Source organism: Ruegeria sp. AWH4_226, assembly GCF_056159225.1.
Genome location: NZ_JBSWUU010000001.1, coordinates 452771 through 510150, shown reverse-complemented (window position 1 = coordinate 510150; position 57380 = coordinate 452771). Strand labels below are relative to the sequence as shown.

Annotated in this window: 56 protein-coding genes (1 of these 56 cut by a window edge); 34 read left to right on the top strand and 22 right to left on the bottom strand. The window is 58.1% G+C overall.

Annotated features, from left to right (window positions below):
• Positions 1-192 precede the first annotated feature (192 nt).
• The 15 genes from bchF (at position 193) to ACXAET_RS02375 (ending at position 15821) form a co-directional block, all read left to right on the top strand.
• Positions 193-666, top strand: a complete 474-nt coding sequence (gene bchF / locus ACXAET_RS02445) for a 2-vinyl bacteriochlorophyllide hydratase (RefSeq protein WP_475187049.1) — start codon at positions 193-195, stop codon at positions 664-666.
• Positions 663-1940: a ferredoxin:protochlorophyllide reductase (ATP-dependent) subunit N gene (locus ACXAET_RS02440; RefSeq protein ID WP_475180586.1), complete on the top strand. Its 1278-nt coding sequence runs from the start codon at positions 663-665 to the stop codon at positions 1938-1940. Before bchF ends, ACXAET_RS02440 begins: the two co-directional genes overlap by 4 nt.
• Positions 1937-3445, top strand: coding sequence for a ferredoxin:protochlorophyllide reductase (ATP-dependent) subunit B (gene bchB, locus ACXAET_RS02435; RefSeq protein ID WP_475180584.1), 1509 nt, complete (start codon positions 1937-1939; stop codon positions 3443-3445). The genes ACXAET_RS02440 and bchB overlap by 4 nt, the downstream gene beginning before the upstream one ends.
• The gene (locus ACXAET_RS02430) at positions 3435-6971 is read left to right on the top strand and encodes a magnesium chelatase subunit H (RefSeq protein WP_475180582.1); all 3537 of its coding nucleotides are present in this window, start codon (positions 3435-3437) and stop codon (positions 6969-6971) included. Before bchB ends, ACXAET_RS02430 begins: the two co-directional genes overlap by 11 nt.
• A 10-nt stretch (positions 6972-6981) precedes the next feature.
• Positions 6982-7881, top strand: coding sequence for a ferredoxin:protochlorophyllide reductase (ATP-dependent) iron-sulfur ATP-binding protein (bchL, locus tag ACXAET_RS02425; protein ID WP_475180577.1), 900 nt, complete (start codon positions 6982-6984; stop codon positions 7879-7881).
• Positions 7881-8549 (top strand): magnesium protoporphyrin IX methyltransferase, encoded by a 669-nt coding sequence (gene bchM, locus ACXAET_RS02420; RefSeq protein ID WP_475180574.1) that lies wholly within the window; start codon positions 7881-7883, stop codon positions 8547-8549. The genes bchL and bchM overlap by 1 nt, the downstream gene beginning before the upstream one ends.
• The gene (locus tag ACXAET_RS02415) at positions 8546-9967 is read left to right on the top strand and encodes a PucC family protein (protein WP_475180573.1); all 1422 of its coding nucleotides are present in this window, start codon (positions 8546-8548) and stop codon (positions 9965-9967) included. Before bchM ends, ACXAET_RS02415 begins: the two co-directional genes overlap by 4 nt.
• 31 nt (positions 9968-9998) lie before the next feature.
• Positions 9999-10769, top strand: a complete 771-nt coding sequence (gene puhA / locus ACXAET_RS02410) for a photosynthetic reaction center subunit H (protein WP_475180572.1) — start codon at positions 9999-10001, stop codon at positions 10767-10769.
• 16 nt (positions 10770-10785) lie between these two features.
• Positions 10786-11409: a photosynthetic complex putative assembly protein PuhB gene (puhB, locus tag ACXAET_RS02405; RefSeq protein WP_068334277.1), complete on the top strand. Its 624-nt coding sequence runs from the start codon at positions 10786-10788 to the stop codon at positions 11407-11409.
• Between the two features lie 10 nt (positions 11410-11419).
• The gene (gene puhC, locus ACXAET_RS02400) at positions 11420-11887 is read left to right on the top strand and encodes a photosynthetic complex assembly protein PuhC (protein WP_475180566.1); all 468 of its coding nucleotides are present in this window, start codon (positions 11420-11422) and stop codon (positions 11885-11887) included.
• Between the two features lie 13 nt (positions 11888-11900).
• The gene (locus ACXAET_RS02395) at positions 11901-12197 is read left to right on the top strand and encodes a hypothetical protein (RefSeq protein WP_068334272.1); all 297 of its coding nucleotides are present in this window, start codon (positions 11901-11903) and stop codon (positions 12195-12197) included.
• Positions 12194-13321 (top strand): magnesium-protoporphyrin IX monomethyl ester (oxidative) cyclase, encoded by a 1128-nt coding sequence (gene acsF / locus ACXAET_RS02390; RefSeq protein ID WP_475180560.1) that lies wholly within the window; start codon positions 12194-12196, stop codon positions 13319-13321. Before ACXAET_RS02395 ends, acsF begins: the two co-directional genes overlap by 4 nt.
• Positions 13321-14124, top strand: a complete 804-nt coding sequence (puhE, locus tag ACXAET_RS02385; RefSeq protein ID WP_475180556.1) for a putative photosynthetic complex assembly protein PuhE — start codon at positions 13321-13323, stop codon at positions 14122-14124. Before acsF ends, puhE begins: the two co-directional genes overlap by 1 nt.
• A complete protein-coding gene (hemA, locus tag ACXAET_RS02380; RefSeq protein WP_475180552.1) occupies positions 14114-15328 on the top strand; it encodes a 5-aminolevulinate synthase in 1215 nt (404 codons plus the stop codon). Before puhE ends, hemA begins: the two co-directional genes overlap by 11 nt.
• Before the next feature lie 67 nt (positions 15329-15395).
• Positions 15396-15821 (top strand): c-type cytochrome, encoded by a 426-nt coding sequence (locus tag ACXAET_RS02375; protein ID WP_475180549.1) that lies wholly within the window; start codon positions 15396-15398, stop codon positions 15819-15821.
• On the opposite strand, the gene dxs is transcribed toward ACXAET_RS02375, so the two are convergent.
• The 13 genes from dxs to ACXAET_RS02310 form a co-directional block, all read right to left on the bottom strand.
• Positions 15818-17740 (bottom strand): 1-deoxy-D-xylulose-5-phosphate synthase, encoded by a 1923-nt coding sequence (gene dxs, locus ACXAET_RS02370; protein WP_475180546.1) that lies wholly within the window; start codon positions 17738-17740, stop codon positions 15818-15820. The genes ACXAET_RS02375 and dxs overlap by 4 nt on opposite strands.
• Before the next feature lie 185 nt (positions 17741-17925).
• The gene (pufC, locus tag ACXAET_RS02365; RefSeq protein WP_475180541.1) at positions 17926-19041 is read right to left on the bottom strand and encodes a photosynthetic reaction center cytochrome PufC; all 1116 of its coding nucleotides are present in this window, start codon (positions 19039-19041) and stop codon (positions 17926-17928) included.
• A gap of 1 nt (position 19042) precedes the next feature.
• The gene (gene pufM, locus ACXAET_RS02360) at positions 19043-20029 is read right to left on the bottom strand and encodes a photosynthetic reaction center subunit M (protein WP_068334256.1); all 987 of its coding nucleotides are present in this window, start codon (positions 20027-20029) and stop codon (positions 19043-19045) included.
• Positions 20030-20032: 3 nt separating this feature from the next.
• Positions 20033-20872: a photosynthetic reaction center subunit L gene (gene pufL / locus ACXAET_RS02355; RefSeq protein ID WP_475180537.1), complete on the bottom strand. Its 840-nt coding sequence runs from the start codon at positions 20870-20872 to the stop codon at positions 20033-20035.
• Positions 20873-20998: 126 nt separating this feature from the next.
• Positions 20999-21157 (bottom strand): light-harvesting antenna LH1, alpha subunit, encoded by a 159-nt coding sequence (gene pufA, locus ACXAET_RS02350; protein ID WP_068334249.1) that lies wholly within the window; start codon positions 21155-21157, stop codon positions 20999-21001.
• A 13-nt stretch (positions 21158-21170) separates the two neighbouring features.
• Positions 21171-21320, bottom strand: coding sequence for a light-harvesting antenna LH1, beta subunit (gene pufB, locus ACXAET_RS02345; protein ID WP_152458433.1), 150 nt, complete (start codon positions 21318-21320; stop codon positions 21171-21173).
• 87 nt (positions 21321-21407) lie between these two features.
• Entirely contained in the window at positions 21408-21635 is a 228-nt protein-coding gene (gene pufQ / locus ACXAET_RS02340) for a cytochrome PufQ (RefSeq protein WP_475180529.1), read from the bottom strand.
• Entirely contained in the window at positions 21623-23116 is a 1494-nt protein-coding gene (gene bchZ, locus ACXAET_RS02335; RefSeq protein WP_475180524.1) for a chlorophyllide a reductase subunit Z, read from the bottom strand. Before bchZ ends, pufQ begins: the two co-directional genes overlap by 13 nt.
• Positions 23116-24672: a chlorophyllide a reductase subunit Y gene (gene bchY, locus ACXAET_RS02330; RefSeq protein ID WP_475180519.1), complete on the bottom strand. Its 1557-nt coding sequence runs from the start codon at positions 24670-24672 to the stop codon at positions 23116-23118. The genes bchZ and bchY overlap by 1 nt, the downstream gene beginning before the upstream one ends.
• On the bottom strand, positions 24669-25670 hold the full coding sequence (locus tag ACXAET_RS02325; protein WP_475180516.1) for a chlorophyllide a reductase iron protein subunit X: 1002 nt from the start codon (positions 25668-25670) through the stop codon (positions 24669-24671). Before ACXAET_RS02325 ends, bchY begins: the two co-directional genes overlap by 4 nt.
• Complete coding sequence (gene bchC / locus ACXAET_RS02320) at positions 25667-26605, bottom strand: chlorophyll synthesis pathway protein BchC (protein WP_475180512.1); 939 nt, start codon at positions 26603-26605, stop codon at positions 25667-25669. The genes ACXAET_RS02325 and bchC overlap by 4 nt, the downstream gene beginning before the upstream one ends.
• 89 nt (positions 26606-26694) lie before the next feature.
• Entirely contained in the window at positions 26695-27855 is a 1161-nt protein-coding gene (locus ACXAET_RS02315) for a methyltransferase (RefSeq protein ID WP_475180509.1), read from the bottom strand.
• A gap of 2 nt (positions 27856-27857) precedes the next feature.
• Entirely contained in the window at positions 27858-28727 is an 870-nt protein-coding gene (locus tag ACXAET_RS02310; RefSeq protein ID WP_475180505.1) for a polyprenyl synthetase family protein, read from the bottom strand.
• 77 nt (positions 28728-28804) lie between these two features.
• On the opposite strand from ACXAET_RS02310, the gene crtD reads away from it, so the two are divergent.
• Together crtD and crtC are read left to right on the top strand one after the other, a co-directional pair.
• Positions 28805-30403 (top strand): 1-hydroxycarotenoid 3,4-desaturase CrtD, encoded by a 1599-nt coding sequence (crtD, locus tag ACXAET_RS02305; RefSeq protein WP_475180502.1) that lies wholly within the window; start codon positions 28805-28807, stop codon positions 30401-30403.
• The gene (crtC, locus tag ACXAET_RS02300) at positions 30367-31236 is read left to right on the top strand and encodes a carotenoid 1,2-hydratase (RefSeq protein WP_475187046.1); all 870 of its coding nucleotides are present in this window, start codon (positions 30367-30369) and stop codon (positions 31234-31236) included. The genes crtD and crtC overlap by 37 nt, the downstream gene beginning before the upstream one ends.
• Here the strand turns inward: crtC and tspO are convergent.
• The 3 genes from tspO to ACXAET_RS02285 are packed head-to-tail and all read right to left on the bottom strand — an operon-like array spanning position 31233 to position 34305.
• The gene (gene tspO / locus ACXAET_RS02295) at positions 31233-31715 is read right to left on the bottom strand and encodes a tryptophan-rich sensory protein TspO (RefSeq protein ID WP_068334224.1); all 483 of its coding nucleotides are present in this window, start codon (positions 31713-31715) and stop codon (positions 31233-31235) included. The genes crtC and tspO overlap by 4 nt on opposite strands.
• On the bottom strand, positions 31715-32758 hold the full coding sequence (gene crtB, locus ACXAET_RS02290; protein WP_475180500.1) for a 15-cis-phytoene synthase: 1044 nt from the start codon (positions 32756-32758) through the stop codon (positions 31715-31717). The genes tspO and crtB overlap by 1 nt, the downstream gene beginning before the upstream one ends.
• A complete protein-coding gene (locus ACXAET_RS02285; protein ID WP_475180498.1) occupies positions 32755-34305 on the bottom strand; it encodes a phytoene desaturase in 1551 nt (516 codons plus the stop codon). The genes crtB and ACXAET_RS02285 overlap by 4 nt, the downstream gene beginning before the upstream one ends.
• Before the next feature lie 102 nt (positions 34306-34407).
• Between ACXAET_RS02285 and crtA the strand changes: the two genes are divergently transcribed.
• The 4 genes from crtA to bchO are packed head-to-tail and all read left to right on the top strand — an operon-like array spanning position 34408 to position 38623.
• On the top strand, positions 34408-35127 hold the full coding sequence (gene crtA / locus ACXAET_RS02280; RefSeq protein ID WP_475187043.1) for a spheroidene monooxygenase: 720 nt from the start codon (positions 34408-34410) through the stop codon (positions 35125-35127).
• Positions 35124-36131 (top strand): magnesium chelatase ATPase subunit I, encoded by a 1008-nt coding sequence (gene bchI, locus ACXAET_RS02275; RefSeq protein ID WP_475180495.1) that lies wholly within the window; start codon positions 35124-35126, stop codon positions 36129-36131. The genes crtA and bchI overlap by 4 nt, the downstream gene beginning before the upstream one ends.
• A 5-nt stretch (positions 36132-36136) precedes the next feature.
• Positions 36137-37762, top strand: coding sequence for a VWA domain-containing protein (locus ACXAET_RS02270; protein ID WP_475180494.1), 1626 nt, complete (start codon positions 36137-36139; stop codon positions 37760-37762).
• Between the two features lie 3 nt (positions 37763-37765).
• Positions 37766-38623, top strand: coding sequence for an alpha/beta fold hydrolase BchO (gene bchO / locus ACXAET_RS02265; RefSeq protein ID WP_475180492.1), 858 nt, complete (start codon positions 37766-37768; stop codon positions 38621-38623).
• 238 nt (positions 38624-38861) lie between these two features.
• On the opposite strand, the gene ACXAET_RS02260 is transcribed toward bchO, so the two are convergent.
• On the bottom strand, positions 38862-39629 hold the full coding sequence (locus ACXAET_RS02260; protein WP_475180488.1) for a hypothetical protein: 768 nt from the start codon (positions 39627-39629) through the stop codon (positions 38862-38864).
• 289 nt (positions 39630-39918) lie between these two features.
• On the opposite strand from ACXAET_RS02260, the gene ACXAET_RS02255 reads away from it, so the two are divergent.
• The 3 genes from ACXAET_RS02255 (at position 39919) to ACXAET_RS02245 (ending at position 43438) form a co-directional block, all read left to right on the top strand.
• The gene (locus ACXAET_RS02255; RefSeq protein WP_475180485.1) at positions 39919-41451 is read left to right on the top strand and encodes a phospholipase D family protein; all 1533 of its coding nucleotides are present in this window, start codon (positions 39919-39921) and stop codon (positions 41449-41451) included.
• A gap of 61 nt (positions 41452-41512) precedes the next feature.
• Positions 41513-41878 (top strand): cupin domain-containing protein, encoded by a 366-nt coding sequence (locus ACXAET_RS02250; protein ID WP_475180482.1) that lies wholly within the window; start codon positions 41513-41515, stop codon positions 41876-41878.
• A 168-nt stretch (positions 41879-42046) separates the two neighbouring features.
• Entirely contained in the window at positions 42047-43438 is a 1392-nt protein-coding gene (locus ACXAET_RS02245) for an alpha/beta fold hydrolase (RefSeq protein ID WP_475180478.1), read from the top strand.
• Between the two features lie 166 nt (positions 43439-43604).
• On the opposite strand, the gene htpX is transcribed toward ACXAET_RS02245, so the two are convergent.
• Entirely contained in the window at positions 43605-44510 is a 906-nt protein-coding gene (gene htpX, locus ACXAET_RS02240) for a zinc metalloprotease HtpX (RefSeq protein WP_475180473.1), read from the bottom strand.
• A 281-nt stretch (positions 44511-44791) separates the two neighbouring features.
• On the opposite strand from htpX, the gene ACXAET_RS02235 reads away from it, so the two are divergent.
• A complete protein-coding gene (locus ACXAET_RS02235) occupies positions 44792-45211 on the top strand; it encodes a hypothetical protein (RefSeq protein WP_475180466.1) in 420 nt (139 codons plus the stop codon).
• 118 nt (positions 45212-45329) lie between these two features.
• The gene (locus tag ACXAET_RS02230; protein WP_475180463.1) at positions 45330-45824 is read left to right on the top strand and encodes a P-loop nucleotide/nucleoside kinase family protein; all 495 of its coding nucleotides are present in this window, start codon (positions 45330-45332) and stop codon (positions 45822-45824) included.
• Between the two features lie 30 nt (positions 45825-45854).
• Here ACXAET_RS02230 and ACXAET_RS02225 read toward each other — a convergent pair whose 3' ends face one another.
• Entirely contained in the window at positions 45855-46832 is a 978-nt protein-coding gene (locus ACXAET_RS02225; protein WP_475180459.1) for a serine hydrolase domain-containing protein, read from the bottom strand.
• Between the two features lie 205 nt (positions 46833-47037).
• On the opposite strand from ACXAET_RS02225, the gene ACXAET_RS02220 reads away from it, so the two are divergent.
• The gene (locus tag ACXAET_RS02220; protein ID WP_475180456.1) at positions 47038-48018 is read left to right on the top strand and encodes a hypothetical protein; all 981 of its coding nucleotides are present in this window, start codon (positions 47038-47040) and stop codon (positions 48016-48018) included.
• A gap of 86 nt (positions 48019-48104) precedes the next feature.
• On the opposite strand, the gene ACXAET_RS02215 is transcribed toward ACXAET_RS02220, so the two are convergent.
• Positions 48105-49202, bottom strand: coding sequence for a Gfo/Idh/MocA family protein (locus ACXAET_RS02215; protein ID WP_475180452.1), 1098 nt, complete (start codon positions 49200-49202; stop codon positions 48105-48107).
• A gap of 12 nt (positions 49203-49214) precedes the next feature.
• Positions 49215-49925: a GntR family transcriptional regulator gene (locus ACXAET_RS02210; protein ID WP_475180447.1), complete on the bottom strand. Its 711-nt coding sequence runs from the start codon at positions 49923-49925 to the stop codon at positions 49215-49217.
• A 106-nt stretch (positions 49926-50031) separates the two neighbouring features.
• On the opposite strand from ACXAET_RS02210, the gene ACXAET_RS02205 reads away from it, so the two are divergent.
• Genes ACXAET_RS02205 through ACXAET_RS02180 form a run of 6 tightly spaced genes read left to right on the top strand, consistent with a single transcriptional unit; the run spans position 50032 to position 55608 of the window.
• The gene (locus tag ACXAET_RS02205; protein ID WP_475180445.1) at positions 50032-51186 is read left to right on the top strand and encodes an LLM class flavin-dependent oxidoreductase; all 1155 of its coding nucleotides are present in this window, start codon (positions 50032-50034) and stop codon (positions 51184-51186) included.
• Complete coding sequence (locus ACXAET_RS02200) at positions 51186-52076, top strand: aldo/keto reductase (protein WP_475180441.1); 891 nt, start codon at positions 51186-51188, stop codon at positions 52074-52076. Before ACXAET_RS02205 ends, ACXAET_RS02200 begins: the two co-directional genes overlap by 1 nt.
• Positions 52076-52591: a flavin reductase family protein gene (locus tag ACXAET_RS02195; protein ID WP_475187041.1), complete on the top strand. Its 516-nt coding sequence runs from the start codon at positions 52076-52078 to the stop codon at positions 52589-52591. The genes ACXAET_RS02200 and ACXAET_RS02195 overlap by 1 nt, the downstream gene beginning before the upstream one ends.
• A 53-nt stretch (positions 52592-52644) precedes the next feature.
• Positions 52645-53232, top strand: a complete 588-nt coding sequence (locus ACXAET_RS02190) for a TRAP transporter small permease (protein WP_475180437.1) — start codon at positions 52645-52647, stop codon at positions 53230-53232.
• Complete coding sequence (locus tag ACXAET_RS02185; protein WP_068334174.1) at positions 53233-54522, top strand: TRAP transporter large permease; 1290 nt, start codon at positions 53233-53235, stop codon at positions 54520-54522.
• Between the two features lie 24 nt (positions 54523-54546).
• On the top strand, positions 54547-55608 hold the full coding sequence (locus tag ACXAET_RS02180; RefSeq protein WP_475180433.1) for a TRAP transporter substrate-binding protein: 1062 nt from the start codon (positions 54547-54549) through the stop codon (positions 55606-55608).
• A gap of 33 nt (positions 55609-55641) precedes the next feature.
• On the opposite strand, the gene ACXAET_RS02175 is transcribed toward ACXAET_RS02180, so the two are convergent.
• Complete coding sequence (locus ACXAET_RS02175; RefSeq protein ID WP_475180430.1) at positions 55642-56112, bottom strand: tetratricopeptide repeat protein; 471 nt, start codon at positions 56110-56112, stop codon at positions 55642-55644.
• 45 nt (positions 56113-56157) lie between these two features.
• Here ACXAET_RS02175 and ACXAET_RS02170 point away from each other — a divergent pair, with 45 nt between their 5' ends.
• A protein-coding gene (locus ACXAET_RS02170) for a cytochrome-c peroxidase (RefSeq protein ID WP_475180427.1) crosses the window boundary here: on the top strand, positions 56158-57380 show its 5' portion. It continues 19 nt past the right edge of the window; 1223 of the gene's 1242 nt are visible here — the first part of the coding sequence; its start codon is at positions 56158-56160; its stop codon lies beyond the right edge, outside the window.

Genomic DNA, 57380 nt, shown 5'->3' with positions numbered 1-57380 from the left:
ACGTCAACAGAGGCGCCTCATTTTTTTCTGCTTACAAAGCAAACACTTATAACACCGCCTATAAATTTGGCACCTGAAATAGCACCACGAATCCGTCAATTTGAAAGTGTAAGTTTTAATTGACACATTCCCGTTAAGCCCTCTACGCTGAGATGGAAGTTCAGCAGGGAGGCCATCGTGGCGCAATCAGCCATGAACACGCCTGGAACGCACCAGCTTTACACTCCTGACCAACTGGCGCGCCGGGACAGCACATATTGGACGACCGTTCAGGGCGTTCTGGCGCCACTGCAATTCGCGGTGTTTCTCGTCTCGCTTGCGTTGGTGGTGCGCTATCTTGCGACCGGCGAAGGCTATGCAATCGCCACGGTTTCAATTGTTCTGAAAACCCTCGTTTTGTACCTGATCATGATCACAGGGGCGATCTGGGAAAAGGTTGTCTTCGGGCAGTACCTGCTAGCGCCCGCCTTCTTTTGGGAAGACGTAGTCAGCTTTTTGGTCATTGCGTTGCACACCGCGTATTTGGTCGCGCTTTCAACGGGTTGGCTGACGCCAACGCAACTGATGCTGCTAACGCTGGCTGCTTATCTTGTGTACGTTATCAACGCTGGCCAGTTTCTTTTGAAACTGCGCCGCGCGCGGCTGCAGATGCAGGTACCCGCATGAGGACGCCCGGCCAGATATCCAAGGGCTGCACCCAAACGCCAGTCCTACGTGAGCGTGGACAGCATGAGGTTTTCTGCGGCTTAACCTCGATTATCTGGCTGCACCGGATGATGCCGGACTCCTTCTTTCTGGTTGTTGGATCCCGCACCTGCGCCCACCTTCTTCAAAGTGCCGCGGGTGTGATGATTTTTGCCGAGCCGCGCTTTGGCACCGCGATTCTCGAGGAAACAGACCTGGCCGGGATGTCCGACGCACAGGACGAAATCGACCGCGAGGTCGACCGTCTACTGTCAAGGCGCGCTGACATTCGTCGTTTGTTCCTTGTCGGGTCCTGCCCATCCGAGGTGATTAAGCTGGATCTTGCCAAAGCTGCCGAACGCCTGAATGACCGCTACGCGCCGAAGATACGGGTTCTGAACTTCACAGGTTCAGGGATCGAAACGACGTTTACCCAAGGCGAGGATAGCTGCCTTGCGGCGATGGTGGCCGCGATGCCCTCAAGTGACACCGCAGGGCTGGTGATTGCAGGTGGACTGCCCGACGTGGTGCAGGATCAGATGCTGGACCTGCTGGACAGGATTGGGGTGAAGGACGTCAGGCTATTGCCCAACCGATCCAGCGATGAGGAATTCGGCATCGGCCCGAACACACAGGTTGCTTTTGTACAGCCCTTCCTGGGCGAGACATATGACATTTTGTTCCGCCGCGGCGCCCACCCCATAAGCGCGCCCTTCCCATTCGGCGAACTGGGCACCACAGCGTGGTTGCAAGCCATCGCGTCCCGGTTCGGCATCTCTGCAGAACATGTAGACGCGGTGACCGAGCCCGCGCGGCTTCGGGCGCGCAAGGCTGTGGCGCAAGCGTCCGAGCCGTTGGGCGGAAAGCGTGTCTTTCTAATGCCCGACAGCCAGCTAGAGGTTCCACTTGCCCGCTTTCTATCGCGTGAATGCGGCATGGAGCTTGTAGAGGTTGGAACTCCTTACCTGCATCGCGATCTGGTCGGGTGCGATCTAACCCAGATTGCCGATTGCCCTACCCTGTCCGAAGGGCAGGACGTGGAAAAACAACTCGACCGCGTGCGCGCCGCGCGTCCCGATCTGACGGTTTGCGGTCTTGGCCTCGCCAACCCGCTGGAGGCCGAAGGGCTGGCGACCAAATGGGCGATCGAGCTGGTCTTCTCACCCATCCATTTCTACGAACAGGCTGGTGATCTTGCCGGGCTGTTTGCGCGCCCGCTGAGACGACGGGCCATGTTGCAGGTGGCTGCGGAATGAAGCTTTCGGTCTGGACATATGAAGGCCCGCCCCATGTCGGGGCCATGCGTGTCGCAACCGCGATGAACGGCTTGCACTATGTCCTGCACGCGCCGCAGGGCGATACTTATGCAGATCTTCTGTTTACCATGATCGAGCGCCGCAACCACCGCCCGCCAGTGACATATACGACTTTCCAGGCGCGTGATCTGGGCTCGGACACGGCCAAACTGTTTCGCGATGCCTGTCAGGCGGCTTATGACCGGTTTCAACCGCAGGCCATGATTGTCGGGGCCTCTTGCACCGCCGAATTGATACAGGACGATCCCGGCGGCCTGGGCGCAGCCCTCGGCCTGCCGATCCCCGTAATACCGCTGGAATTGCCCAGCTATCAGCGAAAAGAGAATTTCGGGGCCGATGAGACCTTTTTGCAGATCGTGCGTACGCTTGCTAAGCCGACAGACCGGAGCGCTCGGGTATCGTGCAACCTGATCGGGCCAACCGCGCTTGGGTTCCGGCACCGCGACGACATTACCGAAATTACCGCCCTGCTGAACGATATGGGTGTTGAGGTGAATGTCACTGCCCCCTATGGCGCAACGCCAGCAGACATCACACGTCTGGGTGCCGCACATTTCAACGTGTTGATGTATCCTGAAACCGGTGAAAGTGCCTGCCGCTGGATGGAGCGCACTCTGGGTCAACCCTATACCCGCACCATCCCGATTGGCGTCGGCGCCACCAAGGATTTTGTCGAAGAGGTCGCTGCGTTGACCGGGTGCGCACCGCGTCTCGATACGGATCGCCTGCGCCTGCCGTGGTACTCGGCCAGTGTTGACAGCACCTATTTAACCGGAAAGCGCGTGTTCATCTTCGGCGATGGCACCCATGTCGCCTCTGCCACCCGGATCGCGCGCGAGGAAATGGGGTTCGAGGTTGTCGGCATCGGTTGCTTCAACCGCGAAATGGCCCGTCCGATCCGCGCGTTGGCAAAGGATATCGGCGTCGAGGCACTGATCAGCGACGACTATCTTGAGGTTGAAGCCAGGATTTCGAGCCTCGCCCCCGAACTGATCCTCGGCACCCAGATGGAACGCCATATCGGCAAGCGCCTTGGCATTCCCTGCGCAGTGATTTCGGCCCCCGTGCATGTGCAGGATTTCCCCGCGCGGTACTCGCCTCAGATGGGGGTTGAGGGCGCCAACGTCATTTTTGACACCTGGGTCCACCCGCTTGTGATGGGGCTTGAGGAACACCTGCTTCACATGTTCCGCGAAGATCCCGAATTCAACGACGCCGCCGGCCCTTCGCACCATGCACACGGGGCCAAGCAGGTTTCCGACGCTCCAGACCCCGTCGACGCGCAGATCATCTGGCTGGACGAGGCCGAGCGTGAACTGCGCAAGGTTCCGTTCTTCGTGCGCGGCAAGGCGCGTCGCAATACCGAAGCCTTTGCCGAGGCCCGGGGCGACTCTCAAATCTCAGTCGAAACTCTGTACGAAGCGAAAGCCCATTATGCGCGATGACTTCCAGACATATCGGCCCTATCGCGTAGCGATCGTGACGCTGGACAGCCACGCTGCTGGTCCGTGCGCGCGTGTCCTCTCGACATTGCAACGTGATTTTCCGGGACTGGAGGTTCAGGTCTTCGCAGCTGCGGAATGGGGTGAAGACACTGCAGCGCTCGACAAGGCGAAACGTGCGGTTTCGCAGGCAGATATCGTCATCGCCAACCTGCTGTTTCTGGAAGAGCATGTCCTGGCAATCCTTCCCAGCCTGCAAGCCCGGCGTGACAGTTGCGACGCAATGATCGGCATCATCGCCGACGCGCAGATCGTCAAGTTGACCCGGATGGGGGTGCTGGACATGGCGGCGCCAACCTCAGGCGCGTTGAAACTGTTGCGGCGTCTGCGCGGATCGTCCAAACCGTCGTCCGATACCGGCCAGCGCAAGATGAAAATCCTTCGTCGCCTGCCGCAAATCCTGAAATTCATTCCCGGTAAGGCGCAGGATTTGCGCGCGTGGTTTATCACCATGCAATACTGGCTAGGCAGTTCCGACGACAATATGGAAGCGATGATTCGCTTTTTGATCGGCCGATACGCATCACGTCCCGAATGGCGAGACGCCGAAGCCCCCGAGCCTCGTTCCTATCCCGATACCGGTTTGTACCACCCGAACCTGCCGAGCCGTATCACCACGAACCCTGACGATCTGCCCGGCCCCAAAAAGCCGCATGCGACCGTTGGTGTTCTGATGATGCGGTCGTATGTGCTCAGCTCAGACACCGCGCATTACGACGCCGTGATCCGTGCTCTTGAGGCGCGCGGCCTGAAAGCTATCCCTGCTTTTGCGGGTGGGTTGGATGCCCGACCGGCCATTGATCAGTTTTTCCAACCGAACGGGAAGCGCAAAATCGACGCGCTGCTATCGCTGACAGGATTCTCGCTGGTGGGTGGCCCGGCCTATAACGACAATGACAGCGCCGTAAGAGTACTGGAACAGCTTGATATTCCGTATGTTTCGGCACATCCGCTTGAATTCCAGACGCTTGAGCAATGGGCCAGGTCAAAACAGGGGCTTGGCCCCATTGAAACCACAATGCTGGTCGCGCTGCCCGAATTGGACGGGGCAACCTGCCCCACCGTGTTTGCCGGTCGCCACGGCAGCGGCAATAACGGATCGCAGGGCGGCAAAGCCATGGCCCCATGCCCGGAACGTGTTGACATGCTGGCGGCCCGTCTGGACAGGTTGGCATCGCTGCGCAAGTCCCGCCCGCAAGACCGCAAACTGGCCATTGTCCTGTTCGGTTTTCCGCCCAACGCGGGCGCTGCCGGAACGGCGGCACATCTGGATGTCTTCGCCTCTTTGCTGAATACGATGCAGGCGCTGAAGGTCGAAGGATACGACCTTGACCCGCCTGAAACCGTCGACGAGTTGCGCGAGACCGTTCTGGGCGGCAGTGCCGAAGTTTACGGGCAAGAGGCCAACGTTGCCGCCAGGATCAGTGCCGACGATATCGTGCGTGACACACCATGGCTGGAAGAGATCGAGGCCAGCTGGGGCCCTGCCCCCGGACGGGTTCAGACCGACGGGCGGGATGTCTTTGTACTTGGCCGTCAGTTCGGCAATATCTTTGTCGGCCTGCAGCCGGGTTTCGGCTATGAGGGCGACCCGATGCGCCTGCTGTTTGAGCATGGCTTTGCCCCGACCCACGCCTTTGCACAGTTCTACCTTTGGATGCGCAACAGTTTTGGTGCAGACGCAGTGCTGCATTTCGGAATGCACGGCGCGCTGGAATTCATGCCCGGAAAGCAAACGGGACTCAGCGGTGCAGACTGGCCGGACCGCCTGATCGGGGACCTACCGAACATCTACCTTTATGCCGCGAACAATCCGTCCGAGGCTTCGCTGGCCAAACGTCGCTCATGCGCCGTAACGGTCAGCCATCTGACGCCGCCGCTCTCAAGCGCGGGATTGTACAAAGGTTTGGCCGAATTGAAGGACAGCCTGAACCGTTGGCGCACCCTGCCCCCTGATGCAACAGAGCGGGCCGATCTTGAGATGCTGATCGCCGATCAGGCCGAGACCGTTGACATGGATGGGACAGACCCGGCTGCCCTCTGGCACACGCTATTGGACACCGAAGGCGCACTGATACCCGAAGGTCTGCATGTGGTCGGCCAGACGATGACCGATCAGGAGCGATCCGATTACTTGGACCTGTTGCCCGATCTGGATGCGGCTGATCGCGCGGAAATGGACGCGGCACTGTCCCGGGAAACCGAACTATCCGCCTTGATGCGGGCCTTGGACGGTCGGTACACGACCCCCGTTCCCGGCGGTGATCTGCTGCGCAATCCCGATATTCTGCCAACAGGCCGCAACATCCACGCGTTTGATCCGTTCCGAATGCCCACTGCCTATGCCTGTCAGGAGGGCGCGAAACAAGCTGAGTTGCTGTTGAAAACCCATGCCTCAGTGCCGCGAAGCGTGGCTTTGGTTCTTTGGGGCAGCGACAATATCAAGTCCGATGGTGGCCCCATTGGGCAAGCGCTGGCGCTAATGGGCGCGAAACCCCGGTTTGACAGCTTTGGCCGTCTGTGCGGCGCGGACCTGATCCCTCTGCCTGAATTGGGCCGCCCGCGGGTTGACGTGGTAATGACGCTTTCGGGTATTTTCCGCGATCTGTTGCCCCTGCAAACCCGCCTGCTGGCCGAGGCCGCGCTGAAAGCCGCGCAGGCCGATGAACCGTTGGACCAGAACTTTATCCGCGCGCATTCACTGGCTTACGCCAAGCGCATGAATGTGTCGTTGGAAGAGGCCGCGCTGCGCGTCTTCTCAAATGCCGAAGGCGCCTATGGCTCGAACGTTAATCAACTGGTCGACAGTCTAGCCTTTGTGGATGAGGACGAGCTGGCCGACGCATACGAGGCCCGCAAGGGGTTTGCCTACGATACGAAAGGCAAGGCGCACAAAAACACCGATCTGCTGCAACAGACGATGAAAGATGTCGAAGTTGCTTATCAGAACCTCGAATCCGTTGAGCTTGGTGTAACCACTGTTGACCATTACTTTGACACGCTGGGCGGCATTTCCCGCGCCGTTCGCCGGGCGCGGGGTTCAGATGTTGCTGTTTACATCAGTGACCAGACACGCGGCGACGGTAAGGTGCGTACGCTGGCTGATCAGGTGGCACTGGAAACCCGGTCACGCTCGCTGAACCCGAAATTTTACGAAGGCCTGTTGAAACATGGTGCCGAAGGTGTGCGCCAGATCGAAGCGCATGTGACCAACACACTGGGCTGGTCAGCTACGACCGGTCAGGTCGAACCCTGGGTGTATCAGCGTATTTCGGAAACCTTCGTCTTGGACGAAACCATGCGCAACAGGCTGGCCGACCTGAACCCGGTCGCGTCAAGCCGTATGGCAAACCGCCTGCTTGAGGCCAACGACCGCGCCTATTGGCAGCCCGATGCCGAAACGCTTGGTGCACTGCAACGTGCGGCCGACGCCCTGGAAGACCGGATGGAAGGGATCGCTGCGGAATGAGGATTACATCATGAGCCCACTGGACAAGAACCCTCCGAACCTGACTGGCCTTGATGGAGAAGGCTCGGTTCAGGTGCATCAGGACCCGACCGCACGGATCGAAGGGGCCAAGGTATTCTCGGTCTACGGCAAAGGCGGGATTGGCAAATCCACCACCAGTTCCAACCTGTCGGCGGCGTTTTCGACCTTGGGCAAACGCGTGCTGCAGATCGGCTGTGACCCAAAGCACGACAGCACCTTTACCCTGACCGGATCATTGGTGCCCACCGTGATCGACATTCTGAAAGAGGTTGATTTCCACCCAGAGGAACTGCGCCCCGAAGACTTCGTGTTTGAAGGCTGGGGCGGCGTGCAATGTGTCGAGGCTGGCGGCCCTCCGGCTGGTACCGGCTGCGGCGGCTATGTCGTGGGCCAGACCGTGAAATTGCTGAAACAGCATCACATGCTGGATGATACCGATGTGGTGATCTTTGACGTGCTGGGCGATGTGGTCTGCGGCGGGTTCGCCGCGCCGCTTCAACATGCTGACCGGGCTGTGATCGTCACCGCAAACGACTTTGACTCGATCTACGCGATGAACCGGATCATCGCCGCCGTTCAGGCAAAATCGGCCAATTACAAGGTTCGTCTGGCCGGGTGCGTCGCCAATCGCAGCCGGGACACGGATGAGGTGGATCGCTTCTGCGATCAGGTCGGTTTTAAGCGCATCGCGCATATGCCCGATGTGGACGCCATCCGCCGCTCGCGCCTAAAGAAAAAGACCCTGTTTGAGATGGATGATGACGAGGATATCGTCCGCTGCCGCGCCGAATATGTCCGGCTGGCCGAAACCCTTTGGAACGGGACCGAAGCTTTGGCCCCCGAACCTCTGCCAGACCGGGTGATCTTTGAATTGCTGGGGTTCGACTAATGACCTATGAGGCGACACGCGCACGGGTCGAAACCTATTTCGACCGCACCGCCACTCGCACGTGGGAGCGGCTGACCAGCGATGCGCCGGTGTCGAAAATTCGTCAAACCGTGCGCGAAGGCCGCGACCAGATGCGGGATCGCCTGTTGAGCGCGCTTCCGCAGGACTTGACGGGCCGTCGCATTCTGGATGCGGGCTGCGGCACTGGTCAGTTGACCGAGGTTTTGGCGGCGCGCGGCGCCGAGGTCGTGGCCATCGACATTTCGCCAGCCCTGATCAATATCGCCCGTGCGCGTTTGCCGGCGCCATTGCAGGCGAAGGTGGATTTCCACGCAGGTGACATGCTGCACGAACCCAGCGGCCCGTTCGATCATGTCTTTGCCATGGATAGTTTGATTTACTACGACGCCGACCATATCCGCAGAGCGGTTGATCGGTTCGTCGACCACGGTGCGGCGGTGCGCTTCACCATCGCTCCGCGTACGCCGCTGCTGGCAGCCATGTGGTACGCGGGCAAGGTGTTCCCCAAAAGCGATCGCTCGCCGACCATGGTGCCGCACAATACAGCGGCGCTAAAGCGCAAGCTGGATGGTGCCGGTAAAGTCCGCGATCTGGGGCGCGTCAATTGCGGTTTCTACATCTCTCACGCGTTGGAGGTCGCCTCATGAGCCAGCGCCCTTCACCCTTCACCCGGATACCGGCCGAGTTCCTGCCGTTTGCAGATGCCGCAAGCGCAGATCTGCCTTTGGGGCAGTTGCTGCGGCTGTCGCTGTTCCAGGTGTCGGTCGGAATGGCCTCGGTCATGCTGCTGGGCACGCTGAACCGCGTGATGATTGTCGAGTTGGGCGTGGCCGCCACGGTCGTTGCCATCATGATCGCCTTGCCGGTCCTGATCGCACCCTTCCGTGCGCTTCTGGGCTTCCGCAGTGACACCCATCGCAGTGCGATTGGATGGAAGCGTATCCCTTATCTGTGGTTCGGCTCGATCTGGCAGATGGGTGGGTTGGCCGTCATGCCCTTTGCCCTGCTGGTGCTTGGTGGCCACTCCACGCTGCATGTCCCCTTCGCGGGTGAAGCACTGGCGGCGATTTCCTTCCTGATGGCGGGTCTTGGCATCCACATGACCCAAACCGCCGGGTTGGCATTAGCCTGTGACCGTGCAACGCCCGAGACGCGGCCCAAAGTTGTTGCTCTGCTCTATGTCATGTTCCTGATTGGCATGGGCGCATCGGCGTTGATCGTCGGCTGGTTACTGCGCGATTTCTCAGACCTGCGCCTGATCCGCGTGGTTCAGGGCGCGGCAGTTGTTGGCATGGTGCTGAACCTGATCGCCCTCTGGCGCCAGGAAAAAGTCCGCCCGATGAGCGCCGAAGAACGCGCAGCCCCCCGCCCCCGGTTCAGCGACGCATGGTCTGATCTGCTGAGCGGAGGTCAGGCCGGACGGCTTTTGGCCGTCGTCTTCCTGGGCACCATGGCATTCAACATGCAGGACGTTCTGCTTGAGCCTTACGGCGGCGAAATCCTTGGCCTTTCGGTTTCATCCACAACCGTTTTGACGGCCATGTGGGCAACCGGAGCACTGGCCGGGTATGGCTTGTCAGCGCGGCTGCTTGGGCTTGGACGCGATCCGATCCGTCTGTCCTGCGGCGGGATCCTTGTTGGCATCGTTGCCTTCAGCGCCGTGATTTTCTCTGCCCCGATGCAAGCTCCGATGCTGTTTTTCACCGGCGCCGGGCTGATTGGCTTTGGCGGCGGCATCTTTGCCGTCTGCACCCTGATCTCAACCATGTCGCTACCCGAACAGGGCTTTGCCGGGCGCGGCCTGGCCCTTGGCGCATGGGGGGCCGCACAAGCAACCGCGTCGGGCCTAGCCATCGCTATGGGCGGAGCGCTGCGCGACATCGTCAATGTGCAAGCCTTGAAGGGTAACTTGGGCACCGCGCTGGACTCGGCCGCCACGGGTTATTCCTTTGTCTACCATGCGGAAATCGCACTTCTTTTCATAACGCTGATTGTACTTGGCCCACTGGCAACCCGCAAACGCCGGGCTGCCGCGCCATCCGGATTGCCGGAGTTTCCAACATGATGCGTATTCCTCAAACCGAAAGGATCCCGGAATGACCCAGACCTTCTTCGGAAATTTTGACCTCGCCAGCCTGTCGATCTGGCTGTTTTGGGTCTTTTTCGCCCTGCTGATCTTTTACATCCAGCGGGAAAACATGCGCGAAGGCTTCCCACTGGTTGATGATGACGGCGAGGAAGCCCCCAATCAGGGGTTGTTCTCGGTCCCCGACGACAAAACGTTCAAACTGCCGCATGGGCGAGGTGAAGTAACCGTTCCCAGCGGGCAACGCGGTGATCGCGATGACCTTGCACTGGAACGCACCAACGCCGCTGGTGGGTACCCGTTCGAACCCACTGGCAACCCGATGCTCGATGGTGTTGGGCCAGCATCCTGGGCGCCGCGCCGCGACATTCCGGAACTGGACGGACACGGACATCTGAAACTGCAACCGATGCGCGGGCTTGAGGGGTTCTCGCACGCTGCAGGTCGCGATCCGCGCGGCAAGCCAGTCGTCACCGGCGACAACAAGCCGGTGGGCACCGTGACGGATATGTGGATCGACGTGCCCGAGCAACTGGTCCGCTATCTCGAATATGAGTTGGACGCTGAATACGGCGGAGGAACCCGGCTGGTGCCACTGACAATGACGCGCATCTGGTCGAACCGGGTCAAGGTACGATCAATCTTTGCCGAGCATGTCAAAGACGTGCCCCGGATCGCTGATCCCAACCAGTTGACCATGCTCGAAGAAGAAAAAATCAGCGCCTACTACGCCGGTGGCACGCTTTATGCCAGCGAAGCCCGGCAAGAGCCGCAGATCTGAAGCCAGGAGCAAACCCATGCCGCACGACGATTTTGCAGTTGAACCAGTTCCTGGCCTGCCGGAACGCCCGCCCGAGGGTGAGGTGATCCTGTGGCAGGGTCGCCCGCATTGGTGGGCGCTTGCCAAATCCTCGGTCAGCGTTTTGTGGGTGGCTGGCTATTTCGCAGTTCTGACCATCTGGCGGTTTGTATCGGTCGTTGACCTGATGCCGCTGGACTTGGCCATCGCCGCGTCCCTGCCCTTTGTGATCCTTGGAGCGGTGACCTGTGCTTTGCTGGTCGTCTTTGCAGTGATCCAGGCGCGCAGTACCATGTACACGCTGACCAACCGCCGCGTCGCCATGCGTATCGGGGCGGCGCTGACCATGACGCTGAATCTGCCTTATACCAAGATCGACAGCGCCGATCTGGATCTGCGCAAAGACGGCACCGGGACGATTGCCCTAACTCTGCAAGGTCCGGTCCGGTTCAGCTACCTGTTGTGCTGGCCGCATGTGCGCCCCTGGCATTTCCACACCCAACCCGCCCTGCGCTGTATTCCCGATGCGGCGAACGTTGCGCGCATCCTTGCAGATGCCGCGGAAGCCCGCGTCAGTATCCCCCGCGTTGAACGTGATCTGAAACCGATCGCCGCGGAATAGGAGGCACAAAATGACCGACACCCTGCACCAGACCCGGAACCAGGACCGCGAGTTGATCCCGCGCGTCCTGCTGCGGGCAATGGGACTGTTGGTTTGCGCCGTCCTCGCCATCGTCGCCTATGCGCGCCTTACAGATGTGCCGCTGTCGGCCTCGCCCCCCGCCGCAGAAATCACACATGAACGTGCGATGATTTTGGTCAGCGATGGCGTCAGCGGGGCGGTCACCGTCCTGTCCCCCGAAGGCGCGGTGATTGCCCGCCTCAGCGCCACCGAAGGCGGCTTTGTCGCTGGGGTCGCCCGGGTGATTGATCGCACGCGAATGCAGGCGGACCAGCCTGCGAATACCCCCGTCATCGTGACGCGTCGCGCCAATGGCCGTCTCGATATCACCGATCCCTCAACGGGATGGAGCGCCGACCTTATGGGGTTTGGTGCCGACAACGCCAGACGTTTCGCCAGACTTCTGGATAAACCTTGAAAGGAAGCCAAACATGGGACTTTTGACGAAAGACTTTGAACGCGCGCCCTGCACAGTCGAGGTGAGCCACAAATTCGAGAGCCTGCACGCCCATGTCAGGTTCGACAACGGTGCCGTGATCTATCCCGGGGACGAGGTAAAGGTGAAAGGCCCTGAAATCATGGCTCCTTTCGGTGAAATCGTCATCGAACAGCGCGAGGCCACGATCATCCGCGCCAGTCTGTTGGAGCGCCTCTGGACCCGCCTGACCGGCGATTTCGAGGTGATGGAGCTGTGCGAATTCTCGTTCTCTGAGGAGGTGTCACTATGAACATTCAAGCCAAGCACACCGCTGACGCGACCTCGGTCGAAGAAGGTCTGGCTATCGCAGCCGAACAGGACGCCATCTATAACAACGAAATGGCGACCGAGACGGCGATGCAGAACACTCTGCTGACGCCGCGCTTTTACACCACGGATTTCGATGAACTGGACGCGATTGATGTGTCTCCCGTTCGCGAAGACTGGGACAAATTGATCGCGCAGATGGTTTCAGACCCGAACAAGGGGCACTTCAAAAAGAACGAAGACTGGGACCAGATCGACTGGGACGGCATGGAGCCGCAGCTCAAGAAAGAATTCATCGATTTCCTGATCTCATCCTGCACCGCCGAATTCTCGGGCTGTGTCCTTTACAAAGAAATGAAGCGGCGCGGAAATAACAAGGACATCACCCAGTTGTTCCAACTGATGGCTCGGGATGAGGCGCGCCACGCGGGTTTCATCAACGACGCACTGCGCGAAGCCGGGCTGCGTGTCAATCTGGGCTTCCTGACCCAGAAGAAGAAATATACCTATTTCCGGCCTAAATTCATCTACTACGCCACCTACCTGTCGGAAAAGATCGGCTATGCCCGCTATATCACCATTTTCCGGCATCTTCAGGCAAACCCCGAACATCGGTTCCACCCGATCTTCAAATGGTTCGAAGAGTGGTGCAATGATGAGTTCAGCCACGGTGAGGCCTTTGCCCTTCTGATGAAGACCAACCCCAAGCTGACCTCGGGAATAAACGTGCTGTGGATCAAGTTCTTCCTGACCGCTGTCTACGCTACCATGTTCGTGCGCGACCATCAGCGCCCCGCCTTTCACAAGGCCTTGGGCGTCGATCCCGACTGGTATGCGCATGCGGTGTTTGAAAAGACGAGCGAACTCAGCAAGCAGATTTTCCCGATAACGCTGGACATTGACGATCCACGCTGGCTCAAGAACTGCCGCGCGCTGCACCGGGCCAATGTGGATATCGCCGAAGCCAAGGAGCGCGGCGGTATTGCAGGCAAAGCCGCGCAGGTTTGGGGCTCTGTCAGAGCTGCCCGTGCTTTTGCCGCGTTGTACTTCATCCCAGCCAAAAAACATGAGGTTCCGGCCCAGACAAGATTGGAGCCTTGCTACTGATGACCCTCGCACCCTGGATCGCTGCGCCTGCTGCGCTTTTCCTCTGGTGGTTTTCCACCGGGGCGATCCTGTGGGTGGTGCGCCGCAGTGCGGGCGGACGCAGCCGCGCCGCGCTGTGGTCATTACCTGCTCTGTTCGCCGGGTTGGCTGGATTTTGGGTATCTCTGGCTAACGGCGACACAATGGCGGTCTATTTGGGCTTCATCAGCGCCCTGTTGATTTGGGGCTGGATCGAGTTGGCCTTTCTGTGCGGCATGATTACCGGCCCCAACGCCTACCCCTGCCCGACCGATGCGCCGTTCTGGGAAAGGTTCATCCGTGCCTGGGGGACGATCGCCTATCACGAGATGCTGCTGGTGCTGATCACCATCGCGCTTGCCGCAATCAGTTGGAACCAACCCAACACTGTTGGCGCATGGTGTTTCGGCATCCTCTTCGCGGCCCGCATCTCGGCCAAGCTGAACCTGTTTTTCGGTGTGCCGAAATTCAATACAGAATTTCTGCCCGACCACCTGTCGCACCTGCCCAGTCATTTTCGCATTGCCCGGATGAACTGGTTTTTCCCGATATCCGTGTCGCTCTTGTCAATTGCCGTCGCCCTGTTCATGGCGCAGGCCGGACATGCAGCGACCGATCCGCAAAAGACCGCAAAAATATTGTTGGCCAGCCTCACGGCGCTGGCTCTGTTGGAACACTGGTTGCTGGTTCTGCCGCTGCCCGACGCCAAACTCTGGCGTTGGATGCTGCCGGACCCGAAGCCACTGGCCATGAATACCGAAAGGGAGGGACGTCATGGAATTTGATAAGATGTTCAATGCACAGCTTGATATGCTGAAGGAGGAAGGCAATTACAGGATATTTGCCGAGCTCGAACGGCTCTGCGGTGCGTTCCCGACCGCGAAATCCCATGTTGAAGACAGCCCTGACAAGGTAACGGTTTGGTGTTCAAACGACTATCTTGGCATGGGTCAGAACCCGAAAGTCCGGCAGGTGATGAAAGAGGTCATCGACAGTTGCGGCGTGGGCGCCGGCGGCACCCGCAATATCTCGGGCACGAACCATCACCATGTGCGGCTTGAAGAAGAATTGGCCGATCTGCATGGCAAAGAGGCCGCTTTGGTCTTTACCTCGGGCTATGTGTCCAACTGGGCGTCCCTGTCGACCCTCGGCAGCCGTTTGCCTGATGCGGTTATTCTGAGCGATGAGCTGAATCACGCCTCAATGATCGAAGGCATCCGCCATTCGCGGGCCAAGAAGATCATCTGGAAACACAACGACCCCGAAGACCTTGATCGCAAGCTGGCGGCCCTCCCTGTCAACAGCACCAAGATCGTGGCCTTCGAGTCGGTGTACTCGATGGACGGCGATATCTGTCCAATGAAAGAAATCGTCGAAGTGGCCGAAAAACACGGTGCCCTGACCTATTTGGACGAAGTGCATGCTGTTGGTCTGTACGGGCCGCGCGGTGGTGGCATTAGTGAACAGGAAGGCCTGGCAGACCGCATTACCCTGATCGAGGGAACCCTTGGCAAAGCCTATGGCTGCATTGGCGGATATGTCACGGGCTCAGCCGCCCTCTGCGATTTCCTGCGCAGCTTCTCCAGCGGATTTATCTTCACAACTGCTCTCCCCCCAGCCGTCGCGGCCGCGGCTACGGCCAGTATTCAGCACCTCAAAACCAGCGATGCTGAGCGCAAGGCGCAAAGGCGGCAGGTACAGCGTTTGCGGGACAAACTTGATGCTTATGGCATCCCGCACATGGACAACCCCAGCCACATCATTCCGGTGATGATCAAAGACCCGGTCAAGTGCCGGATGCTGTCGGATATCTTGATGCGCGACTACGGTATCTACGTTCAGCCAATCAACTATCCAACTGTTCCCAAGGGTACCGAGCGGCTGCGCTTTACGCCGTCACCCCTGCACAGCGATGCAGATATCGATCGATTGGTCGAGGCGCTGATGATATTGTGGAAGCAATGTGCCTTGGCCCACGCGGTCGCTTGAATATACTGTGTGACGATTTGACATCGGAGCACGCGCGCTAAATTTAGATTTCTCAGGAGGTATGCATATGAAAAGTATTCTATCAGCAGCGGTCACCTTTGCCTTTGTGGCCGTCCCCGCCTTTGCCGAAGGCGATGCGGAAGAAGGCGCAAAGAACTTCAATAAATGCAAAGCCTGCCACGTCATCGTCGATGACGCTGGTGAAGAAATCGTAAAAGGCGGTAAGACCGGACCCAATCTGTACGGAGTGGTAGGCCGGACAGCCGGCACCTATGAAGGGTTCAACTATTCAGATGCAATGGTTTCTGCGGGTGAAGCCGGGTTGGTCTGGGAAGAGGCCGACTTTACGACCTATGTTGCGGATCCATCAAAGTTTCTGAAAGAATACCTCGACGACACAAGCGCGCGCGGGAAAATGACCTTCAAGCTTCGGAAAGAAGACGAAGTCGCAAATATCTGGGCGTATCTGGCCTCGGTTGGACCTCAGAGCTAACCCACAGCCGGAAATGACAAAACTTTGGTCTCGCGTGCGTAAAGTGCGCGAGCTACCTCTATGATATCTTGGGCTGTCATACCGGCATCTTCGTACATTTCACTTGGCGCGGCCTGCTCGATAAACCGATCGGGCAAGGTCATCGTGCGTATTCTCAAACCACGATCCAACGCGCCGGCGTTCGCCAGGTGTGACAGAACGTGGGCCCCAAACCCTCCTTGCGCGCCCTGCTCAACAGTAACGATGGCGCTGTGAGTGGCTGCCAGGTCTGCAAGCAGGTCCGTGTCAATCGGCTTGGCAAATCTTGCATCTGCAATCGTGGGGTTAAAACCTTGTTCGGCCAAAAGATCGGCTGCAGTCAAACACTCACCCAGATGAGCGCCGAGGGAAAGAATTGCCACGTCTTCGCCGTGGCGGATGATCCGCCCTTTGCCAATGGGCAGTATTTCACCGCGTTCAGGCAGCTCTGCCCCTACCCCGGCACCACGGGGAAAGCGCACGGCCGAGGGGCCTGCATCATGCGCCAGCGACGTGGTAACCATATGGCGCAGCTCGGCCTCATCAGAAGGGGCCATGACGACAAACCCGGGCAGGCTGCACAGATAAGCCAGATCAAACGCGCCTGCGTGGGTCGCGCCGTCCGCACCGACCAAACCGGCACGGTCGATGGCGAATCTTACTGGCAAGCCTTGTAAGGCAACATCATGCACGACCTGATCGTACCCACGTTGCAGGAATGTCGAGTAAATGGCGCAGACGGGTTTTAAGCCGCTCGCCGCCATACCAGCCGCAAATGTCACCGCATGTTGCTCGGCTATGCCAACGTCGAACACTCGGCCGGGAAACCGGTCTGCCATGGTTTTTACGCCGGTTCCGGATGGCATCGCGGCTGTTACTGCAACGATGGACGGATCGCGGCTGGCTTCGTCTGTCAATGTCTCACCAAAGACAGAGGTATAGCTGGGTGCGTTGGACTTGGCCTTGTTCATCGCTCCGGTAGAGACATCGAACTTGGACACACCGTGATACTTGTCGGCACTTTTTTCCGCTGGTGCGTAGCCTTTACCTTTTACGGTCACGCAGTGGATCAGCACTGGTCCTGTGGCGCGGGCCCGCGCCGCGCGCAGCACCGGCAAGAGCTGACCCAGATCGTGGCCATCGATCGGGCCGATATAGTCAAACCCCAATTCTTCGAACAGCGTGCCCGTTCCGGGCAGGCCCGATACCAATTGCCGAGCGCGGCGCATGCCGGCACGAACGGGCGGCGGCATTGCGGCCTCGAACCCTTCGGTCAGGGAGTGCATCCGTGCCAGCGGATCCGGCGCGCAGAGCCGCGACAGATAGGTCGACATCGCACCAACGGGCGGGGCAATGCTCATCTCGTTATCATTCAGGATGACGAACAGACGACGACCTTCGTCGCCCGCATTGTTCAGCGCCTCGTATGCCATGCCTGCACTGATTGAACCATCACCGATCACCGCGATCGCATCGCCGGTCGGCATTCCCATGTCGCGGCCGACGGCAAATCCCAATGCAGCGCTGATCGAAGTTGAGCTATGCGCCGCGCCAAACGGATCAAAGGCAGACTCGGACCGTTTGGTGAATCCGCTAAGACCGCCTTTCTGCCGCAACGTCCGCATCCGGTCGCGCCGCCCCGTCAGCACCTTGTGCGGATAACACTGGTGCCCCACATCCCAGATCAGCTTGTCCATCGGCGTATTGAAGACCGCGTGCAGGGCGACGGTCAGTTCGACCACGCCCAGTGACGACCCAAGATGACCACCTGTTTCCGATACAATGTCGATCACCTCATTGCGCAGTTCATCTGCAATCAGAGCCAGTTCCACATCGCTTAAGATGCGCAGGTCAGACGGACCGGCAACGCGGTCCAACAGGGGTGTCTGAGTAGATGCCATTGATCCTCTCCGGTATATTGACCGGTGATCCGCTTGGGATTGAACGCACGCCCGCGCGGATCACCAGCCGGTCGTTCTGTCGCCACAGAACAGGTTTGGAACAGCTTGTGTTCCCTGCGCGGACCGCGGAAGCCACTGGGTCCGTGCTGCGTCAGGGCCTGCCGGTCATGGGGAGACGGCTGGCCCTATTCGTATACAGGTGCCTCGGACGTGGTCAGCTCTGGCCAGTCCGCGATCATGTTCAAACCTTGCAACGGCTGTTGATAGCCTTTGTGGCACGTCCGGCAGGCGGCCTTGGGCGCATCCTGATGGATCGGGCCCAGGCGTTCTTCCGGATAAACATCAGCCAATGGAACGAGGTAATCGTTGTTCAACTCCAGCACCATTGCGATACCAAGACTTGCGGTCGCCCATTGCGGCGTCACCTGTTCCGCGTCGTAAAATGCCCGGCTGTTGTGGCAGAACAAACAATTCACACCCAATGAGTTGCTCACATAGTTCATCAGTGAATACGTGCGCTCAGTGTCCTGAATCGTTGGGAAACCCTCATCCGCAGGTGAGCCTTCAACGCGGGATTCCAGATCATGCACGCCTATTACGCCGTAGTTCAACAAATAGGTTTCCAATGCATCCGACGGCAGAGAGGTAAATTGGCTTTGCTCTGTGACGCGGTTCTGAACCGCGCCCCAACCCGTCATGGCATCGACGACCGGAGTGATGCTGAACCAGATATCGCTGGGGATGTTTTGCCCGCGATGGCAGGTGTAGCAGTTTACGCCGACCTCTTTGTTTGCGTTGACGTGGCCATCCCAGTTTTCATTGATGTTCTGCGTCATCTCGATCATGCGACGAGACACGACCTTAGTGTAAAGGTTGTCCTCTCCATAAGTCTCAAGATCGCCCTCGCCATGGCAATAGACGCAGCCCTGTTCCGGCGCCACCCAGAAGGTCATGGCGGTCATAAATCGGTTAAAATTGTCTTCTGTCAGATCACCAAGTACTTGGACATTTTCATAGATATCCTTGGCCAAGGCATCGCCGGGCTGAGGGATATATGGCTCTTCGGTCAGGTAATCCTCGATCGTTGGGTCGGGACGCTCGATTTCACTGACGAACTCGGTGACCGACATTCCCGTTCCCCGCGGCCCGGTCTGAATGCTCTTCGTGGCGAAGGGTTGCCCGAAAGCCACCAGCATTGCCGCGATAAAGATCGCGCCGCCCAGCGCACCGACCAGGATTGCAGGGCCGTAGATGTTTGTCGGGTTGTCTTTGTTCCAGTCATCGAACCACTTGGGAAGCATCTCAGTTCTCCTGACCGATGAAGGCTTCGTAAGTGCCGAAGGCTTCGTATCCGTATGACCCGTCATAGGCGGGGGCGAAGCTGCGTTCCTGAGCCCAAATGAACCAGTTGTCGACCACTGTCCCGGTCAGCAGGATACCGATCCCGCCGGTGATCGGGGTCAGCACCGCAAACCACCAGGCCCAGCGGTGGATCCCCTCCATCGTGGCGTTAAAGCCCATGGTCCAGCGCCAGAACAAAGCAGCCCGTTCTGATGCCGTGCCGCGATCCACGATCTGTTCAAGCTCACGGTCGCCACCAAAGCGGGTGACCGCCAGAATGGTCGCCCCATGCATCGCAAACAGCAGGACTGAGCCATAGAGGAACACGATCGAGAGACAGTGGAACGGATTGTAGTAAAGATTGCCGTACCGGATCGAAAACGCAGTGGTCCAATCCAGATGCGGGAAAATGCCGTAGGGCACCGCCTCTGACCAGGACCCCATGAAAATCGGGCGAAACAGGCCCAGCACCAGGAACAACCAGATCGCTGCGGCAAAAGCCCAGGCCACGTGCTTGCCCATCTTGTGTTCTGCCGCCAACAGGTATGTGCGTAACCACCATGAGCAGACTGAAATCAGCAAAAAGAAACTGGCGATGATGTACCACCCACCATCGCTCAGCGGCGGAATCGTCAAACCGTATTCCGGGCTGGGTGGCTCAAGCGCCAGCCAAAAACCCTGCCGCAGAAACTCTGAGATTGACCAGTTGACCTGCGCCAACATGTTCAAACCGATGATATTCAGCCAAAGAATGCCAGTCGCGACACTGACCATACCGAACCAACCCAGATAAATCGGCCCGATCTGCGCGTTCCCGACCCAGCCGACGAGCTTTGAGAAAAACGGCTTGCCGATCCGTTCACGGCTCATCTGGCGATTGTCGTCCATGCCCCATTCGGGCTCGCCCTGCACCTGCACTTGGGTAAAGATGTTCTGATATTCAATCATGGATCACATCCCCGCCTGACTGGGCCAGATCGGCAGCTCTAGCCACCAGTTCCACCACTCGGGCCATCCCCGCGTCCAAACAGGGCCAGAGATGATGATACAAACGGCAGAAAAGAACCCAGCATTGATGGCCAGAAGGAAGCCGAGCCGATGAATGCCCAGCGTTCCGATCGAATAGCCAATGAAATCGCGAAAGAACGTATCCTCGTGGTCCGGCGTTTTCATCTCTTCGCCCTTTTCCGGGTTCGCAGCCGACAGGATCAGCGCACCGTGCAGGGCTAGGGCGAACGTGGTCGCAAAGAACAGCGTCACGGCCAGCATGTGGGCCGGATTGTAGTGGAAATGCAGATATGCGTAGCCGGTGTTGGACACCCAGTCGAGATGGCTAAAGATGCCATAGGGGAAGCCATGACCCCACGCTCCCATCAACAAAGGGCGGAAAACAACCAGGGTGACATAGGCGAAAATGGCGACACCAAAGGCGAAGGGCACATGGTACCCCATTCCCAGTTTGCGGCAGATTTCAACCTCACGTAGCGCCCAGCTGACAAACGCCCCGACCGCGCAGAATGTTATGATCTGCCATAGCCCGCCCTCCATCAGAGGTGCCATGCCCAAACCATAACTCAGATCAGGTGGGGCAATGTTAATAAGCCAGGGATTGAATGTGCCTTGCATGGCCGCGCCCCAGAATATCAGGATCGTACCCAGCGCGGCGAAGAACACCGTCGTGACCCCGAAAAAGCCGACATAAAATGGCCCGAACCAGAAATCGAACAGATCACCACCGATCAGCGTACCTCCGCGAACGCGGTATTTCTTTTCAAAGCTCAGCATCGCCATTGTCTTGCTCCGACAGTTCTGGTCATGGCCGGGCGAAGTGCCCCGGTTCATGCCGCGGGCGAGTCACGCCGCCCGCGGCTTTCTTCAAATCCATCGCGCAGCGCTCTGCGCCTCGCCTTGGGCCTGTTAGAACCCGGCAGTCGCCGCGGCGTTCTCAAACCAGTTGAGACCGCTGCTAAGCACAACAAGATGGATCATGACGGCGAGCAGGAAGAGGAAGACGCCTTGCGCCACAAAGACGCGACGCGGATCGAAGATCAGCCAAATCTTGTAGAATTTTGCCATTCTCAATCCCTCCTCAGAACCACGGAGCCCAGATGTAGGTTGCGATATGTGCAACCAGCGCAACGATCGCGAACAGCCATAGGCCGCTCATATAGACCGAATGCAGCTCCTGAGCTTGCTCGTCGGTAAGACCTGTAAAGGACAGGTCGTCATTATCAGCCATAAGGAACCTCCGGGTCATTATGCTGACGCCGCTTACCCAGCGGCTGGGCCCCGCCCCGCATGATGCGGGCCGGATCTCGGGTCGCCATCACCTGGAAAAGATGATCGGCGTGATCCTGTCGGCCTCGGACCAGGCTCGTGCCAATGGTCCACGCAGGTTCAGCGTGCGGCGGCGCAAGGCATGTCTGATCCATTCGATCACTGCGAAAGGGATCGAAATCAGGAACAGGATCGTAAAATACAAGATGAATTCGGGCGTGCGTTGGGACCGCTTTTTGCCCGGTTCGCTTTGAGAATTCAGGGTTACTGCTGGCACAGGTCACCTCCTTCGGTTGGATCGGTTTCGGAACGCGTCGGGTCCAGCGCCTGAACGGTGCTGACTAAGACCCGGGCATCCCCATTGGAAATCGCTGCCTTCTCGGCGGCATCGCGCAGAGATTTGGCGGCGGAAATTCGGGTGAGAACGGGATGGGATTCCAAGATGCGCTCCAGCGCGGCGCTGGCGTCCTCATCCCATGGGATTTCAGTGCGTTGCGTCGTCGGTGTGGCTGGCCCCGCATCCATTTCAGTGCCCAAAGGCAAAATGTGAAACAGCGCGTCAAACAGGCCATTGCACACCTCTTGCAGGACATAGGTTGCGCCCGCGTAACCCATGAAGGGCGTCCCGGTTGCCCGACGAATCGCGGCGCCCGGAAAGCTGGCCGGAATAAAGGCTGGTGACGGTCCGAACCCGCCTTTGTTTTCAGCCAGGTATATTTTCTCGTTGATACTGCCGAACACGACCAATGGCTTCTTCTGCGTGATCAGCGCCCGCACCTGATTGTTGTCGGTTTTGGTTCCGGCACAGCGCGCGACCGAGAAAGCGCAAGGCAGCCCCAGATCCTCTTCCAAAAACAGCCGCAGTCCACGTGCGTAAGTCTCATTCGCCACAACGCCAAAAGAGGCGGTGGCAAAGAAATCCTGCGTGACCGACCGCCACAGATCCCAGACGGGTTTGATGGTCGAGTGCTTTTCACGCTTGATGAAGGGTTCCGGGTCCAGTCCGGTCAATTCACCCAAGGTTCGCAGGAATTTGGTGGTCGAGTCGACGCCCACCGGCGCTTGCAAGTAGGGCTTGCCCAACAGCTCGGCCAGGCCTCGTCCGAATTCGCGATACATGACGATGTTGACGTCCGCATTCACGAGGTTGCGCATCTCGGCCAGATGGGCGCCCAAGGGCATGACCATGTTGACCTCGGCCCCGATGCCTTCGACCAAACGCCGAATTTCGGCCAGATCACTGGGCATGTTGAAGGTGCCGTACATGGGCCCAAGTATATTGATGCGCGGCCTTGCGCCTTCTTCACGCTTTTTCTCGGGCGGCATCCGACCCTTGGTCATTCCAAACTCGGTGAAAATCCAGGTCATCGCCCGGTCGGCCGCTTCCCATTGGTCTTCGTCGATCGTGCGCGGCAGAAAGCGTTGAATGTTGGTCCCTTGGGGCGTCACACCCCCGCCGATCATCTCTGCTATCGAGCCGGTAACAACCACCGCGGGCAGCGCCGGATCAAGCGTTCCCCATGCGCGTTTCATCGCCTCTTCGGTCCCGTCGCGGCCCAGTTCTTCTTCGCCTAACCCTGTGACAACGATGGGAAGTTCATGCGGCGGCAGCGCATCGGTGTAGTGTAGAACAGATGTGACAGGCAGGTTCTCGCACCCGACCGGGCCGTCGATCACAACCTGCAGGCCTTTGACAGCACAGAAGGCATAAACGGCCCCCCAGTATCCTCCGGCGCGGTCATGATCCTGAATCAGCATCAGATCATCTCCTGCGCTTTGGCGGCCTTGGCCTGCCGTTCCAGTTTCTTTTGGTTGATGGCGCGGAAATCGGGGCGGAGGTTTGGATCGCCCTCCCAGATTCCGGCGGCATCGTCGGTGCCGACTTCTTCAAAGAAGTCGCGCATCCGATCCATCCGGTCCTTATTGCCAATCGCTGCGGTGATCACTTGTGCCAGTGATCCTGCACCCGCTGGCCCCATCAGGGGACGAGCAGAGATCAGGTTGGTGAAATAGAGCGCCGGAATGCCCAGTTGCTTGGCCTTTTGCACCACTGGTGTCGTGCCGATGGCCAGATCGGGTCTGATCCCTTCCATCGCCGCGCAATCCTGCTCCAGCGAGGCGCGGAACTGGACCTTGACCCCGTGTGCCTGCAACCAATCCGCGTCCTGCGCCGACCATTTGCTTTTGGCACAGGCGGTTCCGACGTAGGGTACGGTTGCGCCGCTTTCGATCAGTAGACGGGCCACGAGCAATTCGCTGCCCTCGTAGCCTGAGACGGTCACCGTCCCCGAGATCGGCGCGGCGGCCAAGGCGCCTTTGATGGCGGGTAGGAAAGCGTTCTGCGCGGCGCTGATCTTTTCTGCAGCGATACCGAACACATCGCCAATGGTTGATAGCCAGGCGGCCGTACCATCAACTCCAACCGGTCCGCTGCCCAAGATGGGGCGGCCTGCGGCCTCGAATTCCCGAATAGCCGACGTATAGAAGGGATGGATCGCCGCCACCGCACCACAATCCAGCGCAGCATACAACTCGCGCCATTCGCGGCAAGGCACGACCGGCCCAGCAGCCAGACCCAGCGGAGCCAACATCTGTCCAATCATCACCGGATCGGCGGGGAACATCTCGCCCAACAAACTGACAGTAGGCCGGTCCTGCCGCGCACCGTCTGGCGCAGAGACCGGCCCCGCTTCGACCTCGGAGCGGGCATAGGCCAGCATTGCGCCAGCCAGAACATCCTTAGCCTCAGCATGGGTGGGGATGCCGAATCCGGGCACATCGATGCCCACAATCCGCACTCCGTTTATTTCCTTCGGCAACAAGCGCAGCGGAACGCCACTGGCGGTCGGCACACAAAGGTTGGTAACAACGATGGCGTCGAGTTTCTCGGGATCTGCCAGATCGTAAACAGCGGCGCGGATATCCTCGAACAGTTTGCCGGTAACCAGCGTTTCCGAGTCGAACGGAACATAGCCCACGGACCGCCGCGCGCCGTAGAAATGGCTGACAAAGGTCAGGCCATACACGCAGCAGGCTGAGCCGCTGAGCACCGTCGCCACCCGTTTCATCCGCAGCCCAACACGTAACGACCCGAAGGCCGGGCACATGCTTTGCGGTTTGTCATGGGGGCCTTGCGGGTAATCACGTGCGTATTGGTCCAGCAATTCGGACTGCCCCGCCATCCGCGCGGCGTCTTTCATCTCGGACCCAGAGTGACAGCCCAAGGCAGGCGGCTCTCCGCCCGTTTCTGCGCGGGGTTCGCCCTTAATCACCTGCGCCTCGGCGGACGCGTCATATGTCACTTCTTTGTTCATGCGTCGTCGTAAATCACTTCGAGAGATTTCTTGGGCACCGCGTTCTTGCCGCGCATGTCCTGATCCGTGGCCGGAACCAGCTCGATCCCTGCCCCGGTTTCCTTACCGTCAAACAGCGCCAGTAGACCGTCCTGATCCAGCGGCGCGGGCCGGACAGGCGGTGCATCGGCCACATTCAGACCAAGAGTCGCAAAAAGCGGGCCCCATTGACCGGAACCTGTTCCAACTATCTGATAATTTGCGGATTTCTTACGCAGGTCGTCATCCTGCGGGATCGACGCAAGAACCGGGATTTGCACCGCGTCGGCAAAAGCCTGCGCCTCACCCGTTCCATCGTCCTTGTTGACGACCAGACCGGCGACGCCGACATTACCGCCAAGTTTGCGGAAGTATTCCACCGCCGAGCAGACATTGTTCGCGACATACAGCGATTGCAGGTCGTTCGAGCCGACCAGGATTACCTTCTGCGCCATGTCCCGTGCGATTGGCAGGCCGAAGCCGCCGCAAACCACGTCACCCAGGAAATCCAGCAGAACAAAGTCGAAATCCCAATCATGGAACCCGAGCTTCTCCAGCAACTCGAACCCGTGGATGATCCCGCGACCTCCACAGCCGCGCCCGACCTCAGGGCCGCCAAGCTCCATCGCGTAGACACCGCCACGTTTGAAGCAAACATCGCCGATCTTCACCTCTTCCCCCGCCAGTTTCTTCTTGGTCGAGGTTTCGATGATCGTGGGGCAGGCTTTACCGCCAAACAGCAACGAGGTTGTGTCGGATTTCGGATCACACCCGATCAGCAGCACGCGTTTGCCCTGCTCGGCCATCATGTGGCTGAGATTTGCCAGCGTAAAACTTTTGCCAATGCCGCCTTTGCCATAAATGGCGATGATCTGGGTTTTCTTAGTCGCCTCGCTTGGCAAAACATCTGCCAAGTCCTCATGCGCTTCGGCTTTCAGCCGGGCGTCGAACTCTTTCAGGTTGGGGGCTTCGTCTTTCATGTGGTCTCCCAATCAAGAACAAGTTTCAAACAGTCGGGGTCTTCGAAGGCCGCGGCATAAGCTGTCTGTGCGTCTGATGCGGGCGCGGTATGGCTGATCAGATTGCTCAGGGACAAAGCCCCGCTTTCGACCAGCAATCGGGTGGCCTGCATATCCGCGGGCGTCCACTCAGCAGCGATCCGTATCCGGGCTTCTTTCATGAAGGCCGGCGGAAAAGCAAAGCTGAGGGGCTGCGTATAGAACCCGGCCAGAACAATCTCACCAGTGCGTTTCAAGCGGGAAACCAGCGTGTTCAGAATCGCGCTGTCGCCAGACGCGTCATAGATGCATCCATAGTCACGGCGCGGGTCGTCTTCAGGGGCGATCACCTGATACCCCTCGGCCCCGTCCCGGCGCGCGGGATCTGACTCCCATACAAGCGGTGCAGGCGCACCTGCGGCGATGGTTAAACGTGCCAGCAGGCGACCCACGACACCATGCCCGACAATGAGTTCAGGCACATGGTGACCCAATCCAGCCATCGAGTGTCGCGCGGTTGCGGCCAGGGCCAGAAGTGTCATCTCACGTTGACAGCCTGCATCAATGGGTGTGACGCGATCCACATTTGTTACGATCAGGCGCGATGACCCGCCGAACAATCCATATGCATCCTCGTAACAGGTCGCACCTGGCACAAACACCGCATCGCCGACGCCGAAACGGGTTTCTGATCCGGCCTCGACCACTTTGCCGACGGCCTCATAGCCCGGCACAAGAGGATATCCCATGCCAGGAAAAGGCGGCATCTCACCGGACCAAAACAATTTTTCCGTGCCGGTAGAAACGCCAGAGTGCCGCACCTCAACCACCAAATCCGAAGCGGATGGCGGGGTGAGTGTCACGGTATCAACAGACAGATGTCCGGGTCCATGCAGTATTACGGCCGAGGATTTCACGGTCTTCCTTCCTCTCGCCGGCTTTGGCTCATCAAAAGGGTGAGTCCATGGCGAGCTTTAATGTCAGTTTAACTTTACGCCACAATCTGTCAATTAAAACTGACACTTTTGGAAGATTCATTTGCATCCACAGGCTTTACGGCCGTGATGACCGAGGTGATGTAACTCCGCAGGGGGTTGGGATGCGCAACGTTTTCGAAGCCAGAAGCTGCAAGCATTTTCGATATCTGTTCAGCTGACCGGGTTTTGCCCGTACCCATCGCAAGGGTATAAATCGCGAAATAGACGTCGGTGATCGGATCAGGGCGAGCTCCGCCCGCCATGGGTTCCGAGATGATCAACCGCCCGCCAGGTGGCAATGCATCAAAAACCTTTGCCAAAAGCCTATGCACTGTTTCGTCATCGTGATCATAGAGGACACGGATAAGGCTAATGGCATCCGCGTCTGCGGGCAGAGGGTCCAGGGCGAAACTGCCGCTTGTGCACGTGATGCGATCGGACTGACCTACTCCCGCCAAATAGGATTGCGCGGCACTACGGGTCTGTGGCAGATCGAACAGAGTCAGCCGTGGTTCGGGGTATCTTTGTGCGACTTCCGCCAGAAAAGCACCGCTACCGCCACCAATATCCAATAGGTGCCGCACGTCCTTCAGACGAACCTGTCTGAGTGTATCCTCGGCCACCAGACGTTGACTGCGCGCCATCAACAGGGAATATTGTTCTGCCTGTTCTGCGCCGACCTCGGCTGCGTCCCCGACATAGGGCCAAAACCCGGATAGCTCGGTTTCCGATCCATTGCGCAGAAAACTCTCGGGGTTTTCCAAGTCGCGATACAAGGCCCGGTGATGAAGGATCATATCCGCCAGCCCGGGCACGCCCCGCAGCGCCGCTCCCTTTCGGGACAAGCCATAGCGATCACCGCGGTGAATCCGCAAAAACCCTAACGCAGTCCCGGCGCGCAGAAAAACCGCCAGCCTGTTCGCATTGACCCCAAGCCTATGGGCAAGCTGCCGTGCCGTCATCGGGCCATCCGCCAGATGATCGAAAATATCCAGCGCCACAAGAGCCATTAAAACCTGACTGGAAACAAACCCTTGAACAACCTCGAATATCTCTTGCCCATCCCGCCGCGCCATCCAACGTGTCACAGGCAGACGCATAGCCAGGGATTGCACGTCAGACCGCGCCAAAAGGCGTCCGAACCAAGTTCCCAGCGAAGGCCGCGTGACCGTGTCGGACGAGCGTGCCACCGTCAGGCTTTCGCAACCGCAGGTGCAACTGGGGTCAGCGCCTCGGCCTGCATACGAACAAGTTTGGCCAGCATCGCCTCGCCCGGGCAGGACGGGATCGAGGCAATTGCACCGCTCAGAATATCGTTCAGGCGCTGGATCGCGCCTTGAACTCCGAATTGATCCACCGCGCTTGGCCGACCGTGCAGATCGTCTTGCCCGGCGGGTTTTCCAAGAACCTTTTCGTCATAGAGAACGTCGCGCAAATCGTCGGCAACCTGATAAGCCTCACCGATACGCGCACCCAGTTCGTACCAGGGTTCTGCCTCGTGACCAGCGGCAACCGCGCCCATCTGAGTTGCCGCGATGAACAAGGCACCGGTTTTCGAACGGTGATAAGCGCCAAGGTCAATTGTGTCTTCGCTTTCCCAGCCCTGCCCGGCGCAAATCCCGTTGGGCATCCCGGTTCGCTTTGCCAATATCCCAAGCAAGTCAAGCGCCCGCTGCGGATCTTGCCCGGCGGCGCGCGTGAGTATCTCGAATGCCAAAATAATCAGGCTATCGCCTGTAAGGACGGCAAGGGGTTCAGAAAACGCACGGTGGACCGAAGGCTTGCCGCGCCGAAAGCCCGCGTCATCAAAACAAGGCAGATCATCGTGAACAAGACTGGCGCAGTGAATAATCTCTAACGCCGAAGCAGCGGCATCCGTAACCCGAGGGGCGTCATCGCCACAGGCCAGCGCGACGGACATCAGAATCGTTGGACGCACCCGCGCCCCACCCGGAAAGCAGGCATAGTCGAGCGCTGCCGCAAGCTGCGCTGGCGCAGGCTCTGCGCGTGCATCTGCGATATTCTGTGCAATGGCGCCGTTAATCCGCGTCTTCAGTTCCATGCGCTACCCTTTTCTGACGTGAATATGAAAAGTAAAATTGACACATATGTGTAAATTACACTGGACAGTATTGTGTCATGAGTCAACAATTCCGTATGAACCCGACACATCCTCAAGCGCGCCAAGCAGTTGTAATCGGTGCGGGCATTGGTGGCCTGTGCAGTGCCGCACGGCTGTGCGCTGCGGGGTTCGACGTCACGGTTCTTGAGCAACACGACAGCCCGGGCGGGAAGATCAGAACTCTGCCCTCGGACATTGGGCCAGTGGACGCAGGACCAACCGTTCTGACCCTGCGCCATATTTTCGACGATGTTTTCAGGGCTCTGAATGAGCGGTTGGACGACCATCTTGATCTGATCAAACTGCCCGTTATCGCGCGACATTTCTGGCCCGACGGGTCCGTATTGGACCTGCACGACAAACCAGAAACAAACCGCAAGGCCATCGCCGCGTTTTCCGGACACAAAGCACAAGCGGAGTTTCGTCAGTTCCAGAGGGATACCAAAGCTCTGTTCGTTGCATTGGATCAACCAATGATGGACACGCCTGAACCGACGCCGATCAGCCTTGGCGCTACGATCCTCAGACACCCCAAGTTGCTGCCGGCAATGGCCCCGCTACGCAGCCTGAGCAGCCAGCTTGCTCACCGGTTCAGCGACCGACGCCTTGCGCAGCTCTTCAGTCGGTACGCGACCTATGTCGGTGGGTTACCACATCAATCGCCCGCCCTGCTCAGTCTCATCTGGCAGGCCGAAGCTGCCGGGGTCTGGTGCGTTCAAGGGGGCATGCAAGCTCTGCCCAAGGCGCTGGAGGCGCTTTGCGCACGGCATGGGGTTCAGTTTCGATATAACAGCGCGGTTGCTTCGATTGAGTGCGACGACGGTCAGATCAACCGTATAGCGCTGGATGACGGAACTTTCATCCAGACGAACCTGGTCATCTTTAACGGCGACCCGCGTGCCCTTGCGGTTGGTGCGCTGGGGCGGGATGTTGCCACTGTTGCCCCCCAAACCCTGACCACCGACCGCAGCCTCTCGGCCGTGGTTTGGAGCTTTGATGCCGTTCCACATGGCCTGGATCTCTCTCATCACAATGTGTTCTTTACCAACCCGGACGGTCAGGAGTTTCACGAGCTACAGGCCGGACTTTTTCCGCGGGAACAGTCGATCTATATCTGCGCCCAGGATCGCGGCCCGCAATCGCGGCACGAACCCAGCACCCCCGAGCGGTTTGAGATCATCCTGAATGCCCCGCCCCTTCGACCCTTTCCCCAGCCCGAAATGGAGTTTCAGACATGTCAGACACGAACATTCGACGTGCTGCGCCGGTTCGGCCTGACCTTCGATCCGCAACCGGGGCCGACAGCTCTGACCCGGCCAGCAGAGTTCGAGCAACTGTTCCCCGAGAGTCTGGGATCGCTGTACGGGCAGAGCCCACATGGGCTCATGGCGGCGCTGAAGCGCCCTCGGGCACGAACGCCGATCAAGGGGCTGTATCTGGCGGGCGGCGGCACGCATCCGGGGGCGGGATTGCCGATGGCTGCGCTCTCCGCCCGGCACGCAGTCGAGACGATCTTGCAAGACCAAATTTCGCCATCGACGTCCCGCCAAACGGATATGCGTGGTGGTATGTCGACGGGATCAGCGAGGATCAGACACGGGCAATCTCGATCATAGCTTTCATCGGCTCGGTCTTTTCCCCGTGGTATCGGTGGTCCGGGCGGAAGGACCCGCAGAACCATGTCTGCATCAATGTAGCAACCTATGGTCCGGGCGGGCGTTTTACCATGACGGACCGGGGGCGATCGGCGCTACGGCAGGCGCGCGACTGCATCACTGTTGGCCCGTCGTCGATGCGATGGGACGGCCAGCACCTGATAATTGATATCAACGAGATGGGCGCGCCCCCATTGATCACTCCGGTGCGCGGGCGCGTCACATTAAGGCCAACGGGGCTGACCACAGTTGAAATGCCGCTGACCGAAGACGCCGCCCATATCTGGCGCCCGTTTGCCCCGACTGCGCACATAGATGTCGACCTTGCGGCGCGCGGCTGGAAGTGGAGCGGACATGGCTATTTCGACGCGAATTTCGGAACGCGGGCGCTGGAAGAGGATTTCAGTACATGGAGTTGGGGGCGTTTTCCGACCAAAGGTGGCAGCACCTGCTTTTATGACGCGGAACGACTGGATGGCAGCACGCTGAGTCGTGCTGTGTTTTTTGGTGAAGATGGCCAGCATGAAATCACCGCATTGCAACCCAAGACGCGCTTGAAACGCAGCTTATGGGCTGTGCGGCGCGAAACGCGGGCCGACACGGGTTATCGTCCCAAGCAGGTCATGAACATGCTCGACGCACCGTTTTACTCTCGTGCAATGGTACAAACCCAACTGGGTGGAGAAGAAACAACCGGCGTGTATGAGGCGCTGGATTTGCGCCGATTTCGGTCACCTTTGTTAAAACCCATGCTTGCGGTCCGGGTGCCGCGCCGCGCAAGCTGGCGATTTTAGGTTTCGATTTCGGGCGGGTTATTTGCGACCTCGGGATTCAACTGCAAAACAGACCAATTCAGCGCTGCGGCCACGCTAACCCACATCAGGTAGGGCACAAACAGGAGGCCCGCAAAAGTGTCGACAGACCATAACGCCACCATGGTCGCCGCGACAGAGACCCAAAGCGCGCTAAGCACCACCATCCCGGCGCGCAGACGTCGCAGCCCAAAGAACACCGGGGTCCAAAGCGTGTTGATCGCGATCTGAAGCCCCCACAGCGCCAGTGCGAGGCTCGCATCGCCCTGCACCGCTGCGCGCGCGCCCGCCCAGGACATACAGACATAAAGCGAGGTCCAGGCCACAGGAAACAGCCAGTCCGGCGGCGTCCAAGACGGCTTGTTCAGGTCACGATACCACTTTCCCGGGGGGAACATCCCCCCTGTGGCACCCGCGGCCATACATGCCGCAAAGAAAATTACGAAATACAGCGCGAACATCATTGCAGATGGGTCCGAACAGACGCCATCATACGCCGCCGCCGGGCGTGCTCCTGCGTCTGCAGTTGTGCGAAGGCGGTGTACAACGTATCGCTCCAATCCGTTTGCGCGTGGCGGTCCTGCGCGGCTGCATCGACCAAAAACGCGGTTTCAGGCAATGGCCGAGCGTAAAGCCGCGGCGAATGAGGTGCAACCGTGCTGAACGCCGTGCGCCACAGAGACCATGCCAACCAGCCGAGTTTTTGACCTTTCCCCGTCCGCGCACGGTGAGACACGCTTTCAAAGCCAGACCTTCGTATTTGGCCGCCAATTCCGGCATAAACAAACCGCGCCGCGTAGATACCGGGACGGCACTGCACAGGCAGTTCGGCAATTCCCGCCTCGGACCGTTGATACAAGTGTTGCGCGTGTCTGAGCAATCGCGACACGCAGATGCGTATGCCCGGTTCGGCACGCGGGGTCGCGATGAACGCCTCAGGATCGACACCCTCTTGCTGCAACCAGCTCAGCGGCAAGTAGAGCCGGTTTTCCCGCGCGTCTTCGCCTATGTCGCGGGCAATATTGGTCAACTGCATCGCCACGCCCAGATCGCAGGCACGCGCCAAGGCATCCGCGTTTCTCTCGCCCATCAGCACCGACATCATGACCCCGACCGCGCTGGCAACCCGGGCGGAATATGCGATCAGCTCGGGTAGATCGTCGTAACGCCGTTCCATCGCATCCCATGCCAGACCTTCCAACAAGGCTTCGGGCAAGGCGCGGGGCATGTCGAAATCCTCGACCAGTGATGCAAACGCCCGGTCTGGTGCAGCATTGCGTGGGCGACCGGCGTAAACCATCTCAAGCCGCTCTTTCAGCATCAGAACCGCGGCTGCTTTTTCGGTTTTCAGATCGACCTCGTCATCAGCCAGCCGACAAAAGGCATAGAGCGCCAACGCGGGATCACGAACCGAGCGCGGCAGAAGTCGGGACGCCGCGTGAAACGACAAGGACCCATGCCGGATCGCATCCCGGCAGAACTGCATGTCCTGCGGATCAATCATGGCGCCCTCACAGGATCGGGAACCAGTTTCGCCAGCACCTCGGCACTGCTGATCACGCCGGGAAGCCCAGCTCCGGGGTGCGTTCCAGCACCTACCAGGTAAAGCCCCTTGGCTTCTTCGCTCACGTTATGGGGGCGGAACCACGCGCTTTGCAGAATACGGGGTTCGATCGAGAACCCACAGCCCAAAGGTGAAAGATACCGGTCGCGGAACGTATCGGGCGTGAAGACTTCGGATGCGGTCAAATGCCGGTCCAACCCCGGCAACAGTTGATCCTCCAGCACGGATTGAACCCGCTGCCGGTAAGTTTCTGCGTGCTCGGCCCAATCAACCGGATCGTCATGCCCCAAATGCGGCACAGGGCTGAGGGCATAGAACGTATCATCGCCATCCGGCGCGGCGGTAGGATCAGTGACCGATGGTCGATGGACATAAAGGCTCATGTCGTCAGCCAAATGTCCTTGTTGGAAAATATCCCGGAGCAACCCGCGATAGCGCGGCCCGTTCAGGATTGTATGATGCCCCACATCCGGCCACAGATCGCGGGTACCCCGGGTGCCGAAGTACCAAACGAACAGGCCCATGGACCAACGTGTCCGCGTGAGCTTTACTTCCGTCCACCTTTTGCGCGGCGCATTGCGCAACAGCGTGGAATAGGTATGTCCCGGATCGGCGTTTGAAACGACAACGTCGGCCGATATGACCTCGGCATTCGAAAGCCGAACGCCCTTGGCCGTACCTTCCGACAGCAAAATCTCATCCACTTCAGCATTCTGGCGCACCAGCCCGCCCTGCTTGGCAATGACGTTGCGCATCGCCTCGGCAATTGCGGCGACACCTCCAATGGCGTAGTGGACGCCGAACGCCTTTTCCAGATGACTAACCAGAATATACATCGACGTCACCTGCGTAGGATCTCCGCCAATGAATAATGGGTGAAAGCTGAAGGCCATGCGCAAACGCGGGTCTTTGAACCGCCGTGATGCATGGGCATAGACTGAACGATCTGCGCGCATGCGGGCGAAGGTCGGCAAGACCTTGATTAGGTCACTTAACCGGTTCATCGGGCGACGGCCCAAATCCTCGAACCCAAAGAGATACCGCGCCTCGCTTTCCTTCAGGAACTTTCGCAAGCCCTTTACATCGTCCGGAGACAGCCTTGCGACCTCTGCCTCCATTGCGTCTGGGTCCTGGTGTGCCGCGAAACTTGATCCGTCCGGCCATCGGATTTCATAAAACGGGTCCAGCGCGATCAGTTCGACATCCTTGTCAAAATCCCGATTGCAGTCTGCCCAAAGATCCCGAAACACCTGGGGCACCGTTACGATGGTGGGCCCCAGATCAAACCGGTGGCCGTCGCGCCAAAGGGCCGAACCCCTCCCGCCGGGCATGTCCAGCCGGTCCAGAACGGTAACGCGATACCCTTTGGCCCCCAGCCGCATTGCCGCGGCCAAACCACCCAAACCGGCACCAATCACCACAGCGTGCGAGCGCGCATCCCCAACCGGGGTCGCATCATTCACCAACTGCGGATCTAGGCGGGTCATGCCTTAACGTTCCAATCTGTTCACTTAAATTGACACATTCATAGAAGAGTCTTCCGATTTTGACGCCGTTATGTCAATCTAAACTGACACTATGGAGGTTCGATCATTCAAGTCGCAACCCTGAGCCTGTTCCGTTTCGACGGCTTTGCCCGCCGTTTCAGCGCCTTTGCCATGATGGGGCTGGCGCGCTGGCCGCTGTCGCGCCTTTATGGGTTGGAGTTCTGGAAACTCTGCGGGTCCGGCACCGGCGAAGGATTTACTCCGCGCCCGAATACGGCAGTCTGGGCCATACTATGCGTCTGGTCGGACGAACAGAGCGCGCGAAACACGCTGCAGACCGCGCGCCCCTTTTCCTGGTATCGGGCAAATGCAAGCGAACACTGGACAGTCTATCTGCGCCCGACCTCATCGCGGGGCGCATGGTCGGGACGCAATCCGTTCCATGTAGAAGACCCCGACCCCACAGGCCCGCTGACCGCAGCACTGACGCGCGCGACGCTGAAACCCCGTATTCTTCTGCGGTTCTGGCGCCGAGTGCCTGACATCAGCCAGATGATCGGTGTTAACTCGGACGTTTTGATGAAAGTCGGCTTGGGGGAAGTTCCGTTTTTGCATCAAATCACATTCTCGATCTGGCCGGATACCAGATCGATGTCCGCCTTCGCTCGCAATCCCGGGCCCCATTCCGAGGCCGTCAAGGCGGTGCGCGAAGGCAATTGGTTCCGCGAAGAGCTCTACGCAAGGTTCGACGTGATAAATGAAACGGGCCACTGGGAAGGGAAGCACCCCGTGGTCTTGAAGGAGGGTCAGGACAACAGATGACGCACGCGTTTCCATTCTCCGCAATTGTTGGTCAGGATCAGATGAAGCTTGCCATGATCCTGACAGCGATTGATCCAAAACTGGGCGGTGTCCTTGTCTTTGGCGACAGGGGCACCGGCAAATCCACCGCTGTTCGCGCGTTGGCTGCGCTTTTGCCACCCATCTCAGCCGTCGAAGGTTGCCCGGTTCAGTCCGCAACTCGCGCGGATTGTCCGGACTGGGTTGAGCTGCCAGAAAACGCCGAAATTCATGAATACCCTACCCCGGTTGTCGATCTGCCACTGGGTGCGACAGAGGATCGGGTGACCGGCGCGCTGGATATCGAACGGGCCCTTGTGAACGGTGAAAAGGCATTTCAGCCCGGACTGCTTGCGCAGGCAAATCGGGGATATCTTTACATAGACGAAGTAAATCTGCTGGAAGATCACCTTGTTGACCTGTTGTTGGATGTCGCACAGACCGGCGAAAACGTGGTCGAGCGCGAGGGGCTTTCGATCCGCCATCCTGCCCGTTTCGTGCTGGTCGGGTCAGGCAACCCCGAGGAAGGCGAACTGCGTCCGCAATTGCTGGACCGATTCGGATTATCGGTCGAGGTGCGATCCCCCGACGATATCGATCAGCGGGTCGAGGTCGTGCAACGCCGCGACGCGTTCGAGATGCAGCCAGACAAGTTCCTGAAGAAATGGCACCGCGAGGATACCCGCGTCCGCAGCGCGATCCTTACAGCTCGCGACATTTTACCTGATATCAAGGTCCGCAAACGGGAACTGCGCGACTGTGCTGAACTGTGCATCGCGCTTGGCTCGGACGGTCTGCGCGGAGAGCTGACCTTGCTGCGCGCCTGCCGTGCACTGGCGGCTTACGAAGGCGCGGCCTCGGTCACGCGCCGCCATATCCGCCGCATCGCGCCGATTGCGTTAGCCCATCGGCTTCGCCGCGATCCGATGGATGAGGCCGGCTCGGTCTCCCGTGTTCGGCGTGCGCTGGATGAGGTTCTTGGATGACATCCATGCCCGACCCCTGGGCGCAAGTCTGGCAAACGCTGCGCCTGTTTGCCGTTGATCCGGCGGGACTGGGCGGGCTTGTCTTGCGGGCCCGTGCAGGTCCTGCGCGCGATATGTTTGTTGCAGCCATGCCGGACCTGGGCCTGCCAAAGCAGCGGCTGCACAGGTCTCTGTCCGATGCCGAACTTTTTGCCTCTATGGATTTTGCGGCAACCTTGTCCTGTGGTCGGCCAGTCTATCGCCCCGGTCTGCTGACCAAGCCATCCGCCTATCACCTGAGTATGGCCGAGCGCTGCCCTGCTGAACTGGCGGCAAAACTGGCTGCACAGCTTGATGCGGGACAATCCTGCCTGGTCGCCTTTGACGAAGGTGTAGACCCTGACGAGACGTTGCCCCTTGCTCTTTCAGACCGTGTGGCTTTTCGAATCGACCTGACCGATCGTCGCGTCACTGAGCCTCGGGATCTTGGCACTGACGACTTGATAGCAGCCCGCGCTGATTTGCCGATGGTCCAGACGTCGGCAGAGGACATCTCGACCCTGGTTCAGTTATCGACCCGGTTGGGCATCGCCAGCCTGCGCGCGCCATACTTTGCCCTTCGGGCCGCGCGGTGCAATGCGGTCCTTAACGGCAGGTCGTACCTGTCCATCGAAGATTTGGAAATCGCAGCGATGTTGGTGCTATCGCACCGCGCGACTTGCTTGCCGACGTCTGAGCCGGAGCCAGAGGAACAGGCGGCAGAACCGCCCGAGCCTTCGACGAACAGTAAAGGGACACCTGATCAGGACGTTCTGGTCGAGGCTGTTCGCATGGCCCTGCCGGATGGTATTCTGCCGAGCGCCCTTGCGCAGCGCACCGCGGCAACCGGAACCGGAGCGGGCGATTCACGGATCGCGCGGCAACGTGGCAGACCCATCGCCCCTCGCCGCCGCAGGCCTGACGGGCGCAGCCGCGTCGATCTGATCGCCACGCTGCGCATGGCGGCCCCGTGGCAAAAACTCCGCCGTGCAGCGCAAGGCCGGATCAGCGTCCTGCCAAGCGATATTTGCCTCAAACGGTTCGAAACACAGACCGAGCGACTACTGATATTCCTTGTCGATGCCTCGGGCTCTGCTGCGCGGACCCGCCTGAACGAGGCCAAGGGCGCGGTCGAGCATCTGTTGGCGCGGGCTTATTCGCATCGCGATCACGTCGCATTGATCGGGTTCCGGAATTCGTCAGCTGATGTTCTGCTTCCGCCCAACAGGTCCCTTGTTCTGGCCAAACGGCGACTTGCCGCCCTTCCCGGCGGCGGGGCGACACCACTGGCTGATGGGCTGCACTGCGCGGGACTTATGGCGGGCAGCGCCCTGAAGCGCGGCATGACACCGACCGTGATCCTTCTGACGGACGGGCGGGCGAATGTGGCGCTGGACGGCCAGCGCGACCGGAAAAAGGCAGCCGAGGACGCAGAGCTTACTGCCGATTGGCTACGCGCCTCCAAGGTTCGAAGTGTCGTTCTCGACACTGCCATACGCCCCCAGAAACCGCTGCAAAATCTTGCTCAGCGCTTGGGCGCGGATCATATCGCCCTACCCCGGTCCTCGGCTGCGGGTATGACGCAGGCCATTGAAACGGCCGTGAATACCTAGGCGATGGACTGGCAGCGCGACCTTCCGACCTGGCCTCATCACACATGGTCAAAGCGTGTGGTCTGCGCCCCGCATCGCTGGCACGTTCAGGAACACGGCGAAGGACCAACGCTGCTGTTCCTACACGGCGCGGGCGCGTCGACGCATAGCTGGAACGCGATGATGACCGATCTGGCCAAGGACCACCACGTGGTTGCGATCGATCTGCCGGGCCATGGCTTTACCGTCATGGGCGCCAACAATCGCAGCGGCCTTGAGACCATGGCCGAAGATATTGCCGCCTTATGTACGCAGGAAAACTGGCAGCCGATCAAAATCGTCGCGCACTCTGCCGGGGCGGCAATCGCTTTGCAGCTTTGTGAACAACACCTGACCACGCATGGCAAGCCGTCAATTCTGGCGATAAACCCGGCCTTCAGCGATTTTGATGGGCTGGCAGGCATTCTTTTTCCGATTATCGCAAAATCTTTGGCGGTGAACCCGCTGACGCCTTGGCTGTTTACACGTGGACCTGACGCGCTTGCGCGCGCCCAGCGCCTCATTGCTTCGACCGGATCAACAATCCCCGCCGAGCAACTGGCGCTTTATGCGCGTTTGTTGAAGAACCGCCGCCACGTTCAGGGAGCATTGTTCATGATGGCGCAATGGTCGTTGAGGGACTTCAAACACTGCATGTCGAATTCGGAGACAGCCATTGAAATTATTGTAGGCTTGAATGATCGGGCGGTTCCGCCGGAAACGACAGCCAATTTGCAAAAGACCATGCCGAATTCGAACCTGACCAAACTTGCCGACCTAGGGCACCTGGCCCACGAAGAAGCACCCGACCTTTTTGTGTCACGTGTTCGGTCAATGGGGTGATATCAAGCCTGTATAAACGAAGGCTCTAGCTGCCAAGGCGGTGGGATTGTAACTGTACTCAGCAGGTTGGTCGTCAGACGCCAGGTTTTCGGCAGCCTTCGCCTTGCTTCGATTTAAGACAATCGTAGCGGACACAGAACCCAAATCGTTGCTCATGCCGCGAGCGAAGTCTGCAACCCGCGCTGGTTTTCCAGTGAAAACCGTTCAACAACGCGACATCAACCGTCGGGCGTTCAATCTAAAACATCATGCAGTCTGCACCCGGTGAAAGCGGCGGCGCGCCGTCCGGCAATGTAGGCGTATAGTCAAACGTCACAATCTTCGCACCGCCGTCAAAGGCGACAAACAACTGGTTCGAGCCGGAACGAATTGCGATACCTTCGGGGTCGGTACCGAATTCCAGCAGGCTTGCTTGCGCAAGAAGCTGGCCCTCTGCCGTGAATTCATAAAGGCTGTTCGATCCTTCCCAGTCATCGACAATCAGCATATGTCCGGTGCGGGGATCAATCGCGATGCCCTGCGCCTCGGTCAGTGGCGGAGAAAGCTCCATCGTATTCAGCCGCGCCGCCAGCTTTCCATCGGCATCGAACCAAGACAGTCGCTCAGGGTCATCCTCGACGGTGACAATCTGGCCTTTGGCATTAATCGCAATGCCTTCGGTGTCTGCATAGCCACCCTCAAGCTCAAAGGGCGCTCCGAGCGGGGCTCCATCTTTCGTCACGCGCTGCAGACCACCGAAACCGTCCCCAAGCAACAGGTGATCCCCTTCAATCGCTATTGCCTTGATCCTGAACAAGTCACTTGTGATACGCCGCAGCTCTTCGCCTTGAAGCGTGACAAGAACGGCCTCGGGGCCCTCATTCGCAATCCACAATCCGCAAAAGGTTGCATCATAATCCAGGCTGGCCGGGTGGTTGAGCTGATACCGGCCAGTTTCACGAAGTTCCAATGCCGTGACCGGACCGGTCAGCGCAAAGATCGAAACAAAAAGGACCCTTGTGAACATTCCAGACGCTCCCACCGATCAACGCTAAAAGGTGGCCCGGGGCTCCACTGCGTCAACACGAAACTTGCCTGAATAGCGCGAAACGTAAAAATCTCGGTCTGCTCGCTACGCAAAAAAGCGGCACCGGGTTGCTTTCGTCGGGTCCAGTCACGACGAACATGCCACGGCGTTACCCGGTAAATCCGACCGACATCACACCCTCCTAGGAAAGAACCGCCAAGGGTAGAGAACAAACTTGCAAAATTACCCCCAGACGTTGTCATCTGGAAATGACAGTTGGAGGATATCGATGAAACCATGGACGAACGTGGTTTGCTTGTGTTGCACGCTGGTTCTTTTCGCTTGTGCCCCGAAAACGCGCACATATGAAAAGACAGTGACGGCCTCGGTTCCTGCTGGTTCGAACACTACTCTTGCGCGGGCAGCCAGACGGTTGGGCGATCCGAAAGACGGGCGCTCGGGCGTCCGACTAATAAATGACGGAGAGCAGGCGCTTGTCTCGCGGCTTTTGCTGGCCGCTGCGGCAGAGCAGACGATAGACGCGCAATACTACCTTTTGCACAACGACCCGACGGGCCATCTTTTTGCAGCCAGTCTTTTACAGGCTGCGGATCGGGGCGTGCGCGTGCGGTTGCTTGTCGATGACATGGACACGTCCAGCTATGACGCGATGACGGCCGCGCTGGATCATCACGAAAACATCGAAATCCGGCTATTTAACCCGTTCTGGCGTGATCAAAGCCTTGTCATCGCAGGTCTTACAGATTTCAAACGCATCAATCGAAGAATGCACAACAAATCGATGACTGCCGACAATACATTCACGATTGTTGGCGGGCGCAACATCGGGGCTGAGTATTTCCTTGCAAGGGAAGAAATGAACTATGCCGACCTTGATGTGCTGGCCGCAGGGCCGGTGGTGACGGATGTCTCAACAAGCTTTGACGCCTACTGGAACAGTGAATTTGCCGTTCCCGCCCGTGCCGTGATTGAAGACCCCAAAGAGTTCACCCTGAGCGATGCGCGCGATCGGCTGAACGCGCTTGTGGAAGATGCAAAAACAACCCCATACGGCGCGGCCCTCAGACGGTCGGCCGAGGAAAACTTTTCGCATGGCGCGCTGTCATTGGATTGGGTGCCCGCAAAACTGTACGCAGATCCGCCGTCCAAAGCCGCCGGCGTTGATGGGTCAGACCCTATTCTGGCCTCGCAGCTTCTTCCATATTTCGAGACCGCCGAAAACGAAGTGCACATCGTTTCAGCCTATTTCGTTCCGCGCAACAAAGGTGTGAAATGGATGACTGAACTAGAAAATCGCGGTGTCGACGTCAAGGTTGTCACGAACTCGCTGGCCTCTAACGACGTCGCTCCGGTTTATGCGCATTACGCCAAGAAACGCCGGGCGCTTTTGCGGGGCGGGGTTGAGCTTTACGAGTTGCGACCCGATGCGTATCAGATTCAAAAACGAGGTATCAATTGGGGTCAGTCCCGCTCTGGTCTTCATTCCAAGGCATTTGCCGTCGATGACCGCTATCTGTTTGTCGGATCGTTCAATTGGGACCCGCGTTCAGTCAACATAAACACTGAAATGGGCATACTGATCGACTCACCGACATTGACGGTTCAGACACTCGGCGCTTTGGACGAAGCACTGCCCGCTTACACTTATAAAGTGACACTTGAGAACGCAGGTCAGCTTAAGTGGCGGACGCAGAGCGAAGACGGCTCAATCCTAGAGTATGACTCTGAACCAACGGGCTCTGCTTGGGATCATTTAGTTGCGGGCTTATTAAGTATTCTTCCGATCGGTTCTCAACTGTAAGATCAGTCATCCGGTATAGAGCAAAACTTAACCACGCTGTCCGCCAGAAAGGAAATTGACCGTGAAGTACCTTAGACTCTACGCCGACGCTGACGGTGAAAGCCACTGGGACGACATTAACGTCGACGTTGAGGAACGCAGTTTTGCGCCACCCGCTCAGGCGATCGAGGTGTCGAAGCCAGAAAAGGTTGAGCAAACCATGTTTCTACGGCTGCGGTCAGGCTGGAACGAACCCATCCACCCAACACCTTTGGCGCAACGCTTGGTGTGCCTGGCGGGCACAATCCGCGTTACCGCGAGCGACGGAAATTACCGAGACATTGGCCCGGGCGACGTGTGGCACATGGAAGACAAGTTCGGAAAAGGCCATCATACCAAGGTCACCAGCGATGAAGACTTCGAGGCCATCATCATCCAATTCGAGTGACTTAAATCGCACCCAAGCCGATGCTTGAGCCTCAAAAGGCGCCCAGAACGCTCATCTTTTGATATCATTCTGACTGCCCGGCAATTTCCAGCTATACTGATTGACAGTACGTGTCGCGGACGAACACCAACCGACGGCAAACTGACGACTGACGCAGGGGGGACTGCCTTGGAACAACGCCTCTCGGCTGTTCTGGCCGCTGATATGGTCGGGTACACCCGCCTGATGGAACTGGACGAGATAGGGGTGCTATCGCGTCAAAAGAAATACCGGCGCGAGTTAATCGATCCGGAGATAAACCGCCGCCGGGGAAGCATCATCAAAACAACCGGAGACGGCATGCTGGCCACCTTCGAGTCGGTTAAAGAGGCGGTGCAATGCGCTGTTAAAATCCAACAGGCGATGAGCCTTAAGGAAACCGAACTGGAGGCCGATCAGAGAATACGGTTCCGGGTCGGTATTAATCTGGGCGACGTCATCTTTGACGATGGCGACATTTTTGGAGACGGAGTGAACGTCGCCGCGCGGCTGGAAGGTTTGGCAGAACCCGGTGGGGTATGCGTCTCGGACATCGTTCATCAGGCGGTACAGGATCGGGTCGACGCCCCCTTCCGCGACATGGGTGGTCAGCGTGTCAAAAACATCAGCCGCCCAATTAGGGCCTGGCATTGGTCACCTCAGTCAGGGCCGGTGCGTACAGCTCCTGACATTTCGCTGCAACAGCGCGTGAGGTTCTGCAGATCAGCAGATGGTACTAACCTTGCATGGGCATCCACCGGAGAAGGCACGCCTGTACTGAAAGCCCCTAACTGGCTTAACCATATCGAGTATGAGTGGACCAGCCCAGTCTGGGGGGACTTTCTTTCAGAAACGTCGCAAAAGTGCCAATTGGTTCGTTTTGATCAACGCGGCAACGGGCTTTCAGACTGGGATGTTGATGACATTTCAGAAGAAAGAATGATTGATGACATGGTGGCCGTGGCCGATGCTGCGGGCCTTGATCGTTTTGGTCTGCTTGGCATCAGCCAAGGCGCTGCTTTCTCGATTCGCTTTGCAGCAAGATACCCGGATCGTGTGAAATTCCTTGTCTTGCTGGGTGGCTACGTCCGGGGGCGCATGCTGCGAGGGGACGCAGAGGCTGAACAATTTTACGAAGCATCACGCGCCATGGTTTCGGCGGGATGGGGATCACCCAGCCCATTGTACCGTCACTTTTTTACATCTTGCTACATGCCTGACGCCACACCGGAAGAAGGCGCAAGCTTTGATGAAATGCAACGTATCTCGGCAAGTCCGGAAACGGCTTTGCGGATTATGGAGATGAACGCCTATGTAGATGCCTGTACGGACGCGCAAAGCCTGCAAGCCCCGACACTGGTCCTGCATGTAAAAGGCGATTTGGCCGCTCCTATAAGTGAAGGGCGGGCAACGGCCCGAGAAATCCCAACCGCAGCATTTGTTGAGCTACCGGGCGCAAACCACTGCATGATACGCGGCCATCAGGGGTTTGATGAGTTCTTTCAGGAAATCGGTCCTTTTCTTAGAGAACACTCTGACTAAGGCATTTATCGCCAGGACCCGACGCGGATAGCCCATCGTTTCTACCACGCACCCTGCTTGATTTGTCGGTACGGCCCTAGCGTAGTGTTTTATTGACGTATCCCGCACGAAAGAAACCGTTATGCCAACCGGGTTTGCACGGGTTAAGACTTTTGACCGGTGTCACCTAGCCCCAAGGCCCACGATCTTGCGGCGACTCTCCCCCAGCATTCGCGCGCCCGGAATGGGATGGGCTGGACTGTTGAGCAAGCTTTCTCAACGCCGCGATGCGGTTTGCCGTCGACGGGTGCGTTGAAAACAGCTTGTCGCGGGTATGCACGTGTAGGGGGTTGATAATAAACATATGTGCGGTCGCCGGATTGCGTTCAGCCGTGTCATTGTCGATACGCGCGGCACTTCTCTGAATCCGCTCAAGCGCAGACGCGAGCGCCAAGGGCTGGCCGCAAATCTCGGCTCCAACGCGATCGGCAGCATATTCTCTGGTTCGGCTGATTGCCATCTGCACCAATCCAGCAGCAAACGGAGCCAGGATCATCAGCGCAAGGGTCCCCACCAACCCAAGCGCGCTATCCCTTCGGCCCCCAAAGAACAGGGCGAAGTTTGCCAGCATCGTGATCGCACCTGCAAATGTCGCAGTCACCGTCATGATCGCGGTGTCATGGTTTTTGATATGCGCCAACTCATGCGCGACGACGCCCGCCAACTCATCCCTCGATAGGGTCTGCAACAAACCCGCGGTCACCGCTACGGCTGCGTTATGGGGGTTGCGCCCCGTGGCAAATGCATTGGGCTGAGGGGTATCGATCAAGTAGACGGCAGGCGTGGGCATACCTGCGCTTTTTGCCAGACCTTCGACCATCTGCGATAATCCCATCGGATCACCGGCGGGAACAAGGCGCGCATTGTGCATGCGAAGGACCATTTTATCCGAGTTCCACCACGTGAACACATTCATGCCAGCCGCGATCACCAAGGCAAACAGCATGCCGCCAAACCCGGCAAGCAGGTATCCCAGCCCCATGAACAAGGCCGTCATTGCGGCCATCAATATCGCAGTCTTCGTGTAACCCATGTAACGCAAACCTCCGCCGGCTCGCTTGTAGATGTGTGATCAATACGCTGTTCTTGCAATGATTATCGACCTGATTGTCGACAAAGCAACAGATGAAGCCAGTACGCTCGGGGTCAGAAAGATCACCGCCATTAAAATAAACACTTTTAATCTGTATCTTAGAGAATCTTATTCACCTACCGCCAAACAAAAATCCTGACGTGTGAAATACTTTACTTTACGGAAGGCATATTTCTGGCAGTATTATTTTACGTGTTTGTAAAAAGTAATGTGGGTAGAAGATGTACTTAGCTAAGTTCAACGACCAGTTTTGTGCTGTAGCAGATTTCCAAAAGACCGAATTTGCCGAAAAGTTCCCATTGTTGGACAGGGGTGCGGTACACGCTCGGTGGAAAAAAGGATCGTGGCAGATCACGCGCATAGGTGACATCTGGAAGCGAACCGGAAAGATTTTCTCTGTCCCCTACGATGGTACCGACGCATATCCGTCGTTCCAGTTTGACGCGGATGGAAGCCCGCTTCCTTTGATGCAAGAGGTGCTGAAAGCACTGCCCCCTGAAATGACTCAATGGCAACGTGCATTTTGGATGACCTCGCCGGTGTCCGAACTTGACGGCGGACTTCCTATACACTGCATTCGATCTGGCGATCGACGCGTCGTTGAAGTCGCAGCCAAAGCGGGCACAGGCTTTCTGAATTGATCTGACGCCCAGCGTCACTTGGGCCGTTCAGACCGTGACACTCAGATGCTGAAGTATTGACCACCGCTGTGCGTTTAGCAATTTTCAGGACCGACATAGTTTTCGACCGAGTAGTATAATGAACGAAGCCGCGCCCAAGCTTTTTCTCTTTTGCGGTAAACCTGCGTCCGGAAAATCAACGCTTGCCCATCGGCTTGCCGGGTCAGACCGCACTGTTGTCATCGCAGAAGACGCGTGGTTGGCTGCTTTGTTTTCGGATCAGATGTCGGCAATCTCGGACTATGTTCGGTGCTCTGGAAAACTGCGCGATATTATGGGGCCGCATATCATCTCGCTTCTCAGGGCAGGAACATCTGTGGTTTTGGACTATCCGGCAAACACACTCAAAGCGCGGGCCTGGATGCAGGGTCTTGCCAAGAGCGCAAACGCGATCGGTGAGTTACACTATCTCGACCTGCCAGACGAAGTCTGCAAAGCAAGATTGCGGGAGCGAAATGTTGCCGGTGTACATCCCTTTCAACTGACGGACGCGCAATTCGATGAGCTTTGCAGTCACTTTGTCGTCCCGACCGATGATGAGGGATTTCAGATCATCGTGCATCACCAAGCTTAAATCGTTGGCACAGCACGCGCGCAAAGGGCATCAAGCCATTTTCAGGATTGGACCATCCAGCAACCGGATCAGATCGCCAAAGTATCCGCCTGACCGCGCCGGGCGCGTCGGATCGGATGTGATCGCCACGGCAAGCTTGCGGTCTGGGTGGGCTGCTATGATCTGCCCTCCGTATCCTCGCGCCAAAGCATAACCTGAAGGCAAAAGAAACCAACCGTAGCCATAACCCAAACCAGAAAATACTGATCTGCCGTAAGGTTTGGTCGAGGCCGCGATCCAGTTTTCGGGAATGACCTGTTTGTCGGCATATACGCCACGATCCCTAAGCAAAACCGCTATTTTCAACATTGATCTTGGCGTTATCGCCATTTCATTGCCGCCCAGGTAGTAGCCTTGCGGATCGCGCGTCCAGGCTGGGATCTCAATACTGAGCGGCCTGCCCAGTCGTTCACGCGACAAGGTCAAAAGGCTTTTGCCCGTAGCCTCGGTCAAAGCGGCGCCAAGCACATGTGTGGAACCAGTGGAATAGAGCATCCGCCCGCCCGGAGTCGCGACCATAGGCCTGCTCAGCGCGTCCGCGATCCAGTTCGAAGAACTGATCCATTCCCCGTAGTTCCCACCCGATGTTCTTTCCAGACCTGCCCGCAGAGTGACCAGATCCTCCATCGTAATGTCTTCCGCACCGGGGGTCGCATTCGCGGGCAGTAACCGAGGCGCAACCTCTTGCAAACTGGCATCGACCGATGAGATCTCCCGCCTGTGGATCGCAGTTCCCAGCAAAAGGGCCACAATGCTTTTGGAACAGGACTTTATGTTGGCCAGATGATCAAGGCCTGGCCCTTTTTGAGCCTTTTCAAAAACTATCTCATCCGCCCGTTGGATCTGAAGCGAATGCAATTGCGGCAGGTTCCGCATTGCATCAGCAAGCAAGGCACTCCGCTCTTGCGCAAAAACGGGCGCAGCCAGAGCGGCCGTGGAAGCTATCAGGAATGAACGGCGCGTGATCATGGCTCAGATGTGGTGGCTTTCCCCCCGATGTCCAGCCGCCAACAAAACTACTTGGTCAATCCGCCCGGAAACGGGGAAGCATGGGTGTGTGCGATAGATGGGTATTGTAGCAACAGGTAGCCGCGATCATTTGCCGATCGGTCATCATTACGCACGCAATCTGTGGTAGCCTTGCGTCAAAGGCATTTCGGCAGGAGACGTCCCGTTGCTACCGAATTCATTCCGTCTTGTAATCACCGTGACAACACTTGCGCTCTCGGCAGGGTCCCTACCCGATCGCGTCGAGGCGTTGTCGTCAGAAATTCCCAACTGGTTGCAAAAGCATATCGGCACAGGAGATGGCCAAATCGCGCCAATCGTCCTGCAAAGGGCACGTGAGCTGTATCGGGAAAAGCTGCGGCAAGGCAAAGTACGAAACCCCTGCTATCTTGCCAAGGATGCGACCCGTCCCAGTACCTCGGCCAACGGGAGTCCCGGGCGGCGGTTCTACGTCATCTGCGAGGCTCAGAAGTCCTTTCGCGCCGTCTCGTCCGGTTATGGAAATGGTCGCAAGTTACAGCGCGCCAATTTCGCGAACGGGCGGCAGTGTGCGAAGAATTTCAGCAACGCAGAAGGATCAAAGCTGACTGCGGGCGGGGCTTATGTGACCGCTGAAACGCGGACGTCGTTCAAGGGCTATTTCAGCCGCGGCGGTCAAACGAAGCCGTTTTACCGCACGTTTCTTTTGTTTGACGGCGAAGGTGAAACAAGCAATGCCCGTGAGCGCGCCATCGGCGGCCATCCCGCTATTTTCCTTAAATGGCAATGTCGCTTCAAGAGCCCGCAGAGCCAGCATGCCGACGACAAAGGATTTGTCCCTTACGGACGGCTCGTGAACTATACCGGCGGTCGAAGCAACGGGTGCACGACGTGGTCGCAAGCCGCATCACAAGAGATTATAACGCTGGTAGAGGGGAACCCAACGACCCTGTATATCTATCCGGAATCAAAAGATATCAATGCCGTCGCAAAGGCCGTGAAAAAGGGGAAGTCACTGACACGTGCTGGCGTTTACTGGAACGCCGCGTGCCTTCAAGCAATCGGCGCTCCTAAGTTTTGGCCCAAAAGCACGCTCCAACCCATTATCAATCAGTGGAGGGATTCTCTGCCGAAGCAACCCCCGTTAGAGCTGCCGATCTGTAAGTAATGGATTCTCCATCCAGAGAACCGATCACTTGTTTTTAGTTCGCCAGCCCTTCCGAGCAACATTGAAGGCGCTCTATTATTCGCCGTTTATGCGATCAGGTGCACGGTCTCGCCCGTTGCTATGGCTTGCTGCGCGGCATGTCCCATCCTGACAGCCCACAGACCGTCCTGCAAACTCACATCCGGTTGCGCCTTTTCACCACGAAGAACGGCCAGAAATCCCTTGTGCTGATAAAAGGTAGATCCGTTGTGATCCCCTGCCGCCAAGAGCGTTGCGTCAACGGGCACGTCCATTGTCACGGGCCCCTTGGGGTTGCGAGGGCTGACAATCACCTGCGGCAATGGCGGTTCGCCCAGGTGCCCCGGCCAGAAACGTCCGGGTCCGGGAACCAATGCCTCAATCTTCGCATCCGGTCCGACCGCCGATATCTCTTCCTGATAGCGTGAGCCTTCGGCGAACATGCAAAGCTCTAACATCGCGCGCCCGCCCGAGGCAAAATCGACAATAACATAGCCGTGGTCCAGAATATCCGGTGTTTCGCCATCATATGCCTCATCCAAATGGTTTACCGCCTGCCCGCCGCTTGCCGTGATGCGCACCGGGTCAGACCCAAGTATCAACCGCATGAGATCGAAGAAATGACAGCACTTTTCAACAAAAGTGCCGCCCGTGTTTCGGTTGAACCGGTTCCAGTTGCCGACCTTTTCGAGAAACGGAAAGCGGTGTTCACGGATCGACAGCATCTTTACGCCGCCCGTCGCTTCGACCTTGTCGATCAAAGCAGCGACCGGCGGCATATAGCGGTATTCCATCGCAACCCAGATCGGGCACGGATAGTCGCGCTGCACCTTTTCCAGCCGGGCCGCATCTGCGGGATCGGTGAACAAGGGCTTTTCCACCAACAGCGGCAGCGGCCGGGTATCTGCGACCTCACAGATCTGGTCGACATGCAAATGGTTCGGGCTGGCAATCACAAGGCAATCCAGATCCTCGACCGCCAGAAGCTCTTGCACCGAGCCCACCATTGCAGCATCGGGCGCAAGAGCTTTGGCTGCCCGCGCCATTTCCGGATCAGGCTCAAAAATCGCGGACACCCGCGTGCCTTCAAGCAAAGCGATATTGTGCAGATGTTCTTGCCCCATCATACCGCACCCGATCAGCCCGTAATTGATGCTTCGCGTCATGCGCGTTTCCTTCTACTTCAAACGTTGGACATAAGTGGCCCGATCCGGATCGAACCAAGTTTTCGAAAATTCAACGGGTTCCGTCTTTTCCGACCAACTGAACCGCTCGATATAGCCCACCAATTCACCGGCCGCTTTTGTGAACTCTGGCGGCGTCCATTGCGGTAACGGTCGAACCGACACGCGGTCCTCGGCGCGTGTGATCCAAAAGCCAAGTTGGTATTGGTAGTACCGATAAAGTGAGTCCGACAGCATCTCCCGCTCGATCCGACCAGCTGATTCGTCCAACCAGATTTCTTCGACGGCGATGATTGTGTCATTCAGGTAGCGCATCCGGCGAACCCGCGACCCAAAGCCTGAAGTACCAAACTCCGGCAGTTCAGACGGTTTTGCCAGATAGTCGACGGACAGAATATCGGCCCGAGGCAAACCGCCGCCTTCGGGCAACTCCAACCGAAACATCGCATAAACACTGTTCTGCGTGCCGCTTTCCCGGACGTAGTTCCCAGACCCCTGAATACGCTCCAGCATCCCTTTTTTCTCAAGCTCGGCCAGCGATTTTCGCAGCGTCCCGACCGAGACATTCAACTGTGCCGCCATCTCGCGTTCCGGCGGCAAGCGTTCGCCGTCGATCAGGCGGCCAGCCGCAATATCGCGGATCAGAAGTTCCGCGATCTGGATGTACACCGGAAGGGCGTTTGGATTTCTGTTGGCCGCGGTCATAGTGGGCGCTTCGCTAGGTCGCAGGAAAAATTGATACACCATTGATCTACATCAAAGCGATTGCTACGCAAGAGGAAAAGCAAAACCGACGCGGAGCCCGAATCAGATGACAATCGTCCCCATTACTTCCCCCGATCTGGACGCGGCTGAAGTTTCATGGTTCGCGGCGCTGTGTTCGGACGATTACCAGTTTCTGGGCGTTCCTGATGGCGATCTGCGGTCGAGTTGGGACCACTGCTCGGGCATTGTGAAAGAAGCCGAAGCACAGGGGTTTCGCAACATTCTTTGCCCGTCATCTTATCAGGTCGGTCAGGATACGCTGAGCTTTGTTGCCGGGTGCGCGCCGATCACCGAAAAGATCAACATGCTGGCGGCCGTGCGTTGCGGGGAAATGCAGCCAATCATGCTGGCCCGCACCATCGCAACCCTGGACCACATGCTGCAAGGTCGGTTGACGGTCAATATCATCTCATCCGACTTCCCCGGTGAGAAAGCCGACAGCGCCTATCGCTACCAACGGTCGCGCGAAGTGGTGGAGATACTCAAACAGGCCTGGACGCAGGATGAGATCAACCATTCGGGCGAGGTATACAACTTCTCTGGCCTGACAACTGATCCGGCCAAGCCCTATCAGACCGGTGGCCCGCTGCTGTATTTCGGGGGTTATTCACCCTCGGCACTGGAGCTTTGCGGCGAGCATTGCGATGTCTACCTGATGTGGCCCGAGACGAAGGACCAGCTTGCCCAGCGCATGAAGGCGGTTCATGCGGTTGCTGAACACTACAACCGCACCTTGGACTACGGCCTGCGCGTTCACATGATTGTTCGTGACACCGAAGCCGAAGCGCAGGAATACGCGGATTACATCGTCTCAAAGCTGGATGATGACTATGGTCGCGCGATCCGCGAAAGGGCGCTGGACGCGACCTCTCTGGGGGTGGCGCATCAGGCCAAGAATCGCGATCTTGCCGATGAGTACGGCTATGTCGAACCGGGGCTTTGGACCGGTGTTGGCCGGGCGCGTTCGGGCTGCGGTGCGGCGTTGGTCGGGTCGACAGATCAGGTCATGTCAAAGATCGAAGACTATCAGAAAATGGGCATCCGCGCGTTTATCTTCTCGGGCTATCCTCATATCGATGAAGCCAAGCACTTTGGTGCCCGGGTATTGCCCAACCTCAAAACCTGCTCGCTTCCGGAAGAGTATGGACGAGTACCACAGTCGACCCCAGCCACACCGCTGGGCCAAGGAGTTCGCCGCTGATGCAACGTGTAAAACTATCTGACTCGCTGGAAATGAGCCGTCTCGTCTACGGCATGTGGCGTTTGGGTGATGACAGCGACACTTCGGCGGGTCATGTTGAAGCGAAAATACAGGCCTGTCTGGATCAGGGCATCACGACCTTCGATCAGGCGGATATATACGGCGACTACAATGCCGAGGCGGTTCTGGGTGCTGCCTTGCGCGCAAACCCTGCATTGCGTCAGCAGATGGAGATCGTCACGAAATGCGATATCATCGCGCCGTGCGGTCGGTATGCGCATGCGAAGGTGAAACACTATGACACGTCGCGGGCTCATATCCTGAAATCGGTTGAAACCTCGCTAACCGAAATGGCGATCGAACACATCGACCTGTTGCTGATCCATCGCCCCGATCCGTTTATGGACCACAACGAAACAGGCGCTGCGCTGGACGAGGTTGTCGCCAGTGGCAAGGTGCGCGCGGTTGGCGTGTCGAATTTTCGCCCGTGGGACTGGAGCTTGCTTCAATCGGCGATGAAAACACAACTTGTCACCAATCAGATCGAGATTTCATTGGGAGAGATCAGTCCGTTTACCAATGGCGATCTGGCATTTCATCAACAGCATGGCCAGCACGTGATGGCTTGGTCCCCATTGGGCGGCGGTATGTTGATGGCAGGCAATCCTCCGGTCGGTGTGGTCGCGGATGAAATCGCGGCCGAGTTTGGAGTCGATCGCGCGGCAGTCGCGGTTGCATTCCTTCTGGCGCACCCTGCCGGTATTCTACCCGTTCTGGGCACCAACAATCTGGATCGCATCAAGGGCATATCCGATGCCCTGAAAGTCAAACTGGATCGCGAGACCTGGTTTCGCCTCTATGAGGCGGCGCTCGGGCATGAGGTACCATGATGAATGCAATCTCAAGGGACATGACTCACACCTTCGTCCCCCACAAGGACGACACGCGCACCTTGCGTGATGCTTTCGGACGCTTTGCCACGGGTGTCACGATCGTAACCTGCAACAGCGAGGATGGCCCGATCTGCATCACGGCTAACAGCTTCTCGTCCCTGTCGCTTGATCCCCCGCTGATCATGTGGGCCGGAGACCGCAATTCCCGCCGCTTCCCGTATTTTCACCGGGCTCGCCATTTCAGCGTGCACGTTCTTTCATCTGATCAGACAGAGCTGTGCTTTGGCTGTTCCAAGGACGCGCATGCCTTGCGGGACATAAATCATGAGCTTTGCGAAAACGGCACGCCGCTGCTTCCGGACTGCCTCGCGCGATTTGAATGCGAGCAACACGCTTACCATGATGCAGGGGACCACGTTATCGTGGTTGGAAGAGTTCTGAGGGCCAGCATAGCCGAGGGGGATGCGCTGACCTTTTTCGCCGGAAAGTTCGGCCAATTCGCGCAAAAATAAGCGCGTTCTGACGATTGCGGACGCAATCCGCAACTGAACAAGGGAGGATCCGCATGGGCGGATTGACATCGGTGCTAGCACCGATTGCGATCGTGAATGAAACCGCGCTGCGTCTGGGCCGCGCGGTTGGCGTCGTTGCTATGGCGCTGATGGTGATCGCGATCCTGGTCCAGGTTTTCTTCCGATACGTGCTGGGCAACGCGTTGCCCTGGCCGGACGAAGCCGCGCGTTTCTGCATGCTGTGGATGACCGGCCTAATGGCGCCGACAGCCTTTCGGCGGGGCGGCTTCGTTGCCATCGACATGGTGCCGTTGATGCTGCCACGCCTGATGGGGCAAATCCTGACCCTTTGCCTTCTGGTCGTGTCGCTGGCCGTGTTGCTGGTTGCCGTAAACATCGGCTGGTCCGAGGTCACAGGCTTCGGCGGTAGGTTCGCCACTGCCGCGCTGTATTTGCCAACATCTTTCGGCTTTGACGAATGGTACCGCATACCGCGCAGTTGGATGATGGCGTCTCTGCTGGTCGGCGTGATCCTTCTGATCGCCGTCAATATCGAGCTGATACTGCGAGCCATCATCACGCTGTTTGGCGGCGGAGATCTTTTACCAAAAATCGCTGATGCACCTGTGGGGGCAGAATAGATGCTGATCTGGTTCCTGCCCACGTTCCTGGTTTTCCTGATGATCGGCCTGCCGGTCTTTTTTGCACTTTTGGCCGCGCCTGGTATCCTGCTTTGGCTGAACGGACAAACCAACGACATCACGCTGCTGTATCGCAACGTCTATAACGGCATGGACAGCTTTCCCCTGATGGCCATCCCGTTTTTTATGCTGGCCGGCGAATTGATGAACCGCGGCGGTATCACCATCCGCCTTGTCGAATTCAGCCAGGCCTTGATGGGTCATTTCCGGGGCGGTCTGGCGCATGTAAACGTGCTGAGCTCAATCCTGTTCGCGGGGCTGTCCGGCTCTGCCGTGGCCGATACGTCGGCCTTGGGGTCAATGTTGATCCCCGCGATGGAGAAACAGGGATATACCCGTCGTTTTGCCGCTGCCATCACAGCCGCCAGTTCAGTGATCGGACCGATTATCCCGCCATCGGGCATAATGATCATCTACGCCTATGTCATGGGCGAAAGCGTCGCCGCCCTGTTCCTAGCGGGCATCGTGCCCGGCGTGATGGTCGGCGTGGGCCTGATGCTGATGATCAAGGTCATGGCCGACAAATACGACTTCCCTGTCGCCAGCCGCAAATATACCTGGCCTGAGCGTCGTCAGGCGAGCCTCAAGGCGTTCTTTCCGCTGCTGACGCCGGTTATCATTCTCGGTGGCATCCTGGGCGGTATCTTCACACCCACCGAAGCCGCTGCCGTGGCCGTAGGTTATGCCTTTATCATCGGTTTTTTCGTCCTGCGCACGCTGACCTTCAAAGAGGTACCCGAGATACTCAGCAATGCGGGTCTGACCTCGGCCGTTGTCCTGCTGCTGGTGGGGGCAGCAATGGCGTTCAAGACCGTCGTCAGCCTGAGCCACGCGCCGGAACAGCTGGCGTCTTTGATCCTGAGCCTGTCTGAAAACCCATTGATCCTTTTGTTCCTGATAAACCTGCTGCTGTTCATCGTCGGCATGTTTCTGGACGCGGGTCCGGCGATTATCATTCTTGGCCCCATCCTCGCACCGATCTTTACCAGTCTCGGCGTGGATCCGATCCACTTTGCCATTATCATGAGCGTCAACCTGACCGTCGGCCTGGCAACACCACCAATGGGCCTGGTCCTGTTCGTGGCCGCCGCCGTTTCGCGCGAGAAAGTTGAAACCATTGCCAAGGCAATCCTGCCGTTCCTGGCAGTAGAAATCATAGTGATCTTTTTGATCACCTATGTCCCGGCCTTATCTATGACGATCCCACGAATAACGGGATTTGCAAATTAACTGAGTATCACAGGGAGGAAACGCATGCTCAGAAATTTCCTAAAAACCGCGGCGGTGGCTACATCGCTGGTGGCTGCGTCTGCCATTGCGGCCACGGCGGCCGATTTCACGTTGCGCGCGACGGCCAACTCGAACGAAAATGACGAGGATTACGACGGTCTTGTTGTTTTCAAGAACTATGTCGAAGCAGCCTCGAACGGTGCGATCGAGGTCAAGTTGTTCATCGGCACGCAACTATGTTCGAACGGTGCGGAATGCCTTCAGGGCGTGGCCGATGGTACCATTGATATCTATATCTCAACCTCTGGTGGCGCATCGGGTATTTTCCCATATGTGCAGGTTCTGGACCTGCCGTATCTGATGGCTGATGACCGTGTCGCGGAACACGTTCTGTCGGGCGATTTCACCCGCAAAATGCGCGATATGGCGCTTGAAGATTCCGGTGGTGCGATCCGCCTGATGACAATCGGAAACACCGGAGGCTGGCGCAACTTTGCCAACACGCAGCGCCGGATCGCCGAACCTGCCGACATGGAAGGTCTGAAAATCCGCACCGTGGTGGCCGACCTGCCGCAGGAACTGGTCAAGGCGCTGGGCGCATCCCCGACCCCAATCCCGTGGCCCGAGCTGTTCACCAGCTTTCAGACCGGCGTTGTCGAAGGGTCTAAGAATGGCATCACAGATATCATGGGGATGAAATTCCCCGATGCAGGTCTGCAATATGTCACTCTGGACGGTCACGCCTACATGGGTGCGCTGTGGTGGATGAACAACGCCAAGTTCCAGGACATGCCCGAGGATCTGCGCCGCGTGGTTGTGGACGGTTTCTATGCCTTGCAACAAGCGACGTTCGCCTCACCCAAGCGCAAGTCGATCCAGGCATACGAGGAGTTTGTTGCCGGTGGAGGAGACCTCTATGTCCCGACGCCCGAGCAAAAGGCCGCCTTCAAAGAGGCCGCCTCCCCGGTCTATGACTGGTTTCAATCCAACGTCGCCCGCGGAGATGAGATCTTTGTGGCTTTGACCGAGGCCGTGGCCGAAGCCGAAGCACAGATCAACGCAGCACGTGATGCGGACTTGAACTAACCACCAATGGGTCGGGCCAATGGCCCGCCCCCTTCAACGAAACGGATACATCCAAACCTTGTAGTCATTTACCAGAACATGCGCCCTTTCGATCTGCTCCGGCGACATTTTCTTGACAACTTCCTCAAGGCTGATCGCCGCGTCGGGGTCGCCGCCAATGGCGCTGAGCGTGTACCACATATAGGCGCGCACCAGATCGGGTGCTGGCATGCCCAGACCCAGCTCATAATACCAGCCCACTCCAGATTGCGCCCCCGGATGCCCTTTCATCGATGCGCGCAGATACCATTCGAACGCGCGCTCATGGTCCTGCTCGACACCAAGCCCAAGACCGTACATCACACCGATCAGTTCCTCGGCCTCGGCGTTTCCGGACCGGGCGGCGGGCAAAAGCTCTTCGCGGGCTGCATCAAATTTCCCCTCCTCCATCAGATCACGAGCCCGCTCCAATTCGGCCAGCGCAGGGGTGGCAAGGAAACAAAGGGCAAAAACAAACTGGCGCATGGGGCGATTGTTCTCCTATGGGCCGGAGCCGCTGCGGCACAGGATTTGCCGCAACCGCTGACGGATGATGACTTTTTGTCCTTTGATATGGAACAGGCCGCGATCGGTCATCAACTGTTTTACGATCCAATTCTGTCGGGCAATCGAAACATCGCCTGTGCGCATTGCCATCACCCGGATTTTGGGACCTCGGATGGTCTATCGCTGGGCATCGGCGAAGGCGGGCAAGGTTTGGGGCCTGACCGTACGCCGGGTTCCGGCCCCGACAAGATTCGCAAACGCATACCCCGCAATTCACCGGGGCTATGGAACCTTGGCGCCAAAGACATCCATACCGTTTTTCACGATGGCCGCCTGAGTATCTCTGACGCATACAACAACGGCTTCAACTCACCCGCACAGGAATGGTTGCCGGATGGGTTGAGCTCACTGCTGGCGGCGCAAGCGCTGTTTCCGTTGACCTCGCAATTCGAAATGGCGGGCAATGTGGCCGAAAACCAAGTGACCGGTGCGGTCCATGACCGGATCGACAAGGGCTGGCCGATCCTGGCCAAACGTGTACGCACCGATCCGTTTTATGGACCAGCGATCGCAGCGGCTTTCAACGATATTGAGACGCCTGAAGACATTACAATCACACATATTGCCAACAGTTTGGCGGCCTTTATGGCCATCGAATGGCGCAGCACGGACAGTCCGTTTGATCAGTACCTTGCCGGAAACGCCGACGCCCTGTCACCCGCCCAAAAAGACGGGATGGACCTGTTCTACGGAAAAGCGCGCTGCGCCACATGCCATTCAGGCCCATTACTATCGGACCAAAACTTTCACGCCTTGGGTTTGCCACCCTTCGGCCCGGGACGAACCCGACAGTGGGACCCCTTCGTCCGAGACGTTGGGCGCATGGGCGAGAGCAACCGTCTGGAAGACGCGTACCGGTTCCGCACCCCGATGCTGCGCAACGTCGCCCTGACTGCACCGTATGGACATAACGGGGCATTTCCCGATCTGGAAAGTATGATCCGCCATCACATGGACCCGCAGGAAAGTCTAGCAAATTGGACGCCCGAAATGGCCGCCCTACCAAATGTTCCGTGGCTTCAAAAAGCAGATTTCCTGGTTTGGGATGACCGTTTTGAAATGGACCGTCAACGAAACAAGATCGATATTGATCCGGTCCAACTCAACGACCGTGAAGTCCAAAACCTTGTTTCTTTCTTGCACGCTTTAACGGGGTCGAGCGTGGACGCACCGATATTTGGTGTACC

Coding starts and splice junctions, on each gene's coding strand:
- ACXAET_RS02230 (WP_475180463.1), top strand. CDS start 45,330: ATGAACGAAGCCGCGCCCAAGCTTTTTCTCTTTTGCGGTAAACCTGCG.
- ACXAET_RS02415 (WP_475180573.1), top strand. CDS start 8,546: ATGAGCCAGCGCCCTTCACCCTTCACCCGGATACCGGCCGAGTTCCTG.
- pufL (WP_475180537.1), bottom strand. CDS start 20,872: ATGGCGATGCTGAGCTTTGAAAAGAAATACCGCGTTCGCGGAGGTACG.
- ACXAET_RS02175 (WP_475180430.1), bottom strand. CDS start 56,112: ATGCGCCAGTTTGTTTTTGCCCTTTGTTTCCTTGCCACCCCTGCGCTG.
- ACXAET_RS02180 (WP_475180433.1), top strand. CDS start 54,547: ATGCTCAGAAATTTCCTAAAAACCGCGGCGGTGGCTACATCGCTGGTG.
- ACXAET_RS02195 (WP_475187041.1), top strand. CDS start 52,076: ATGAATGCAATCTCAAGGGACATGACTCACACCTTCGTCCCCCACAAG.
- hemA (WP_475180552.1), top strand. CDS start 14,114: ATGGAATTTGATAAGATGTTCAATGCACAGCTTGATATGCTGAAGGAG.
- bchY (WP_475180519.1), bottom strand. CDS start 24,672: ATGAACAAAGAAGTGACATATGACGCGTCCGCCGAGGCGCAGGTGATT.
- ACXAET_RS02215 (WP_475180452.1), bottom strand. CDS start 49,202: ATGACGCGAAGCATCAATTACGGGCTGATCGGGTGCGGTATGATGGGG.
- htpX (WP_475180473.1), bottom strand. CDS start 44,510: ATGGGTTACACGAAGACTGCGATATTGATGGCCGCAATGACGGCCTTG.
- bchB (WP_475180584.1), top strand. CDS start 1,937: ATGAAGCTTTCGGTCTGGACATATGAAGGCCCGCCCCATGTCGGGGCC.
- ACXAET_RS02260 (WP_475180488.1), bottom strand. CDS start 39,629: ATGTTCACAAGGGTCCTTTTTGTTTCGATCTTTGCGCTGACCGGTCCG.
- ACXAET_RS02225 (WP_475180459.1), bottom strand. CDS start 46,832: ATGATCACGCGCCGTTCATTCCTGATAGCTTCCACGGCCGCTCTGGCT.
- ACXAET_RS02255 (WP_475180485.1), top strand. CDS start 39,919: ATGAAACCATGGACGAACGTGGTTTGCTTGTGTTGCACGCTGGTTCTT.
- ACXAET_RS02190 (WP_475180437.1), top strand. CDS start 52,645: ATGGGCGGATTGACATCGGTGCTAGCACCGATTGCGATCGTGAATGAA.
- pufM (WP_068334256.1), bottom strand. CDS start 20,029: ATGATTGAATATCAGAACATCTTTACCCAAGTGCAGGTGCAGGGCGAG.
- ACXAET_RS02430 (WP_475180582.1), top strand. CDS start 3,435: ATGCGCGATGACTTCCAGACATATCGGCCCTATCGCGTAGCGATCGTG.
- ACXAET_RS02205 (WP_475180445.1), top strand. CDS start 50,032: ATGACAATCGTCCCCATTACTTCCCCCGATCTGGACGCGGCTGAAGTT.
- pufB (WP_152458433.1), bottom strand. CDS start 21,320: ATGGCTGATAATGACGACCTGTCCTTTACAGGTCTTACCGACGAGCAA.
- bchI (WP_475180495.1), top strand. CDS start 35,124: ATGACGCACGCGTTTCCATTCTCCGCAATTGTTGGTCAGGATCAGATG.
- puhC (WP_475180566.1), top strand. CDS start 11,420: ATGACCGACACCCTGCACCAGACCCGGAACCAGGACCGCGAGTTGATC.
- dxs (WP_475180546.1), bottom strand. CDS start 17,740: ATGGCATCTACTCAGACACCCCTGTTGGACCGCGTTGCCGGTCCGTCT.
- ACXAET_RS02235 (WP_475180466.1), top strand. CDS start 44,792: ATGTACTTAGCTAAGTTCAACGACCAGTTTTGTGCTGTAGCAGATTTC.
- puhB (WP_068334277.1), top strand. CDS start 10,786: ATGCCGCACGACGATTTTGCAGTTGAACCAGTTCCTGGCCTGCCGGAA.
- ACXAET_RS02285 (WP_475180498.1), bottom strand. CDS start 34,305: ATGACCCGCCTAGATCCGCAGTTGGTGAATGATGCGACCCCGGTTGGG.
- ACXAET_RS02185 (WP_068334174.1), top strand. CDS start 53,233: ATGCTGATCTGGTTCCTGCCCACGTTCCTGGTTTTCCTGATGATCGGC.
- ACXAET_RS02310 (WP_475180505.1), bottom strand. CDS start 28,727: ATGGAACTGAAGACGCGGATTAACGGCGCCATTGCACAGAATATCGCA.
- puhA (WP_475180572.1), top strand. CDS start 9,999: ATGACCCAGACCTTCTTCGGAAATTTTGACCTCGCCAGCCTGTCGATC.
- ACXAET_RS02200 (WP_475180441.1), top strand. CDS start 51,186: ATGCAACGTGTAAAACTATCTGACTCGCTGGAAATGAGCCGTCTCGTC.
- acsF (WP_475180560.1), top strand. CDS start 12,194: ATGAACATTCAAGCCAAGCACACCGCTGACGCGACCTCGGTCGAAGAA.
- pufA (WP_068334249.1), bottom strand. CDS start 21,157: ATGGCAAAATTCTACAAGATTTGGCTGATCTTCGATCCGCGTCGCGTC.
- bchO (WP_475180492.1), top strand. CDS start 37,766: ATGGACTGGCAGCGCGACCTTCCGACCTGGCCTCATCACACATGGTCA.
- puhE (WP_475180556.1), top strand. CDS start 13,321: ATGACCCTCGCACCCTGGATCGCTGCGCCTGCTGCGCTTTTCCTCTGG.
- ACXAET_RS02270 (WP_475180494.1), top strand. CDS start 36,137: ATGCCCGACCCCTGGGCGCAAGTCTGGCAAACGCTGCGCCTGTTTGCC.
- crtB (WP_475180500.1), bottom strand. CDS start 32,758: ATGATTGATCCGCAGGACATGCAGTTCTGCCGGGATGCGATCCGGCAT.
- crtD (WP_475180502.1), top strand. CDS start 28,805: ATGAGTCAACAATTCCGTATGAACCCGACACATCCTCAAGCGCGCCAA.
- ACXAET_RS02440 (WP_475180586.1), top strand. CDS start 663: ATGAGGACGCCCGGCCAGATATCCAAGGGCTGCACCCAAACGCCAGTC.
- tspO (WP_068334224.1), bottom strand. CDS start 31,715: ATGTTCGCGCTGTATTTCGTAATTTTCTTTGCGGCATGTATGGCCGCG.
- ACXAET_RS02375 (WP_475180549.1), top strand. CDS start 15,396: ATGAAAAGTATTCTATCAGCAGCGGTCACCTTTGCCTTTGTGGCCGTC.
- ACXAET_RS02395 (WP_068334272.1), top strand. CDS start 11,901: ATGGGACTTTTGACGAAAGACTTTGAACGCGCGCCCTGCACAGTCGAG.
- bchL (WP_475180577.1), top strand. CDS start 6,982: ATGAGCCCACTGGACAAGAACCCTCCGAACCTGACTGGCCTTGATGGA.
- bchF (WP_475187049.1), top strand. CDS start 193: ATGAACACGCCTGGAACGCACCAGCTTTACACTCCTGACCAACTGGCG.
- bchZ (WP_475180524.1), bottom strand. CDS start 23,116: ATGCTGATTCAGGATCATGACCGCGCCGGAGGATACTGGGGGGCCGTT.
- pufC (WP_475180541.1), bottom strand. CDS start 19,041: ATGCTTCCCAAGTGGTTCGATGACTGGAACAAAGACAACCCGACAAAC.
- ACXAET_RS02325 (WP_475180516.1), bottom strand. CDS start 25,670: ATGAAAGACGAAGCCCCCAACCTGAAAGAGTTCGACGCCCGGCTGAAA.
- bchM (WP_475180574.1), top strand. CDS start 7,881: ATGACCTATGAGGCGACACGCGCACGGGTCGAAACCTATTTCGACCGC.
- ACXAET_RS02210 (WP_475180447.1), bottom strand. CDS start 49,925: ATGACCGCGGCCAACAGAAATCCAAACGCCCTTCCGGTGTACATCCAG.